48 protein-coding genes (1 of these 48 running past the window's edge) are annotated in these 57,671 nt (G+C 42.3%); 26 read left to right on the plus strand and 22 right to left on the minus strand.

Features of this window, described 5'->3' with window-relative positions; translation table 11 throughout:
* The first annotated feature begins 209 nt into the window (after window positions 1-209).
* The 7 genes from N483_RS11210 to N483_RS11240 all read left to right on the plus strand — a co-directional run bounded on the left by N483_RS11210 (window position 210) and on the right by N483_RS11240 (window position 8,932).
* Window positions 210-875 (plus strand): GntR family transcriptional regulator, encoded by a 666-nt coding sequence (locus tag N483_RS11210; RefSeq protein WP_023398378.1) that lies wholly within the window; start codon window positions 210-212, stop codon window positions 873-875.
* Between the two features lie 23 nt (window positions 876-898).
* Complete coding sequence (gene prpB, locus N483_RS11215) at window positions 899-1,777, plus strand: methylisocitrate lyase (protein WP_023398379.1); 879 nt, start codon at window positions 899-901, stop codon at window positions 1,775-1,777.
* Between the two features lie 80 nt (window positions 1,778-1,857).
* A complete protein-coding gene (gene prpC / locus N483_RS11220; RefSeq protein ID WP_023398380.1) occupies window positions 1,858-2,979 on the plus strand; it encodes a bifunctional 2-methylcitrate synthase/citrate synthase in 1,122 nt (373 codons plus the stop codon).
* A gap of 99 nt (window positions 2,980-3,078) precedes the next feature.
* A complete protein-coding gene (gene acnD, locus N483_RS11225) occupies window positions 3,079-5,667 on the plus strand; it encodes a Fe/S-dependent 2-methylisocitrate dehydratase AcnD (RefSeq protein WP_023398381.1) in 2,589 nt (862 codons plus the stop codon).
* Between the two features lie 55 nt (window positions 5,668-5,722).
* Entirely contained in the window at window positions 5,723-6,898 is a 1,176-nt protein-coding gene (gene prpF, locus N483_RS11230; RefSeq protein WP_023398382.1) for a 2-methylaconitate cis-trans isomerase PrpF, read from the plus strand.
* 96 nt (window positions 6,899-6,994) lie between these two features.
* The gene (locus N483_RS11235; protein ID WP_023398383.1) at window positions 6,995-7,600 is read left to right on the plus strand and encodes a LysE family translocator; all 606 of its coding nucleotides are present in this window, start codon (window positions 6,995-6,997) and stop codon (window positions 7,598-7,600) included.
* 21 nt (window positions 7,601-7,621) lie between these two features.
* A complete protein-coding gene (locus N483_RS11240) occupies window positions 7,622-8,932 on the plus strand; it encodes a methyltransferase domain-containing protein (protein WP_023398384.1) in 1,311 nt (436 codons plus the stop codon).
* Here N483_RS11240 and N483_RS11245 read toward each other — a convergent pair.
* Window positions 8,929-9,702: a putative porin gene (locus N483_RS11245; RefSeq protein WP_172642403.1), complete on the minus strand. Its 774-nt coding sequence runs from the start codon at window positions 9,700-9,702 to the stop codon at window positions 8,929-8,931. The two genes, N483_RS11240 and N483_RS11245, sit on opposite strands and share 4 nt — an antisense overlap.
* A 160-nt stretch (window positions 9,703-9,862) precedes the next feature.
* Here N483_RS11245 and N483_RS11250 point away from each other — a divergent pair, with 160 nt between their 5' ends.
* The 3 genes from N483_RS11250 (at window position 9,863) to N483_RS11260 (ending at window position 11,569) form a co-directional block, all read left to right on the plus strand.
* A complete protein-coding gene (locus N483_RS11250; protein ID WP_023398386.1) occupies window positions 9,863-10,243 on the plus strand; it encodes an STAS/SEC14 domain-containing protein in 381 nt (126 codons plus the stop codon).
* A 94-nt stretch (window positions 10,244-10,337) separates the two neighbouring features.
* Window positions 10,338-11,036: an SDR family oxidoreductase gene (locus tag N483_RS11255; protein ID WP_023398387.1), complete on the plus strand. Its 699-nt coding sequence runs from the start codon at window positions 10,338-10,340 to the stop codon at window positions 11,034-11,036.
* A 254-nt stretch (window positions 11,037-11,290) separates the two neighbouring features.
* Window positions 11,291-11,569: a hypothetical protein gene (locus N483_RS11260; protein WP_155250736.1), complete on the plus strand. Its 279-nt coding sequence runs from the start codon at window positions 11,291-11,293 to the stop codon at window positions 11,567-11,569.
* Between the two features lie 118 nt (window positions 11,570-11,687).
* Here the strand turns inward: N483_RS11260 and N483_RS11265 are convergent, their stop codons facing one another.
* The 3 genes from N483_RS11265 to N483_RS11275 form a co-directional block, all read right to left on the minus strand.
* Window positions 11,688-12,092, minus strand: a complete 405-nt coding sequence (locus tag N483_RS11265) for a hypothetical protein (protein ID WP_023398389.1) — start codon at window positions 12,090-12,092, stop codon at window positions 11,688-11,690.
* Window positions 12,093-12,229: 137 nt separating this feature from the next.
* Entirely contained in the window at window positions 12,230-13,567 is a 1,338-nt protein-coding gene (locus tag N483_RS11270) for an NAD(P)/FAD-dependent oxidoreductase (RefSeq protein WP_023398390.1), read from the minus strand.
* Window positions 13,564-14,127 carry a GNAT family N-acetyltransferase gene (locus N483_RS11275; RefSeq protein ID WP_023398391.1) on the minus strand — a complete coding sequence of 188 codons (564 nt, stop codon included), beginning with the start codon at window positions 14,125-14,127 and terminating at the stop codon, window positions 13,564-13,566. The genes N483_RS11270 and N483_RS11275 overlap by 4 nt, the downstream gene beginning before the upstream one ends.
* A gap of 246 nt (window positions 14,128-14,373) precedes the next feature.
* Here N483_RS11275 and N483_RS11280 point away from each other — a divergent pair, with 246 nt between their 5' ends.
* Window positions 14,374-15,834, plus strand: a complete 1,461-nt coding sequence (locus N483_RS11280; protein ID WP_023398392.1) for a chitinase — start codon at window positions 14,374-14,376, stop codon at window positions 15,832-15,834.
* A 54-nt stretch (window positions 15,835-15,888) separates the two neighbouring features.
* Here N483_RS11280 and N483_RS11285 read toward each other — a convergent pair whose 3' ends face one another.
* Window positions 15,889-17,253 carry a hypothetical protein gene (locus N483_RS11285; protein ID WP_023398393.1) on the minus strand — a complete coding sequence of 455 codons (1,365 nt, stop codon included), beginning with the start codon at window positions 17,251-17,253 and terminating at the stop codon, window positions 15,889-15,891.
* 169 nt (window positions 17,254-17,422) lie between these two features.
* The gene (locus tag N483_RS11290) at window positions 17,423-18,811 is read right to left on the minus strand and encodes an FG-GAP repeat domain-containing protein (RefSeq protein WP_023398394.1); all 1,389 of its coding nucleotides are present in this window, start codon (window positions 18,809-18,811) and stop codon (window positions 17,423-17,425) included.
* Window positions 18,812-19,042: 231 nt separating this feature from the next.
* On the opposite strand from N483_RS11290, the gene N483_RS11295 reads away from it, so the two are divergent.
* Window positions 19,043-20,335: an RsmB/NOP family class I SAM-dependent RNA methyltransferase gene (locus tag N483_RS11295; protein WP_023398395.1), complete on the plus strand. Its 1,293-nt coding sequence runs from the start codon at window positions 19,043-19,045 to the stop codon at window positions 20,333-20,335.
* 107 nt (window positions 20,336-20,442) lie between these two features.
* A complete protein-coding gene (locus N483_RS11300) occupies window positions 20,443-20,694 on the plus strand; it encodes a DUF2999 family protein (protein WP_023398396.1) in 252 nt (83 codons plus the stop codon).
* Window positions 20,695-20,758: 64 nt separating this feature from the next.
* Here the strand turns inward: N483_RS11300 and N483_RS11305 are convergent, their stop codons facing one another.
* From N483_RS11305 to udk, 3 genes are all read right to left on the minus strand, one after another.
* Window positions 20,759-23,785 carry a TonB-dependent receptor domain-containing protein gene (locus N483_RS11305; RefSeq protein WP_023398397.1) on the minus strand — a complete coding sequence of 1,009 codons (3,027 nt, stop codon included), beginning with the start codon at window positions 23,783-23,785 and terminating at the stop codon, window positions 20,759-20,761.
* A gap of 376 nt (window positions 23,786-24,161) precedes the next feature.
* Window positions 24,162-25,385 carry a NupC/NupG family nucleoside CNT transporter gene (locus N483_RS11310; protein ID WP_023398399.1) on the minus strand — a complete coding sequence of 408 codons (1,224 nt, stop codon included), beginning with the start codon at window positions 25,383-25,385 and terminating at the stop codon, window positions 24,162-24,164.
* A gap of 17 nt (window positions 25,386-25,402) precedes the next feature.
* Entirely contained in the window at window positions 25,403-26,032 is a 630-nt protein-coding gene (udk, locus tag N483_RS11315) for a uridine kinase (protein ID WP_023398400.1), read from the minus strand.
* A 310-nt stretch (window positions 26,033-26,342) separates the two neighbouring features.
* Between udk and N483_RS11320 the strand changes: the two genes are divergently transcribed.
* The 7 genes from N483_RS11320 to N483_RS11350 all read left to right on the plus strand — a co-directional run bounded on the left by N483_RS11320 (window position 26,343) and on the right by N483_RS11350 (window position 32,300).
* Window positions 26,343-27,557, plus strand: coding sequence for a phosphopentomutase (locus N483_RS11320; RefSeq protein WP_023398402.1), 1,215 nt, complete (start codon window positions 26,343-26,345; stop codon window positions 27,555-27,557).
* Window positions 27,558-27,574: 17 nt separating this feature from the next.
* On the plus strand, window positions 27,575-28,276 hold the full coding sequence (gene deoD, locus N483_RS11325; protein ID WP_023398403.1) for a purine-nucleoside phosphorylase: 702 nt from the start codon (window positions 27,575-27,577) through the stop codon (window positions 28,274-28,276).
* Window positions 28,277-28,493: 217 nt separating this feature from the next.
* On the plus strand, window positions 28,494-28,829 hold the full coding sequence (locus N483_RS11330; RefSeq protein WP_023398404.1) for a hypothetical protein: 336 nt from the start codon (window positions 28,494-28,496) through the stop codon (window positions 28,827-28,829).
* Between the two features lie 204 nt (window positions 28,830-29,033).
* Window positions 29,034-30,053 (plus strand): tetratricopeptide repeat protein, encoded by a 1,020-nt coding sequence (locus N483_RS11335; RefSeq protein WP_023398405.1) that lies wholly within the window; start codon window positions 29,034-29,036, stop codon window positions 30,051-30,053.
* 54 nt (window positions 30,054-30,107) lie between these two features.
* Window positions 30,108-30,848, plus strand: a complete 741-nt coding sequence (locus N483_RS11340; RefSeq protein WP_023398406.1) for a ferredoxin--NADP reductase — start codon at window positions 30,108-30,110, stop codon at window positions 30,846-30,848.
* Between the two features lie 75 nt (window positions 30,849-30,923).
* On the plus strand, window positions 30,924-31,382 hold the full coding sequence (locus N483_RS11345) for a nuclear transport factor 2 family protein (RefSeq protein WP_023398407.1): 459 nt from the start codon (window positions 30,924-30,926) through the stop codon (window positions 31,380-31,382).
* A gap of 180 nt (window positions 31,383-31,562) precedes the next feature.
* Complete coding sequence (locus tag N483_RS11350) at window positions 31,563-32,300, plus strand: substrate-binding periplasmic protein (RefSeq protein ID WP_023398408.1); 738 nt, start codon at window positions 31,563-31,565, stop codon at window positions 32,298-32,300.
* Between the two features lie 37 nt (window positions 32,301-32,337).
* Here the strand turns inward: N483_RS11350 and N483_RS11355 are convergent, their stop codons facing one another.
* A complete protein-coding gene (locus N483_RS11355; protein ID WP_023398409.1) occupies window positions 32,338-32,565 on the minus strand; it encodes a hypothetical protein in 228 nt (75 codons plus the stop codon).
* Between the two features lie 257 nt (window positions 32,566-32,822).
* Between N483_RS11355 and N483_RS11360 the strand changes: the two genes are divergently transcribed.
* Together N483_RS11360 and N483_RS11365 are read left to right on the plus strand one after the other, a co-directional pair.
* Window positions 32,823-35,387, plus strand: coding sequence for a reprolysin-like metallopeptidase (locus N483_RS11360; RefSeq protein WP_172642404.1), 2,565 nt, complete (start codon window positions 32,823-32,825; stop codon window positions 35,385-35,387).
* The gene (locus tag N483_RS11365; protein WP_023398411.1) at window positions 35,384-35,749 is read left to right on the plus strand and encodes a hypothetical protein; all 366 of its coding nucleotides are present in this window, start codon (window positions 35,384-35,386) and stop codon (window positions 35,747-35,749) included. The genes N483_RS11360 and N483_RS11365 overlap by 4 nt, the downstream gene beginning before the upstream one ends.
* Before the next feature lie 81 nt (window positions 35,750-35,830).
* Here N483_RS11365 and N483_RS11370 read toward each other — a convergent pair whose 3' ends face one another.
* The 4 genes from N483_RS11370 to N483_RS11385 all read right to left on the minus strand — a co-directional run bounded on the left by N483_RS11370 (window position 35,831) and on the right by N483_RS11385 (window position 38,419).
* Entirely contained in the window at window positions 35,831-36,256 is a 426-nt protein-coding gene (locus tag N483_RS11370; protein WP_023398412.1) for a hypothetical protein, read from the minus strand.
* A gap of 8 nt (window positions 36,257-36,264) precedes the next feature.
* Window positions 36,265-37,056 (minus strand): DNA-binding domain-containing protein, encoded by a 792-nt coding sequence (locus N483_RS11375; protein ID WP_023398413.1) that lies wholly within the window; start codon window positions 37,054-37,056, stop codon window positions 36,265-36,267.
* Window positions 37,043-37,888 (minus strand): DUF692 domain-containing protein, encoded by an 846-nt coding sequence (locus tag N483_RS11380; protein WP_023398414.1) that lies wholly within the window; start codon window positions 37,886-37,888, stop codon window positions 37,043-37,045. Before N483_RS11380 ends, N483_RS11375 begins: the two co-directional genes overlap by 14 nt.
* A gap of 63 nt (window positions 37,889-37,951) precedes the next feature.
* Window positions 37,952-38,419, minus strand: coding sequence for a hypothetical protein (locus N483_RS11385; RefSeq protein WP_023398415.1), 468 nt, complete (start codon window positions 38,417-38,419; stop codon window positions 37,952-37,954).
* 494 nt (window positions 38,420-38,913) lie between these two features.
* Between N483_RS11385 and N483_RS11390 the strand changes: the two genes are divergently transcribed.
* Entirely contained in the window at window positions 38,914-39,840 is a 927-nt protein-coding gene (locus tag N483_RS11390; protein WP_023398416.1) for a hypothetical protein, read from the plus strand.
* 35 nt (window positions 39,841-39,875) lie between these two features.
* On the opposite strand, the gene N483_RS11395 is transcribed toward N483_RS11390, so the two are convergent.
* A complete protein-coding gene (locus N483_RS11395) occupies window positions 39,876-40,361 on the minus strand; it encodes a GNAT family N-acetyltransferase (protein WP_023398417.1) in 486 nt (161 codons plus the stop codon).
* A 175-nt stretch (window positions 40,362-40,536) separates the two neighbouring features.
* Here N483_RS11395 and N483_RS11400 point away from each other — a divergent pair, with 175 nt between their 5' ends.
* The gene (locus tag N483_RS11400) at window positions 40,537-41,376 is read left to right on the plus strand and encodes an SPFH domain-containing protein (RefSeq protein ID WP_023398418.1); all 840 of its coding nucleotides are present in this window, start codon (window positions 40,537-40,539) and stop codon (window positions 41,374-41,376) included.
* A 73-nt stretch (window positions 41,377-41,449) separates the two neighbouring features.
* Here the strand turns inward: N483_RS11400 and N483_RS11405 are convergent, their stop codons facing one another.
* Window positions 41,450-43,186 (minus strand): hypothetical protein, encoded by a 1,737-nt coding sequence (locus N483_RS11405; RefSeq protein WP_023398419.1) that lies wholly within the window; start codon window positions 43,184-43,186, stop codon window positions 41,450-41,452.
* 308 nt (window positions 43,187-43,494) lie between these two features.
* On the opposite strand from N483_RS11405, the gene N483_RS11410 reads away from it, so the two are divergent.
* Both N483_RS11410 and N483_RS11415 read left to right on the plus strand, forming a co-directional pair.
* Window positions 43,495-44,811, plus strand: coding sequence for an NAD(P)-binding domain-containing protein (locus N483_RS11410; protein WP_023398420.1), 1,317 nt, complete (start codon window positions 43,495-43,497; stop codon window positions 44,809-44,811).
* A 12-nt stretch (window positions 44,812-44,823) separates the two neighbouring features.
* Complete coding sequence (locus N483_RS11415; RefSeq protein WP_023398421.1) at window positions 44,824-46,092, plus strand: MFS transporter; 1,269 nt, start codon at window positions 44,824-44,826, stop codon at window positions 46,090-46,092.
* Window positions 46,093-46,256: 164 nt separating this feature from the next.
* Here N483_RS11415 and N483_RS11420 read toward each other — a convergent pair whose 3' ends face one another.
* The 6 genes from N483_RS11420 to N483_RS11445 all read right to left on the minus strand — a co-directional run.
* The gene (locus N483_RS11420; protein ID WP_023398422.1) at window positions 46,257-47,012 is read right to left on the minus strand and encodes a hypothetical protein; all 756 of its coding nucleotides are present in this window, start codon (window positions 47,010-47,012) and stop codon (window positions 46,257-46,259) included.
* Window positions 47,013-47,391: 379 nt separating this feature from the next.
* Window positions 47,392-50,244, minus strand: a complete 2,853-nt coding sequence (locus tag N483_RS11425) for a right-handed parallel beta-helix repeat-containing protein (RefSeq protein WP_023398423.1) — start codon at window positions 50,242-50,244, stop codon at window positions 47,392-47,394.
* Window positions 50,245-50,422: 178 nt separating this feature from the next.
* Complete coding sequence (locus N483_RS11430; protein ID WP_023398424.1) at window positions 50,423-52,564, minus strand: YcaO-like family protein; 2,142 nt, start codon at window positions 52,562-52,564, stop codon at window positions 50,423-50,425.
* A 2-nt stretch (window positions 52,565-52,566) separates the two neighbouring features.
* A complete protein-coding gene (locus N483_RS11435) occupies window positions 52,567-53,718 on the minus strand; it encodes an amidohydrolase family protein (RefSeq protein ID WP_023398425.1) in 1,152 nt (383 codons plus the stop codon).
* Window positions 53,719-53,809: 91 nt separating this feature from the next.
* Window positions 53,810-54,607 carry a hypothetical protein gene (locus tag N483_RS11440; RefSeq protein WP_023398426.1) on the minus strand — a complete coding sequence of 266 codons (798 nt, stop codon included), beginning with the start codon at window positions 54,605-54,607 and terminating at the stop codon, window positions 53,810-53,812.
* Window positions 54,608-54,674: 67 nt separating this feature from the next.
* Window positions 54,675-57,671 carry the 3' portion of a TOMM system kinase/cyclase fusion protein gene (locus N483_RS11445; RefSeq protein WP_155250737.1) on the minus strand. It continues 999 nt past the right edge of the window, so 2,997 of the gene's 3,996 nt are visible here — the last part of the coding sequence; the start codon falls outside the window, past its right edge; the stop codon is at window positions 54,675-54,677.

Raw genomic sequence — 57,671 nt, forward strand, 5'->3', positions numbered from 1 at the left:
TCTACATCTACATCTACATCTGAACCCTTTTAAATGACCCCTTGTACCTTTTTATTCCATCAAAGTTTGCGCTTTTATTTTAGTGTCATAAATATGATGAATAATGTAGATATCTAGATTGTCGACAATTTATCAGTTTGCAGGTTGACGTTAACGTAAAGTGTATCTATATTGTTGGCATTCGGTAAATACAACTGTGTGGCTTTTAAATGGTTTTTTTTCAAGAGCAAGCTGTAACCTCTTCAGATAAAACATATTTTCAGTTGAGAGAGGAAATAGTAGAGGGTTTGATCCCTGCTGGAGCTAAGCTCAGTGAAGTTGAATTGTCGACAAAGTTTGAGGTCAGTCGAGCAGTTATTCGAGAAGCTATTAACCGCTTAGAAGCATGTAACATTGTTGAGCGCAAAGCCAATGTAGGTGCGCGTGTCGTAACGCTTACGGAAGACGGTCTACTTGAGTTATATCAGATCCGTGAAGCATTGGAAGGCATGGCTGCAAGGCTTGCTGCGCAAAATATGCCTGAGGCTGAGATTTATGAACTCAGTAGCTTATTGGAGGGACAGCAAGATGAAGTCAGACAAAACCACACTTATTACCAAGAAGCGGGTGATTTAGATTTTCACTATCGAATCATTGTGGGCAGTAAAAATCAGCAACTAATCACCATGTTAAGTAATGGTATTTACCACTTGGCTAGGATGTACCGAGTTCAGTTGGGAATGACTGGGCCTCGAGTTACAACGGCTTATGACGAGCACAAGCATATTGTAAGAGCGATTTCTAATCGAGATGGCGAATTGGCCGAAATATTGATGCGACGCCATATCCAATATTCTAAAAATAATATTGCCGTCAAGCTAACTAAAATGAAGTAAACATCACAGGAGAATACACCATCATGAGTGCAGGAAAAAAATTTCGTGACGCATTAAATGCAAATCAGCCTTTACAAATTGTGGGAACTATCAATGCTTACAGCGCAATAATGGCAAAGCAAATTGGTCACCAAGCAATATACTTATCTGGTGGTGGTGTAGCTAATGCTTCTTATGGCCTACCTGATCTTGGGATGACTTCACTCAACGATGTGATTGCAGATGTACAGCGTATTACGTCGGCATGTGATCTACCTCTAATGGTAGATATCGATACTGGTTGGGGTGGTGCGTTTAACATTGCTAAAACAATCAGAGACATGGAAAAGGCGGGTGCTGCAGCCGTACATATTGAAGACCAAGTAGCGCAAAAGCGCTGTGGTCACAGACCAAATAAAGAAATCGTGTCTACTGAAGAAATGGTCGATCGCATTAAAGCAGCGGTTGATGCTCGCACAGATAAAGACTTTTTTATTATGGCGCGTACCGATGCATTTGCACAAGAAGGGCTTGATGCGGCGATAGCACGTGCTAAAGCGTATGTTGAAGCTGGTGCAGACGGCATTTTTGCAGAAGCGATTCAAACTGAAGAGCATTATAGAGCTTTTTCAGAGGCATTAGATGTGCCTATTTTGGCGAACATGACTGAGTTTGGTAAGACCGAATTATGGAATAAAAAAGAGCTAGCTGATTGGGGCGTTGGAATGGTCCTCTATCCGCTAAGTGCATTTCGTGCGATGAACAAAGCTGCGGAGCTGGTGTATCGAACATTACTGAACGACGGTGATCAAAAAGCAGTGGTCGATACCATGCAGACTCGTATGGATTTATATGATTACCTTGGTTACCACGAATACGAACAAAAGCTCGATGCGCTGTTCGCCGAAGGCAAGAACAAGTAACTAACAGTATAAAGAGCGTGCACAAGCGCGCTCACAATAAAGATTTAAAATTCAGCAGGTAAAAATTTCAGGAGAAAGTTATGGCTAAAGTACTAAGTGGTGCAGGTCTGCGTGGTCAAGTTGCAGGGAAAACTGCGTTATCAACAGTTGGAAAATCAGGCTCAGGGTTAACTTATCGTGGTTATGACGTAAAAGACCTTGCCGAAAGTTGTCAATTCGAAGAGGTTGCGTACTTAATTCTAAAAGGCAAGCTACCTAACCAAAGTGAGTTAGATGAATATAAAGCACTGCTTAAATCAATGCGCGGCTTGCCAGTTGCGTTAAAAGATGTATTAGAGCGTATCCCTGCTGATGCACACCCAATGGATGTACTTCGTACGGGTTGTTCAATGCTTGGTAACTTAGAGGGTGAGGCAAGCTTTGATGAGCAGGGTAAAGTGACTGACCGTATGCTTGCTTGTTTCCCTAGTATTATTTGTTACTGGTATCGATTTAGCCATGACGGCGTGCGCGTTGATGTTGAAACTGATGATGATTCAATTGGCGCTCACTTCTTACACCTGTTACGCGGTGAAAAGCCATCTGAGCTTCATGAGCGCGTTATGCACGTATCTCTTATTCTTTATGCTGAGCACGAGTTCAATGCGTCGACGTTTACAGCGCGTGTTTGTGCCTCAACGTTATCTGATATGCATTCTTGTGTTACTGGTGCAATCGGTTCTTTACGTGGTCCTCTTCACGGCGGTGCCAACGAAGCTGCAATGGAAATGATTGAACGTTTTGAGTCACCAGAGCATGCTGAACAAGAAATGATGGGTATGTTGGAGCGTAAAGAAAAAATCATGGGCTTTGGTCACGCGATTTATTCAGAATCTGATCCACGTAACGAAATCATCAAAACATGGTCTGAAAAGCTTGCTGCGGATGTCGGTGATTCGGTGCTTTACCCAGTTTCAGTACGCTGTGAAGAAGTGATGTGGCGTGAGAAAAAGTTGTTCTGTAATGCGGATTTCTTCCACGCATCTGCATATAACTTCATGGGTATACCAACTAAATTATTTACGCCAATTTTTGTGATGTCTCGTTTAACAGGTTGGGCTGCGCATGTTATGGAACAGCGTGCTGACAACCGTATTATCCGTCCTTCAGCTGAGTATACCGGCGAAGAGCTTCGCCCAGTGCCTGCTATTGCAGAGCGTTAATACTCGCGACTTGCACATCGTGTTTTAGTCGCCAACATGGAACACTTTGGACGTGTTCCATGTTGAGTACACCGTCACTTCTTCAGTTGGAAAGCAGTTATGAATACCCAATACCGTAAACGATTACCTGATTCGACCCTATGCTATTACGATACGCGCGAGGCCATTGAGGCGATAAAGCCAGGTGCCTATGCCGAATTACCTTATACCTCAAAAGTACTGGCAGAAAACTTAGTTCGCAGAGCAGATCCTGAAAAACTTAATGATTATTTAACGCAAATTGTCGAGCGCCGTCGAGATCTTGATTTTCCATGGTTTCCAGCTCGTGTTGTCTGCCATGATATTCTTGGTCAAACAGCCCTTGTTGATTTGGCTGGTTTGCGCGATGCGATTGCGGCCAAAGGAGGCGATCCGGCGAAAGTGAATCCAGTTGTGCCGACACAGTTAATTGTTGACCACAGTTTAGCCGTAGAACATGCGGGCTTTGAAGAAAACGCGTTTGAAAAAAACCGCGCGATAGAAGATCGTCGCAACGATGACCGCTTTCACTTCATTAACTGGACCAAAACTGCGTTTAAAAATGTGGACGTGATCCCTCCTGGAAATGGCATTTTGCATCAAATCAATTTAGAGAAAATGTCTCCTGTTATTCAAGCTCGCGATGGTGTCGCATTCCCTGACACATTGGTGGGGACTGACAGTCACACACCGCATGTCGATGCGTTAGGCGTGATTGCAATCGGTGTCGGCGGCCTTGAAGCTGAAAGCGTCATGTTAGGACGTGCGTCCTATATGCGTTTACCTGATATTGTTGGTGTTGAGTTGGTTGGCAAGCGTCAACCGGGGATCACAGCAACAGATATTGTACTGGCGATCACTGAATTTTTACGAAACGAAAAAGTCGTTTCGACCTATTTAGAGTTTTTCGGTGAAGGTGCCAATGACCTTACCCTAGGTGACCGTGCAACTATTTCAAATATGACACCAGAATATGGCGCGACGGCGGCAATGTTCTACATCGATCAAAAGACCATAGACTACTTAAAACTGACAGGCCGTGATGATGATCAGGTAGAGTTAGTAGAGCAGTATGCAAAGCTGACCGGGCTATGGGCAGACTCAATGACAGAGGCTAAGTACGAGCGTGTACTTAAGTTTGACTTGTCGAGTGTGGGCCGCAACTTAGCTGGTCCTTCAAATCCGCATCGCCGTGTAGCTACACAAGATTTAGCTAAACAAGGCATAGTGGCAGATTACGAAAAAACAGAAGATAAAATGCCAGATGGTGCTGTTATCATCGCGGCTATCACCAGTTGTACTAATACCAGTAACCCAAGAAATGTTGTTGCAGCGGGCCTGCTGGCGAGAAATGCAAATAAGCTAGGCCTGAAGCGTAAACCTTGGGTAAAAACTTCGTTTGCTCCAGGCTCGAAGGCTGTGCGCTCTTATATGACAGAGGCAGATCTATTACCTGAATTAGAAGCGCTTGGTTTTGGTATCGTTGCGTTTGCATGTACGACCTGTAATGGTATGAGCGGTGCACTTGACCCGAAGATCCAACAAGAAGTGATTGATAGAGATTTATATGCCACAGCCGTTTTATCTGGCAACCGTAACTTTGATGGTCGTATCCACCCATATGCTAAACAGGCGTTCCTAGCTTCGCCTCCTTTGGTTGTCGCGTATGCGATAGCTGGTAGTGTGCGTTTTGATATTGAGCAAGATGTATTGGGTCATGACCAAGCAGGTAATCCGGTTACACTGAAAGACATTTGGCCTAGCGATGAAGAAATTGATGCGGTAATTGCTAAGAGCGTTAAACCTCAGCAATTTAGAGAAGTATATGACCCGATGTTTAATTTGAGTGTTGATTACGGAGAGGATAATGATCCACTGTATGACTGGCGTGAAATGAGCACCTATATTCGTCGTCCACCGTATTGGGAAGGTGCGCTTGCCGGGGAGCGAACAATGAAAGGGATGAGACCTTTGGCTATCTTAGGCGATAACATTACAACAGATCACCTTTCTCCTTCTAATGCGATAATGGCAAGTAGTGCGGCAGGCGAATACCTTGCCAAAATGGGGCTACCTGAGGAAGACTTTAACTCTTACGCAACCCACCGGGGTGATCACTTAACTGCTCAGCGCGCCACTTTTGCAAACCCGAAATTGCTTAACGAAATGGTTAAGGAAAACGGGGAAGTGAAACAAGGTTCTTTAGCTCGTGTCGAGCCTGAAGGGCAGGTTACGCGAATGTGGGAAGCGATTGAAACTTATATGGACAGAAAGCAGCCGCTGATCATTGTTGCAGGTGCAGATTATGGTCAAGGTTCTTCGCGCGATTGGGCTGCCAAAGGGGTTCGTCTTGCGGGTGTTGAAGTGATTGTCGCTGAAGGGTTCGAGCGTATTCATAGAACTAACTTGATTGGTATGGGTGTACTACCGCTTGAATTTAAATCGGGCACTACAAGACTGACGCTTGGCTTAGATGGCACTGAAACTTATGACGTGATTGGTGAGCGCACACCAGGTACGACACTAACTCTGGTGATAAACCGCCAAAATGGTGAGCGTGTTGAAGTCGAAGTGACATGCCGATTAGATACCGCTGAAGAAGTATCAATTTACGAAGCCGGTGGCGTGTTACAGCGTTTTGCAAAGGACTTTTTAGAGGCTAACGCTTAATTAAAATCATCAAATTAAACCCAAGCTTAGCTTGGGTTTATTGTTAGGAAGGACTATGAGTTTCAAACCACAAATCAAAATACCCGCAACTTATATGCGCGGTGGTACGTCAAAAGGCGTCTTTTTTAATTTAGAAGATTTACCAAAAGGGGCACAGGTTGCTGGTAAGTTGCGGGATGATATTTTACTGCGGGTTATTGGTAGTCCAGATCCTTATGGTAAGCAAACCGATGGGATGGGCGGTGCTACGTCTAGCACGAGTAAAACAGTGATTTTATCAAAAAGCACACAAGCTGATCACGATGTTGATTACCTTTTTGGCCAAGTCGCAATTGATAAACCGTTTATTGATTGGAGTGGTAATTGCGGCAATTTAACTGCTGCTGTTGGTGCTTTTGCTATCAGTAATGGATTAGTTGATCGAGCGCGAGTACCGGAAAATGGTGTGGCAATTGTACGTATTTGGCAGGCCAATATTGGTAAAACTATTGTCGCTCATATCCCTGTGACAAATGGCGAAGTGCAAGAGACGGGGGATTTCGAGCTTGATGGTGTGACTTTCCCCGCAGCTGAAGTTGTGGTCGAATTTCTGGACCCGGCAGATGCCGATGCAGATATGTTCCCAAGTGGTAACTTGATAGATGTGCTTGAGGTGCCGGATGAGGGGGCTTTTGATGTGACCATGATAAATGCAGGTATTCCAACGCTCTTTATCAAGGCAAATGATTTAGGCTTTGAAGGTGTTGAGTTGCAAGAAGCGATAAATGGTGACGATAAAATATTGCAGAGGCTCGAAAAAATCCGCGCTTATGGTGCGTTAAAAATGGGTTTAATCAAGGACCTTGAAGAAGCTAAGGTTCGACAGCATACTCCAAAAATTGCTTTTGTGAGTGGTGCTCAAGGGTACACTGCATCTAGTGGTAAGGTAGTTGATGCACAAGAGATAGACCTCAATGTGCGTGCCTTATCTATGGGGAAACTGCACCATGCTATGATGGGGACTGCGGCGGTTGCAATTGCGACTGCGGCCGCAATTCCTGGGACTATTGTTAATGAAGCTGCTGGTGGAGGTGAACGAAACCAAGTTACATTTGGACACCCTTCGGGCACGCTCAAGGTTGGCGCAGAAGCTGAGCAAAGCGGTCAGAGGTGGTTGGCGAAGAAAGCCATTATGAGCCGCAGTGCGAGAGTATTAATGGAGGGGGTTGTTCGTATCCCAGATCCAGAGTAATGATCAAGGGTTTAAGGCGACAAGTCTTAGACCCTGACTTTCCCCTCATCCTATCAAATTAAAAATTAATCAAATTTAAAAACGTTTGGAGATCTTATGCTTGAAGCAGTTATTTCTCTCGCAGTCACCGCTTTTTTACTTTTAGGTTCACCAGGTCCTGCCCCCTTAGCGCTTGCAGCAGTTGGCGCAAGTTCAGGAGTAAAAGCGGGAGCACCTTTTCTCTTAGGTATTTTGACTGGTCTCTCCGTCGCTATTGCGGCTGCTGCAACAGGGCTTGGGGCACTATTGCTCAGTTTCCCTCAGCTGACACAAGGCTTGCAGATAGCAGCGTTACTTTACCTATTTTATGTTGCGTATAAAATTGCGACCAACCGCAGTGGTCTATCTAGTGCAGGAGACAAACCAGTCGGGTTTTTAGACGGGTTTATTCTAAATTTATTTAACCCCAAAGCATACGCAGCTTGTATTGCGATATTCGCCAATACATCAATTCCTGCGGCGTCTCAGGTTCAAGCAAGTGCAATAGCCGCTTTAGTATTGTTTCTGGTCGCTGCGATTGCTGATTCTTTGTGGCTTTATTTTGGTGGGATCTTACATCGTGTAGTTAAAACACCGCAACAACTTAAGTATTTAAGACTATTTTTTGCGAGTTTATTAGTTTTACTTTTAGTGTATGTCATTCTATCCTCAAATTTAACTTAACTTTATAAAAAACGGCAAGTTATGGGTATATCTAAAGAGCAGTTTATCGGCTTCGTTAAGACCCTTCTCAGAGCAAAAAAAAGCACAGTTGCCAAGGCTGAAATCAAAGCCATGGTGGATTACTTAGGAAAGGTGACAGGAGTATTCAGTAGTACAGATATGAACGCTTCTGAAAAAGCACAAACTGCATCAGGAGTTGCTATTTCACCAGTTCAAGCCGCCAAATGCTTTGAAGAAACGGTACGTACCCAGATATTTTGTCAGGGAGTTGCTCAAGCAATACAAGATAAAATTACCAAGAATATATCCCCGGTTCGGGTTTTGTACGCAGGTACAGGGCCGTATGCAACACTTTTGCTGCCTTTGTTGGCAGCAAGCGATAACTTACCTTTGGAAATAACTTTAATTGATATTCACAAGGAGAATATCAATGCTGTAAACAAGCTAATTAACCATTTTGATTTAGAACACTACAATATCAGTGTAAATCAGGGAGATGCGACGTTATGGCAAAAACCACCGTCTCAGAGCGACTTTGATATTGTGATATCGGAAACGATGACAGCATTACTTAAGCGAGAACCGCAGGTCTATATATTCAAACACCTAGTACGGTATTTGAAACCTTGTGGGGTAATGATCCCGGAAGACGTGAGTCTTAAAGCTTGGTTGACTAAGGTCGAAGGTGAGCGGCAAGGCACTCAATTGCTAGGTGAGTTTTTTCGACTTGATAAGCAAACCTCGCTTGCTTTGAGCCAAGGGGATCACGGGAGCTTTAAGTCAAACCTGACGATCCCACACGGAGATTGGTCAGGCTACACAGTTAACCTGACGACGGATATTATAGTCTATCGTAATTTGACTCTCACTGAAGGGGATTGCAGTTTGAATATCGCCTTTAACTTTAGTCCCTACGATGTTGTCCTTGAGCAAAACCACCCCATTTGTTTTGAATATGTTGCTCCGCAATCCCCTGACTTTTCGATATTATTTCCAAAGGCACAATGGCAAGCTAGCAGTTACACTTTACCTGACAGCAGTGAACTGGGTAAGTTGGGGTTAGTGCATTTAAAACGGACGTTTCAAAGAGCGTATATGGTAAAACGAGGAGAGCGTTTTACTATTGCCCCCCATGAGTGGCATGCTGAATTAGGCTTGTATGAAATGCTGGGACTGAGCTGTGCTCAAGTGTCGTCAAAAATGTATGAACTAGAAAATTATGACGAATTCGAAACTTGGATAGGGGCGCAGGTGGGCAAGCTGTCAGAAACGCAAACTCAAACAATCAACACTGCATTTCTTGCGAAACTGGAAGCGTTAGAACAGAACTAAAACTGAGCTTGCATAGACATTTCAAGAGACTGTTCATCATCACTTTGTTCTTGATAGCGTGCTTTGACAAAAAAGCTATGATTGACAAAGTATTTGCCTTCAACGAGCAAATGAGACTCGTTGCTGCCCAAACCTAAGGCAAAGTGCTGGTTAAAATAGTAGTTTGCGATAAAGTTGTTGTGATTTTTGCTATTAGAGTTTTCATGTGTCAAATCCAGCGTGAAATACTTTTGATCCCCTAAATGTCGGAAGTAACGCACTTCAACTTGCCAGTTTTCAAATTCGTCATCACTGACAAGTGTTGTGCCTACGTATGAATTGGTGTCGATATCAATATTTAATTGACTTTGCAGCCAAGTTATATCGTCACCACTAGCTTGACGTTGATGGCGAACACTGAGTTTTAAACTATCGTAGAACAAATAACCTAGGCCTAGGGTGTTATTGTCGCTGGTATCACCTAAATCTTCAATGCTCGCAGTGGCAAACCAGTTGGCAATAAATAGCTCACCCTCCACGCCTGAAAATACATTGCGTTCATCATTATTGTATGTGAGCCGAATATTAGAGTCTGTATCTAGATAGCCGAAATCGTCCCAAACCCAAAAATAAGCTTGTGGCGCGAAATAATAGTGTGTACTCACCTGTAAAGTATGCGTGTCAGCATCTTCCAATTTTGTGTATGTTGCTTGATTAAACCATGTTTTCTCCGGCTGCGCATAACTATACGAGGTCACGATACTTAAGAAAATAATTGTTAGTAATTTCAAAGAGTTTACCATTTCTTATACTTTGTTTAATGTACAGTTTGATGAGAGCGTTTAACTTTAATGATAGTCCATTTAATAAAATGTGCGTGATAGTCCATTATGAACTATTGTAAAAAGGACATTGTTTACTTAATTTTTACTTTTCAAGTTGGGACGGGCAATGAGCGAATTCCACGGTATTTCAGTGGGCACGGAACGCCGGGACTTTGGACTATTACTCAGTTTTAAGGCGGTTGGTCGATTGACTCACAAAGACTATGTCGTCGTTTTACCTATTGTTGATCAAGTCGTATCGCAATATAGAAGTGGCGAAATTTACGTGCTGATAGATATAACTGAATTGACCGGGTGGGAAATGGGAGAGGCTGTGACTGACATTCGTCTTGCCTTTCAATACAGTGACCAGTTTAAGAAAACAGCTGTGATCGGCTGCACTAAATGGCAGCGCGTCACGTCTATTCTGGGTGGCTGGATTTTAGGAGGAAAAACCCGTTATTTTTCAGAAGTACACGCCGCGCAAAAGTGGTTGAATCACCGCTGAAAGGTATTTTGATTTTCGAGAGCGCCGCTCTTGATTTAGAATACTTTTTCCGACCAAAATAGCAAAAACATTACAGGTATAGAGGAAGTTTGCGATGGCAAGTGTATTGATCACAGGTGCAAATCGAGGGATCGGTTTGGCGTTGGTGAATGTTTATCTAACGTGTGGCTGGCATGTATTAGCGACGGTAAGAAACCCAGCTTTAGCTATAGAGTTACAGCAATTACGTTCCCAACAAAAAGACGAGCGGTTAGATATTTTCCCTTTAGATGTTACCGATTACGAACAGCTTCGTCATCTAGCCCTATCTTTAGCCGATCGCCCTATTGACGTAGTAATCAATAATGCAGGTTTGTACGGGCCTAAAGGCTATGGTTTTGGCAACTGTGATGTGGATGCGTGGCGCAGTGTCATGGAGGTCAACGCGATTGCCCCAGCAAAGCTTGCTGAAGCGTTTTACCCGAATTTACGCTTGGGTGAGCGTAAAATTTTTGCGGCACTTTCTTCACGGGTTGGCAGTCATACGGAAAATACCAAAGGTGGCGGTTATATTTATCGTAGCTCAAAGGCTGCTTTAAACTCTGTCGTTAAAAGTTTGTCAAATGATTTATTACCAGAGGGGATCAAAACTGTTGCACTACACCCCGGCTGGGTTAAAACAGAAATGGGTGGGCCAAATGCACTTATATCAGCACAAGAGTCAGCTCTGGGACTTAAACGTGTCATAGATAACTTATCCGATTCCGACAGTGGAGGCTTCTTAAGTTTCGATGGTAGCCATATCCCTTGGTAAACTTGTGAAGGGTAATATGGCGTACCTAATAAAAACCCAAATAGGGCCGTCAATGTTTAGAAATTTCTTTACCAATGTGAAAATTTAATTAGAAATTATTTTCGCCTTTAGTTATGTGTGTTTAGACGTTTTTTATAAAAATATTTATTTGTAACTCATTAATATTTAAAAGAAATTTTAGCTTTTGTTTTACACGAAGTTGATGTTTGTGTAGCATTGCATTTAAGAAAAGCTTATCTATGATGGGACACACTTTGAGCACATGTAATCAAGAAGGGAAGCTGCGATCAAATCAAGCTCAGCTAAAAGTGCAATATGGACTGAGTACTTTAAGAAATGAAACAGAGCTTTCTCAAGCGCAGTTGGGTAAAACGATGGCGGTCTTTGAAAACCAAGTCACTAACTGCAATTGGGACAGTGGAAAAACAGCAATCCCATTTATAAAACTTTTAGACATATTAATGATTTGCGGGTCATCAATAGACAATTATTGTCGATTTTTGCGTGGCTTTGATCAGGTTGAAAAAAAGTAACCTAATCAGCTTCGTTTTGTTTGATGATTTGGGTTTAATACTACTGGTAAGCATTGATACCAAAATAGCAAAGATAAAGCCCACAAGATGATGTGGGCTTTTTAATTAAACGTCGTAATTACTGACACTTAATTGTTGCATATAGCTGATAACACTGGTTTTTACTACCAGTGCTTTTGTAAGTCCATGACTTTCCATACCAATCGTAATTTGCGTATGATGACTCATCTTCACCACAAGTGATTGTGCTACCACTTACTTCTTGATTGTGGCCGCGCTCTTCACAAAACTGGTTACCGTTTGTTGGACCAACAAAGAACTGTTGTAGGCGACCATTTACCCATACGCGAGGACTGTAGTAAGTCACAACGCCTGAAGCGAATACGCCTTGGCTTGCTGCAATTGTTACTTCTGCTTTCTCAAATGCTACGTTACTATTTTCAGCGCTTTCAAGTTCAACTGTATTAGCTGCAGCTACACCCGAAAGACCAGCAAAAACACTCGCGATCACTAACTTTTTCATTTTATTTTCCTTATTTGATTTTAATTGCCTGTTCCATTAAACGGTTCAAATATTGAATTAAGATGTGATTTTTGTGTATTTTTTATTCAGTTTTAATTTTCTACACAGAGCGCATGTGATGCTAAGAGAGCCTGCTATTAAAACAGGCGGTCTTTAAATTGAGCGTAGTTATAATAACCTAGCTGTCCTATGCGACTGAGCCGGGCAAATGGCACGCTGGGAGCGGCTTTTCGGTAGATTGGTAATGTCGGCGTTGATTTAGTAACTGTCATTTGAGATAGGCGAAATGCCGCTTGTGCACTGAAAGCGACGCCAGCGCCGCAATAGCCAATTGCATAACCAACATTGTCATTGAAATGTATATGCGGGTGGTCATCCAGTGTTGCTGCGATATATCCATGCCAATAGTATTGAGCACGCAGTGCACTTAACGATGGGAACCCTGCGTGCATGGCACTAGTGAGGTGTACTTGATACTTTTTTTTGTTTTGATCTTTACCGTATACAGCGCCTCTACCGCCAAACAATAATCTATTATCTGGTAATAAACGGTAATAGTATTTGAGTGTACGAGTATCCATCATCACTTGATGAGTTTTGAGCCCCGTGGCGGCTAGTTCATCCGCAGTAAGTGGTCGTGTCACTAAAATACTACTTAATATGGGGATGTACTTTTTGTTGATGGTAGAGTGAAAATTTTGACTATTATATGCATTGCCTGTTATTAGCAGTTTATTGGCTCTAAGCTGTTGACCGTGAACAGATACAACATGTGTTTCGCGATCTTTGAACACCCGTTCAGCTAGACTATTTTCAAAGATGTCAGCGCCGGCAGATATGGCAATTTCTTTATAGGCTTGCAGTAGTTTTAATGGATTTAAACCAAACCCATGCTGATTTCGAACTGCGCCATAAACGTTGGGCATGTCGATGTATTTTGATTTTAACTCATGCTGACTGATAAAAGAGAGCTTTGTATCTGAAAAGGTCCGTTTTGCGAATTCAAGTCCAGCTTGTAATGAAGCCATCGCTTTTTCAGAATGCGCAATTTTCAAATAGCCGTGTTCTTGTTTGTCACAATCAATTTTGTGCTCATGTATTAATTCATCTAACCTTAAAACGCCACTTTGGTATTCTTGATATACTTGTCGTGCTATGTCCTCTCCCCAATTTTTACACATGTCTAGTGCACCTAGGCGTCCAGTAGTTGGCAGCGCAAATCCTGCATTCCTAGCACTGGCGCCAAAACCAACTTGGTTGGCCTCAAGTACACATACTTTCTGATCATATAGCTTTGAAAGAAAGTAAGCACTTAATAACCCAGTGAATCCGCCGCCAACTATGATGACGTCATAGCAGTCTGATTGCCTCGGTTGGCGAATTGTATTGTCCAATACACCTAGGCTTGCCCAATAGGTGTCGGGGCAAGGTTGCCCTTGGCAATGATTGTTGTATAGCGGGTCGTATGTATTCATGTGAACTCGATCACCATCTCTGCTGCCTGACAGTGGCACTCGTTACCGCAGATAGGACATTCGTAGCCATCGTTGATACAGTTTTCTAGCCAGCGATCATCGTGAAGTTTGATGAGCTTCCCTCCCGATTTAGTAAAATATTTTACAGCACCATTGCCTGGACTTTGTTGCCATAAATGAGCCACGCCGGCTTTTGCCCCCTGTTTTTTCAATACTTCAATTGATGCCGCTAATAATTTAGGGCCTATCCCTTGGCCTTGTGCTCTTGGATCTATCGCGATGCACTTGAAGTAAGCCATTTGTTCGATATCGACAGGCCAATCTGCGGGTGTGCACCATTTATCGATAGGCCATTGATCAGCACAATAAGTTAGTCGAAAGCCAATTACTTGATTTGACTCATTGATTGCAACAAAGGAGGCGTTGAGCGATTTCTTGAGCCCCATTTGATAAATTTGCTCTAGCCGTTCGCTATCAAGGTAGTTATCGCCATGTACCAAATTTCCCAATGAAATAACTTGAGAAAAATAATCATGACTAAGTTGTGTAAGTTTGATCATCTTACTTGTTCTTTTTTCTAATAATATTTCCCTATTTTGCAGAACATCGTGTGATAATCAAGTTTGCAATTGTTCAAAAAATAGGTAATTCACATTGACAGCGATGTCAATGTGTAATATTTGTTAATTTGATGAGTATTGATATTCATCAAGATAAAAGCAGCTGGTTACTGCTTTTTAGATACAACATATAAAGAGAAATTGAATTCTAATTCTATTTAATTCAACAACATGTAAAGGTAAATTATGAATAACTGCAAAATAAAGGTCAGCAAACTCGCTGCACTGTGTGTGACTGTATTGTGTGCTAGTCCATTCTCTCACGGAATGAACGTACAGCCGGATCCCAATAACCCCGGAGGTTACCTCGTTTCACGAGCTGATTTAAATGCGGCTGAACAGACTCTTACAGCAGATCCTATGTACGCAATTTGGTCAAAAGCGCTTGAAACTCGCAGTAATGTGGTTGTTGAAGCAATTGTGCCTGGGGCTGCGGCAAATCCGAGCAACGTAAAGCGTGTAGAGCGTGTTTTTGGCCAGACTGAGTGGGACTATTTAACTCAGATGGCTGCACCAGAATACACCTATACTCGCTTCTTACGAGCAATTGGTAAGTTTCCTGCGTTTTGTGGTGAATACACGGATGGGCGTGATGCAGATGCCATCTGTAAAAAGTCTATCGTGACAGCGTTTGCGCATTTTGCGCAAGAAACTGGCGGTCATATTTCTAAGGACAATACGTCAGACAACCCTAATGGACTAGAAGAGTGGCAGCAAGCACTTGTTCATGTTCGAGAAATGGGTTGGTCAGAAGGCCAAGGTGGTTATCGAACGGGCTGTGGCCAAAATGATTGGCAAAATCGCCGTTGGCCTTGTGGTGAAGGGCAAGGGTATTTTGGTAGAGGTGCTAAGCAGCTTTCCTACCATTTTAACTACGGCATGTTCTCTGAAGTCATGTTTGATGGTGATGCAACCGTGCTGCTAAACGATCCCGGCCGAGTGGCTGATTCCTGGCTTAACCTCGCATCCGCCATTTGGTTTTTCTTAACGCCACAAGCGCCTAAGCCAGCTATGTTGCATGTTATTGATAGAACTTGGGTGCCTTCTCAAGTTGAGTTAAATGCAGGTATTGGTTACGGCTTTGGTACGACTATCAACGTGATCAATGGTGGCATCGAGTGTGGTGAGCACAACCGCTACAAAGGTCAACCGGTAAATCGCATTCGTTACTGGGAAGGACTTTCGCACTACTATAATATTCCAATTGAAGCGGACGAAGAGAACACATGTTGGCAGCAAACTCCATTTGGTAGCTTGAATTTAGATGGCGCTAGTGGCGTTCTGTATACAAACTGGGAAGCTAACTGGGCACATTATTCTGACAGACCTGGCGGCCACTCATTTGAATGTAAGCTGGTTGGTTATCAAACTGCATATTCCGCTTTAGTACCGGGAGATTATGAAAAGTGCGTAACCAATTTCTATCAATCTCATACTGGTTGGCCAAGTGTTACAGCTGTTGATACCCTACCTCCGATTGACGTGAAACCGCCTGTAGGGGGTGTTAAAGCATGGGACAGCAATAAAGTTTATCTCAAAGGCGACAAAGCCAGCTACCAAGATAAAATCTATGAAGCAAAATGGTGGACAAAAGGCAATACGCCTAGCCCTACAAACACCAATGGTCCTTGGAAGTTGATTAATTAGTCTTAAAGGGAGCGGGGAAAGCAAATTGCTTTCCCCGCTCCCTCTGTGTGTAATTTAGTGACGGCGTGAAATACTGTAGCTAGCAAAAGTATCGAATAGCTTTGATTCGGCGCGTTTTTCAAAACTTTCCAAACTACTCAAGTAAGCGCTTCTTAAATCATTGAATTCCTGTTCACTATTTAATGCAGTTAACGTCAGTTTAATCGATAGATTTTCAGGTTCGACCGCTTGGTATATGTCGCCATACGTGAACAATGGAATGGTTTCTTGACCATCTGTGATAATCTGCCAACTCACTTCTCCCTGCAAGTCGTTTTCCCAAGTGTAAGTTAAGGTTGCCATATTAACGCGTGGATCAATAGCGCTAAAATCCAGTACTGCAGTATGGTTGTTATTTGGGTCTCCAAAAGAGTCTGAAAGCCCCTTATACGCAGAAGTGAGTGAACCATCTTCATTGATAGGCTGTACGTTTTCAACTTTTCCAGTGTTATCTACTGACGTTAAAACATATGAGTGTGTACTTACGTCCTCGCTAAAATCAAGGCTTGAGCCTGTCTGACTGATAGACAAATAGCTGGTGGTGTTGAGCCCGTTGTAAATGACCAGTTGATTTTGCTCTTGGTATGATGGATGGTTATAAGCCGCGTTGTTGACCACGGTTGCATGGACTTCATCATTGCCAATATACGATGATAAGCTAATGACGCCTCTTGCTTGTATGTCTAATCCAGATAAGTCTAGTAGTGTGCCATGTTCTGTGAATTGAGCTGCTGTTAACTCAACAGTCGCCTGCTCAGATGTGTCTATTAACGTACCTATGTGTGCTGACTTGGACTGTGTAAATATCAGTTTTTTCTTTTCAATAACGCAAGAGGAATGCGTATTCTCTGCATCCTTTAAAAGCATAGGGGTTGCACCGATATTAAATATCGTTGAGTCTGGAGCTTCGGCCTTAAGAGATGCCAATTGGTATTTAATACTGTTGCAAGCACAGTTGCTTTTATTCTCGAAGCTAAGTGAATCTACAGTAAATCCAGCTTGCACGTTTAACAGCGTTTGAATTTGCAAATACTTTTTTCCGTTATTATCAGTAGAGTGGTATAAAAGCGAAATATGCTGCGTATTTTCAGGCAATGTCGAGTTGAGCTTGCCATCGATAAGGGTTTTATCTGAAGAAATAAAATTACCATCTACTGTGTGATAAACGACATCCGCAATGATAGGCTCGTTACTACACGCATTTGTTTTAATTGCTTTAAGTGACACACTAGGCAATATAATTTGGGATGGTGTAGGCTGTTTCATAACGTCTGGCTGGTCGTTCTTTGTGTTGGCATCGCTTCCACTGCCTCCGCCACATCCAGAGAGGGTTAATATACCGAAAACAGCGAGAAATGCACCACTAAACTTAAGCTTCATAATATAGTTCCTTTAATAGACAAACAGTATCCCAAAAGAAGACTATATATTTTATTGAGTGTTTTTTAAACTTAATGATTTAAGTTATGAATAAAAGCATGAAGTAAAAATTCTATTTTTAACTTAATGTGGTAAAGCCTATACATAAAATGAATAGGCTTTATATAGTTTAGTTTAATATCATTTCAATTCGAGCTGGGCCTTGCTTATTTTCATATTTGAATACAAAGTCCTTCCTACCGTTTCGATCTACATCAATTAGCGCAATGTCATGTGGGTTATCTGGTAATGTTCGACTGATTTTTTTATATTCATTTCTTAGTAATTTTCCAGTTGAACCATAGTAAATATAAAGTGACTTATTACTCGATTTAAAAACAATATCATGTTTATTGTCTCCGTTGAGGTCTCCGGTATAAAACGGCAGGCCTCTCATTGAGCGAGTCATATCAATTTCTAATTCAACTTCCTTTTCAGTGCTAGGGCTTTTATCGAATAAAGTATGTGGCTTTTGCCTGAAAAAGCGCATTTCAACATCGACATCTGCTTTGCCGCCGCCAAGCGCGATTGCAGCAATAGTCGTTAGTCCGATGTCGACATCCATGGTTTGCAAGTCCAGTAGTCCATCTCCATCGAAGTCGTACTCCACTCGCATGCCACCAACGCCTAAAGTGTGTGGTAGTTTAATTGCCCCGGAATTAAAGCCTTTTGGTTGTCCTAGATATAAATCGTATTCAACTTTGGCTTCAAGTGCAGAAATCCCTTCTGTGATTGGTCTCGTTCTGGTTATTAAGTCAAGATGACCATCTTGATTGATATCGACCAGTTCCTGAGTCGTGCGTACTTTTTTTCCTTTCAGTTTACCAAAGTCTGTTGGGAGGTGAACAAGGTCGACCGCGTTAGCAAAGCCATTCTTTGCGCCATATAAAACGGCAACTTGTTTGCGCGTACGAAAGACCAGATCGTTTATACCGTCAGCGTTAAAGTCGTGCACAATTGGTAACGATGTGAAGTTTGTACTGATTTCTAGTTCTTCACTTTCACTATATGTATGACTGCGAAGGGGGAGGTTGTAGTCAAAAAAGTGTTGTTTAAACTGGCCATTTTCCTGCTGGATATAGAGTTCACTTCGCGTAAAACCGGGTAAATATATGTCGCTGAGCCCATCTTTATTTACATCTAAAACGAATTCAATCTTTTCAAAGTCATCAGTCTCTAATCGCGTAAGTAGACTGTTGGAGCTGACTAAGCGTTTGGTCTTTGTTTGGGTGGTAACATAGACGCCTTTACTATCTAAAATGAAGGCTTGTACTTCTTTTGAGTTCGCGGTGGTTCCATAATGAAAACCTTTAGACTCTGGGGTAATGTGCAGTAATTGAGACTTATTTTGGCTAAGGTCTATTCGCTCGAGCGCTTTTAGCTCCTCATTTACCGCGAATACAACTGGAGATTCAGTGAGTATAAGTGGGTTTTTGGTATCTAGTTTAAGTGCAAACTCAGTGGCGTAGCCTTGGCTGGCGGCCAGCAAACTCAGCGCAAAGATGGCTTTTTGCTTCATTTTTTATCTCCCAAATCCTGTTTCAGTTGTCACGGTTAAAAGACTTTTATGAGTACATTATCTATTCAGATATAGATCACTAACATGACATGCTTTTGTTTTTATAAAGTAAAGTATGTTGGTTACATTCAATACTATCTATGTTGAATGAGATGCTATTTGAGGGCTATATTTTCTGCAATGCAAAGGATGTAATTAATTGTGATCAGTTAAAGTCTAAAGTCGCTCTTAATGCAGTGGTGTAAGACAGGTAAACAAGCTACAATTCGCGCTTTGTATTACAAGATGAGAATCACCGTGACTGCATCCCGTCAACTGTTAGAGTGCTTGAATAGTGCATTTCTACAAGCTTCAACTTTGGAGCAATATGCCGACAAAGTGGTACAACAGCACTTAATGATGAATGCTGCTTGGACTATTGAACAACGCGCATATTTTGTTACAACTCTCTACAATATGATCCGCTTCAGTCGCAAATTGTGCTGGGCCATCGGGCGCAGCGATTTAATGGACTCCTTCTCTCAGTTAACTGCTGCTGATGTATGGAATATATGGGGGGCGTATACATTATTGAATGAGCAATCGCTACCGGATTTTCCTGAAGTATCTTCTCTAAACTTAGCTGAGGTCCAATCGGCATTGTCATCTGCACCGCAAGATGTAATGTTAAGTATGCCTACTTGGTTACATGAGCGAGCAAACGAAGAGCTGGGTGATATCTGGCCAACGGTAGCGACCGCATTAAATCAGAGCGCGGAGCATTTTATCCGAGTCAATTCTCTTAAAAGTGATGCCTTGTCACTGACAAAGAGTTTAGCCAAAGAGCAGATCAAAGCAGTGCCAGTAGACGGTTTGCAAAATGCGCTCAAAGTCGAACAAATGGGTTACCTTTTCCGTACTGATGCCTTTCAACAAGGGCACTTTGAAATGCAAGATGCTGGATCTCAACAATTGGCTACGTTGCTTGATGTACAACCTGGTATGAAAGTGGTTGATGCATGTGCGGGAGCAGGGGGCAAGAGTTTACATATTGCGGCACTATTAGAAAATAAAGGGCGTGTGTTGTCACTAGATATTCATCAACACAAGTTAGACACTTTAAAAAAGCGCGCAAAACGTGCAGGCTCCCATGTCATTGAAACACGTCTGATCCAAAACAGTAAAACGATAAAGCGACAAAAGGAAAAGTTCGATCGTGTATTATTGGACGTGCCATGCTCTGGTACTGGTATTTTTCGACGAAATCCAGATGCGAAATGGCATTTAACAGAAAAAAATATCGAAAACCTAGTCGCTTTGCAGCAAGATATTTTACAACGTTATAGTCAAATGTGTCGCGTGGGTGGCAAGCTTGTTTATGCAACGTGTTCCATTTTACCATCTGAAAATGCGAATCAGGTTGAAAGGTTTTTAGCCAATAACCCAAATTGGCGTCTAGAAAAAGAACTGAGCTTAATGCCCGGGGTTAGCTCTGCGTTTGACGGTTTTTACGGCGCATTGCTGGTTAAAAATGATAATTCATAGTGCATTGGGTTGAAGTTTTGATAGTTTGACCCAACAGACATAAATACAAGTTATTAAGCATGTGCTATGTGAGTACTGCCAACATTTTATTCGTTAAAGGTTTGAGAATGAATCCAATCATTTCATTGCTAAAAGAGCACAATATTTCTGATGAACAAATTAAAGAGGTATTTCAGGCATTAACTGAAAACCCTTTGATGGCTATGGCGACTGTGCAGCAGCTTGCTATTCCACCTGAAAAGTTACAGCAGCTCATGGGGTTGGTTATGCAAAACCCGGGTTTGATTAAAGAAGCGGTTGCTGAGCTAGGGCTTGATTATTCGAAAGTCGAAGCTGCAAAAGCGCAGTTGAACAAGTAGCCCTATTTGGGTCCATCTTGTTGTCGCAATAAAAACCGCTTAAAAAGGCTTTTATTGCGATACATTAAAATGAATATTGTGCTTTGAGGGAGGCATAGCGCCCACGCCCACCGCCGTATGCACTGTGAAAGTTACCATTTCCGCCAATAATAAAGGGCCCTTTGTTATCGAAGAGGTTATGAACGCCTCCGGTAAAGGTTAACACTCTCGTTGAGCTGAGCTGATGTCGATATGAGGCATTGAGCGCGTGAGTGGTGAATGAAGGGAGATCATTACCCCAGAGCAATTCAGGGGCTTCAACACAAGAATCTATACTTCTCATACAATTTTCGGTGTTAATGGCCATACTATTGAGCCAATTTTGATACACTCGTTTGCTACGTTTTATCGGCCCTTTGTAATATGTGCTCCAACGAACTCGCCAATCTTTTTTTTGCCAAACAACAGAAGCAGTAGCCGTATCTTCAAATATATTGTGATCTAAATAACCTTCGTGAGCTTCATACTTGTTCTCTTGCATGCTTGAAGACACTAGAGCGTGTTCTATAACATGATTCCAAGTGAGATTGAAATTAAATTGCCCAAGATTGTTGAGTGGGAAAATATATTGGGCGGTTACATCATAGCCCTTAGTGATCAGCTCATTGGCATTGGTCAAGCGTTGTTTTAGTTCAATAATTTGCCCGTCTTGGTCTCTCTTTATATCTTGACACAGGTGGTTTTCGGTACTATTTGAATCATTGCTTTGATAGCACTGCATCATGATATCGTGATGTGACAACGTGGTGATCACATCTTCGATTTTTATCTGATATAAACTGGCGCTGAGGGTCAAATTTGGGGTGGCTTGTGGAGTTACAACAACGTCTATAGTAGATGTGTATGCGGTTTCAGGCTTTAAAAACGGATTACCTATGTTAGGTGAGTAGCTATTGTTATTGTCATGGAACACGCCGTCTCGCGCGATGGCCGATTGTATTCCTGCGTTTTTTCGGCAGTTTTCGTGTCCAGCCTTTATTGAAGTGGCTGTCACGCCATCACAAATATCATAAAACGCGTTGTAATCACCTCTAATGGGCGACATTAACTCGGTGATGGTAGGGGCACGCATTGCTTTTGCCCAGTTTAATTTGAATGAATAGCTTGATGTGGGTTGATAGTTCAAACCAAGATTATAGCTTTGAATTAACCCCATTTTTGCCCAACTGTAATCTGCAGCACGTGCTGAGAGTGATAGATTTAAATGTTTGGCAAACGGGAGATCATTGAGAAGTGGGACGGATAGTTCGGTAAATACTTCATAGCTAGAAACATCGCCTGAAAAGTTCGGTATATAATTGAATGTAACGCCGCCATTTGGGACATTTGTCGACACTGATTGTGTGTCTTTGCGATAATCAAAACCGAAAACCGCATTTACTGGACCACTTGGCAATACCGCAAGGGGGCCAGAGACATTTGCTGAAAGCGAAACTAGAGAGATCTCAGTGTCTAGGGTTGGATTAGCTCTAATGTAATCGGCCGCTGCGCCACTTATTGTCCCTTCTCCAAACAAATTGATGGGAACACACCCTGACTTTCTTGCTTCTGGGTCCTGACAACGTATTGAGCCATCTTCGAGTAGTTCTACAGTTAAGGCCTGCCTAACATTGGCAACTCTTATCTCATTAAATCGAGTTTGCTTTTGCTTAAACATACCGTAGCCGATGGCTGCATCCCACTGCCAGTCATTGGTGAAAAAACCATTGAGACCAGCCCAAGCACGAGTGGTTTCCCTCGTGTTGTCATTGGTGACGAAACCGACCTCGTGAAATAAGCGATCCCACTTGATATCGACTTGGTTGGCTTGTGCACGGATCTGGGGAGGAACAAAAGGGTTATCAAAGGGGATTGCCCCAATACAATCAGAACCGAACTGCTGCTGGGATGGATTGAAGGTGATGACCATATCACATTCATCTTCGTTTTCCGGTGATTTTATATTGTGGGCATCATTTTGGCTGTGGTGTATTTGCAAGTAAGCGCGATTGTCTAAATTAAAATCAAGCTCGCTTTTTATAGCTATATTGAGCTGCTTATTTGGGATTTTTAATTTATTAAATTGATTATAGTGTATACCGTGCGCTTCTTCTTGCCAGTCTTGGCGCAAAGTTTGACCGTCATACCAAAAGCCAGAGTTTGGTTGAAAGCTGCTGGTTTCATTGAACACGCCGCCGGGTAACGCGTCACTTAGTGAAGTCCATTCTGATTGTTCGATGTCACGCATACACCGATAAGCAGTTCGATGATGGTTATCATATGTGGCTGTAAGCATGGTATTGCACATTCTTTTATGATCATAACGCCAATCATCTTGCTGTTGTGCGCGAGACCTATCCCAATAATCTAAGCCAAATTGTTCCAAATATGAGGTGCTCAGCAATAGCATACCTTGTCCATCCGCGAAGTGCGTGCCGATATCTCCATTAAAGGCGACTTCACGATCGCCGCCAGATGTACTTTCTCCGAAGCGCACTGAAAATGACATGTCGTCTTTCGCCTGTTTGGTCAGGATATTGACAACACCGGATATTGCGCCTGAACCATAGGCAGCGGAAGCACCTCCGGTGATGATCTCAACTCGTTCAATTATGCCTTTGGGCAAAGTTGATAGGCTGACTAAATCTCCGGAATAGCTGTTAGAAACGACCCTGCGGCCGTCAATCAATGTAAGTGTACGGTTGAGCCCTAAACCGCGTAGGTCGATGGTAGAGAGCCCGGTGTTGTGAGTACTATTTTGAGAATTAGAGTGACTGATCCCTTCATTTATTTGCGGTACTTCACTGACTAAAACTTCTGATAGTGAGGAAAATGCAGAATGATCAATCGCGTTATCTGAAATAGTCACGAGTGTATGTGTACTGTGGTTTCGCCCCTGCGTTAGGTGAGAGCCGGTGACAGCTATGCGCTCGATATCGGTATGGTTTGTATGACCCTGCCTTTTGATTGTCGAGGAGAGTTCAGGTACAGATATATCGCTTGCTTTACATATGCAACTTACGCCTATCGCCATAGAGAAAGCAGCTATGTTAGGTTTTTTACTAGATAACACTAAACTTCCTTAATCACACAAATTAGTCAGTAAAAAATCAAACATTGAGTCGATGTACATGGCAACACGCTCAACATCCATGACTCAAGAGATCGTATTGCAATCTATCAACTGTTTATTAATTTATAATTATATGTTTATTAAATGTGAATTAAAAGTGCGTTAAGATGAGAAAAATGAGCGTAATCATGTTTGGGGTGTTTTTATATAGAAGGTATTTTTCAGAAGTAATGCGATAAGAAAAAATGATATATAGAAACGATAAAAGGGCCATATAGGCCCTTTGGTGAAGTATCGTTCAAGTTAGTATGGTTACCCTAACCCCTTAAGGCAACCAACCAATTGTTTTGCAAAAGCGGCATATCTCGTTAAGTTTCTAAGCTAGCGAGAGGAAAAAACCTGCTATTGCTGCGCTCATTAGGTTAGCCATTGACCCTGCTAAAACCGCCCTGAGCCCTAAGCGTGCGATATCCTTTCGACGACTAGGGGCCATACCGCCTAGTCCACCTAGTAAAATTGCAATCGACGACAGGTTAGCAAATCCACATAACGCAAATGTGACAATTGCTTGAGTATGTTCAGATAACCCATCGCGATAATTCATAAAGTCTAAGTAAGCAACAAATTCGTTGACTACTAATTTCTGGCCAATAAAGCTACCAGCAGTTACAGCTTCTGCCCACGGTACACCAATCATCCAAGCAACCGGTGCAAAGACATAGCCTAAAATCTCTTGCAATGTCAGCTCTGGGTGATTAAACCAGCTGCCGATGCCGCCAAGTAAACCGTTCATCAGCGCGATTAAAGCTACAAAAGCTAATAGCATCGCACCGACATTCAGTGCTAAGTGCATACCACTTGAAGCACCAGCCGCAGCTGCGTCAATGACGTTAACAGGCTTGTCTTCGCCACTGTCTACTTCAGCTAGATTTTCTTTGGTTTTTTCTGTTTCAGGCACAATCATCTTGGCCATTAAAAAACCACCTGGCGCGGCCATAAAGCTTGCTGCAATTAGGTATTTTAAATCTACGCCAATCGCAACATAACCAGCCATAACTGAGCCAGCTACGGTTGCAAGACCACCTACCATGACGGCAAATAATTCTGACTGAGTCATTTTGGGAATGAATGGCTTCACAATCAGAGGTGCTTCAGTCTGACCCACGAAGATATTCGCGGTTGCAGACAAAGACTCTGGGCGTGATGTTTTAAGCAGTTTTTGTAATCCACCACCTAAAATTTTAATTATCCATTCCATAATCCCTACGTGGTATAAAACACCAACCAGCGCAGAGAAAAATACAATTACAGGTAGCACCTGAATTGCAAATACAAATCCAATTGTTTCTTGAGCGGCCAGAGGGCCGAATAAGAAGCTGATCCCGTCATTGGCATAACCAATAACCGATGACACAGCAGCGGACATTGCCGCCAGTGCGTTTTTACCTGCTTCTATAAATAGTACAAAGCCGCCGATAACGACTTGCATTAAAAATGCGATGCCTACAGTTCTTTTGTTTATTGCGCTGCGGTTCGTTGAAGCCGCGAAAGCAATACCTAGTAGCATCATCATGCCGACTAGGCTCATTATTGTTGTCATGCCAAAATGTTCCCGTTTTATTCTTGCAGCAAATATTTTATTTTACTTTTAATAATATCAATCGCAACGCGATTCATACCGCCACGGGTCACGACCAAGTCGGCATTGTGCTTCGATGGTTCGATAAATTGATAAAACATCGGCCTTACCGTTGCTTGATACTGCTCAACAACAGAAGAAATGCTTCTGCCTCTGTGCTCGATATCACGCTGCATACGACGTAATAAACAAATATCAAGCGGGGTATCAATAAATACCTTTATATCAAATTCTTCTATTAATGCTGGGTCGCTTAACAGTAAAATCCCTTCGACAATTAAAATTTTTGCCGGATTCACTGTACGCGTCTCACTACTGCGTGTGTGTTGAGCATAATCATAAGTCGGGACTTGTACTGATTTACCTAGACGTAACTGTCCAAGGTGCTCTTTCATCAACGCATGCTCAAACGCATCCGGATGGTCATAATTTGTTTGAGTTCTATGCTCAAATGGCAAATGCGATTGATCTTTATAGTAAGCATCTTCTTCTATAACAGCAATAGTGCCTGACTCAAGTTCATTCACTAGCTCGTTATATATAGTTTGACTAAAAAGAGACTTACCGGACGCAGAAGCGCCAGCTATGGCTATAATTGTTCGTGTCACTAAAGTTCACACCCAGCTATTGTTAACGTTGGAAGATCACAATAGCAAAAAAGACACGATTAATCTCTTTTGCCTCGCTTAAGGATCAAATTTAAATGTTTTGGTCTATTCAAAACAGGACTTATGTCCTCTGGTATAACCAGATTTTTTATTTATTTAAAATGGGTACTAATAAGATTTATTATGGTTTTGTGACAGCGGACTAATGTCCTGTACGATATATTTAGGTAGCAATAAAGTAACGACCTCTGGGAGCACAAGTGCTTTATAAAAACAAAATACGGCCCAGACAAAAGATGAGAGGTGATATATGGCAAGAGCAATTATATTAATGGCAGATAGCCTTGGAATTGGAGCAGCACCAGATGCAGATAAATTTGGTGATGTAGGGGCCAATACGCTAGCTCATCTTTTGCAAGCATATAAAGAGGAAAAAGGAGAAGCGTTAGCAATCCCTAATTTGAGCAAACTAGGATTGGTTGATGCCTGTGAAGCCGCAGGTGGTGAGACCTGTCAAGTGTCTGAGCGTCAGCATCCTACAGCTGCATGGGGTTATGCAAAAGAGCTTTCGAGTGGTAAAGATACACCGTCTGGTCATTGGGAGATGGCAGGCGTACCGGTTTTATTTGACTGGGGTTACTTTCCAAATACTCAGCCTTGTTTCCCGCAAGAATTCATAGAAGAACTGTGTAAAAGAGCAGACATCCCGGGCATTTTAGGGAATTGTTACGGCTCTGGCACAGTGATTTTAGAGCAACTGGGTGAGGAGCATGTCAAAACCGGCATGCCAATTTGTTACACCTCAGTTGACAGTGTATTTCAAATAGCCGCTCATGAGCAGTCATTTGGCCTAGAAAAGCTTTATCAAGTATGTGAAATCGCACGGGCACTGCTTGATGAAATGAACATAGGTAGAGTGATTGCGCGGCCGTTTATAGGCACTTCGAGTGCCGACTTTATTCGTACAGGTAATCGTCGCGATTACTCTGTGTTGCCACCGGCGCCAACTGTGTTAGACAAGTTAGCTGCCAATGGTGGTGAGGTGATCAGCATTGGTAAAATTGCAGATATTTATGCACACCAAGGTATCACTCAAAAACATAAAGCGCCTGGTTTAATGAATTTACTGAATAAAACCAGTGAAGTGATTGACTCAGCGCCAGACAACAGTTTGATCTTCACTAATTTAGTGGACTTTGATGAAAAGTTTGGTCATCGACGCAATGCCGTCGGTTATGCCGAGGCGTTAGCTGAATTCGACGCGTATTTGCCGACGATATTGGGCAAACTACAAGATGACGATGTGCTGATTATAACTGCGGACCATGGTTGCGACCCTACAGCACCTGGTACCGACCACACAAGAGAATATGTGCCTGTATTGGCATACCGTAATGGAATGAACAATACTCCATTAGGTGAAAGAAACAGCTTCGCAGACATAGGTCAAACGCTTGCCCAGTGGTTTAACCTTGAAGCATTAGAATATGGTGACGGCTTTGCCGACAAGTTGGTTACAGCTTAAGTTAAAGGAAACATGTTATGAGTACTCCGCATATTAATGCAAACCCAGGTGATTTTGCTGAAACGGTATTGATGCCTGGTGATCCACTACGTGCAAAGTATATTGCTGAGAACTTCTTAGAAGACGCTCGCCAAGTTACTGACGTTCGTAACATGTTTGGATTTACTGGTACATATAAAGGTAAACCAGTGAGCATTATGGGCTCAGGTATGGGTATTCCATCAATGTCTATTTATGCTCGAGAGTTAATTGTAAGCTTTGGTGTTAAAAACCTAATACGTATTGGTACGTGTGGCGGGATCAGCCAAGACACAAAAATCCGCGATGTGATTTTTGCACAAGGTGCAAGTACGGACTCAAACGTAAACAGAGCACGTGTACGTGGCTACGATATGGCTGCTATTGCTGACTTTGGATTACTTGAAAATGGCGTTAATGCAGCAAGAAAGCTAGGTATTGATGCAAAAGTAGGTAACGTATTTACAACAGATACATTTTATCAAGCTGACGCAAGTTTCTATCAAGAGTTAGACAAGTTAGGTGTCCTAGCTGTAGATATGGAAACTGCGGGTATGTACGGTGTTGCAGCGGAATACGGTGCAAAAGCAATGGCATTATTTACGGTAAGCGACCACGTAATCACAGGCGAAGCAACGCCACCTGAAGAGCGTCAAAGCACGTTCAATGAAATGGTTAAAATTGCATTAGAATCAATTTAATTTAAAGCAGTGTTATTGCAACGCTGCTTGAACAGTTCCTTGGTAACGTAATCGCAGAGTTTTGGAGACACGCCTAAAACAAAGCGAATCACACCCAAAAAGCCGCACCTAGTGCGGCTTTTTTTTATTTTTAAATTAAAGAGTTGGTCGCTGTTTTGTTCCATTTATGGTACAAATCTACTTCCTTTTATATTTGGGAATAAAATAGAGAAATAATATGATTAAACATGCTGCTGCAATGGTACTTGGCAGTGCCGCTTTTTTTTCACAGGCAAATACATGTATTAAAAGTGGATGTACTGATATTGTGGAAACTTTGTTTGTCAACGAGGGTGGTCAGATATACGTTGGAACGCCTGGAAACGAAAAGCTGGCAAATTGTAGCCCGGTAGAAGGGACTTATTTTACGATTTCAAATAGTAGTACGAACAGGCAAGAAATATACTCTTTGTTGCTGACTGCATACTCTATGCGAGAGCGTGTGCAACTTCGAGTAAAAGAAGGCACCACTGGTTGTACGATAGCTTATGCTCGAGTTGATGAGCGTTGGTAACTTGATTCTAAACGTTTGACTTCATAAGAGAGATCTACAAATTGAATATACTGTTCTGCGTGGCTGTGTCATATTCGCCATAGTTTAGTTCGTTATTTGCCCGCAGTTTTTAGGGTTTCTAGTCGATTTTCGTATTTAAATCAATGTTTCTAAAAATGCAATGTTGTACTATGGTTAACTCATTAAAGCGATTCGACAAACCGAATGAAGTACTTAAATTACCTGCTGGCGATGTTATTGATCACACACAGTGATGTATTCGCCACTGAAATATCGGCTTCAAAATTTGAAGTCGATCCCAAAGAAGTGAAACACCTTGCACTAAATTACCCAACTCAAGCAGTTGAATACTATAAAAAGAATTCAGCGAAATTGTTGCAATTAAACAGTGCTGAGGCTCTTTCTATTTATAGTAGTTTACTCGCTGCGGCGAGTAAGGTTCAGGATATAGAATTAATTGAAGAGCTAGCACAACACCTTTCAGACGAGCGACTCGTGCCTTACAGCCAGCCTTACACGTTCACTGTAGTAAATGTGATAGGTGTAGCCTATCGCCTAATTGGACAACTTGATGATGCGATTAAAACCTATAAGTGTGCACTAAAGCACAGTCAAAATAACGTAGAAAAAATGACTGCTAAGGTTAATTTGGCCATCGCTTATCGTATGGATAATCAACCTGCTATTAGTTTTCAAATTCTGCAAAGTGTTGATGAAGCGATACTCAATGGAAGAAGAAAAGCCGGTTTATTAGTGGTTAAAGGCAATACTGCAATTGTGTTGGGTGACTCCAAGTCTGCTGTTGAATACTTTATTGCGGCTCGACAATATTACCTGATGGACAATCATCACCGCAATGCGACACGAGTAACTGTTAATTTACTTGGCGCGGCGTTGATTGAAAGGAAGGTTGCATTGTATGAAAACTATCGTGAAAAATTACGCGCTACATCTGATACTTATTTACCTGAAAGTGATAAACACTATTTAAAGTGGCTGGATCTCATGTCTCAGAGCGTCAAGTCTAATGTGATCTCAGAGCAGGTGGCCAATTATACAAATCGTCATGTGGATTTATTGCTCAAAGGTGGTTACGAAAACCCAGTTCGTATGATCCTCAAGTCACTCAACGCTGAATTTCTCATCCCGCAGGAACCAACAAAACGACCTTTGAATAAAAAGTTGCGAGCTAATTTGGCAAAACGATGGTGTCAGGATCTTTGACAAGCTTGCATTCTATGCCATTGTTTTAGTATATGCATTTATTGTGGTGCAGGTATGTCAAACTGGGTAATTGGAAAAGTTATTGAAGTAAATTGGTGGACGCCTAGCTTATTTAGTATAAAAGTAGCGGCCGATATAGAAGGGTTTAAAGCAGGTCAATTTACAAAACTGGCACTGGATATCGATGGCAAACGGGTTGCGCGAGCATATTCATTTGTGAATTCGCCAGCTGACCCGCTACTGGAGTTTTTTTTAATAGAAGTCCAAAATGGGTCTCTATCTGAAAGGCTTGCTCAGCTAAGTGAAGGTGATGACCTGTGGGTTTATAACAAACCTTCAGGCTATTTTGTTTTAGATGAAGTACCGCCAGGAGAGACCCTTTGGATGTTGTCGACCGGTACTGCTGTGGGCCCATTTTTGTCAATTATCGGTGATGGAAAGTTGTGGAAACAGTTTGACCGAGTTGTATTGGTACACGGTGTTAGACTAAATACTGATCTGTGTTATCAAGATTTGATCCGTGCAACCGAAAAGCTTTTCCCGCAATTTACTTATGTCCCTTTGGTAAGCCGTGAAAAACCTGAAAATGGGCTGAGTGGCAGGGTAACTGATATTCTGAAAAATAATCAGTTGGTGGAGTACTGCAACATGACATCTATGCCACAAAATAGTCACTTTATGCTTTGTGGTAACCCAGATATGGTAAAAGACACAGTAACTCTATTGCAGGAAATGGGGTTTAAAAAACATCGCAGGGCTGAGCCTGGCCATATTACGGTAGAACAATACTGGTGATCTGAATGCGCGCTTAACTGTATTACATTTTATAAACTTGGTATACTTACTTGCCCGTACCAAATAGGGGGAAGTATGAGGTATATCGTTTTTTTTGTACTCAGCTTAAGTTCTTGGCTTGCATTCGCAAACCCTGCATTTGAAGACAAGGCTAGTGAGTACAACCTGCAAAAGTCTGAACAAGAAAAAGCGGCTGAAGCAGTCATTGATAAGTTAATTTTGGCATATAATAAACAAAATATTCGTCAGTTTTTGGCACTTTACGATGATGATGTTGAGTTTTATATGTACCCGCAAACACTGATGTTTAAGGGGAAAAAGCAATTAATCAAACGCTACGGCTTGATGTTTGAAAAAATGCAGTGTTTGAAATCAACGTCAATAAAAAGAATTACAAATGGCAATATTGTGATAGATCATGAAACTTCTGAGATTTGCACACAAAAGCCAGATGTTGTGGATAAGCGCTCGGAGTTCGTTACGAGCTACCAGATTGAAGAAGGCAAAATTAAAAAAGTGGTCTTTTTTAGGTAAAGTGCACCATTCTTAACTGGACTCCGCTTAAATGAAGGCGGAGCCTTTCGTTTGAGCAACTAATTGCTGATTTTATTTTTATGATCATCTCATAACGTCTATTCTTTAAAGCATCACTCTACCTTAATTATACTTAGCAAGCACACTGATATAGTTTATAGAGTAAGTTGGAGGAACCGCGTGGCAGACAAGCTAGCACTGATATTGGTGCTTTTATGTTGCTTTCACCAAGAGAAGGTTTTTGCAAATTTGCCAAAACTTCAAGTGGTGACTGAAGAGTGGGTTCCTTATAATTATGCAAATCAAGAGGGCGAAATAGTCGGCCGTGCTACTAAAAAAGTGCGCGAAGTGCTGGATCTTGCCGGCATAGAGTACGACATTAACCTATACCCTTGGGCGCGTTCTATGAAGCTGACTAGAACTCAAGCCAATACCATGATTTATTCAATTTATCGAAGCGGTGACCGAGAGACAATGTTTGAGTGGGCATGTCCTCTCATGCGGCCTGTACGGCAATACTTGTTTAAGCTAAAAAACAGAGAAGATATTAAAGTCGCTTCATTGGAAGACGCAAAGAAATATGTGATATCCATAGTCCGAGGCAGTGTAGTACATGAATATTTGGTAAAACATGGATTTGAAGCGGGCATTAATCTAGATATCACTGCTGATCCCAGTGCTTCTCAGCGCAAGTTGCTTGCCGGTAGGATTGATTTTCTGCTAACAACCGAATACACCATGTATGAAACCCTCAAAGCAATTGGTGTTAACTATGATGTTGTGACGCCTGTTATAGAAGTACGTAATAACTCAGATAGGCGTGCTTGCATGGCGTTTAACCTAAATACTGATAAAGAGCTTATTAACAAAGTAAGAAGGGCCTTAGCAGAGCACAATCGAAAATTTGTCGGCCCTTAAAACTTCGCGATTCAATGGAGATATTTTTTTCCACTCTCTACCAGGGTTTTAATGTGTTACGGCCTTTTTTTGGCTTATCTACTAGATACTTATCAAACAATCGCTTACCATTGTCATATTCAAGTGGCGCACGTTTTGTTCTAGGGTTTGAAATGATTGCAAGCAGAGCCAAAAGTGTTGTTTTCAAGAACTCCATTTCAATTAAGTAAATTAATGACATCGTTGTCATAGCTATACAAGTAATAAAACGAATTAAAAAAATCATTGCCTATCCCTTTGCAAAAATGATGCGCTAACTCTAGAGCCTTTGTTTAGCCCTTTCAAGAGGTCTGATGAGTATTTAGGCACAATTACACTCAATGACATGAATCACGCACAGTGCTTGTGGGTAATATCTTACAAATCAACAACTGGCGATGCATTTTAATGTCAATTCAGGGATAAAAAGTTATGCGTTTTATGAGCAAGCCGAGTTTCTGTGACTATGCTGTATTAAATAATGATAAAAATTTGGAAAGACTCATGCTGAAATCCTTTTTGATTTTTTTCGTAGTTTTACTGGTATCGTTTAGCGCAGAAAGTAAAACTGCTTTGTGGTCAACGCCACAGCATAAATCAATGAGCGCCCAGAGTGATGGATTAAAGCGGGCTTATTTAGATACAGCCAAGTTGTCTGATTTGCTAGCTGAAGAAGGGACCATTCAAATACAGCTTCCAAGTCCAAGTGGCGAATTGTTGCTATTTAACTTAACGCCCTATTCGGTGATGGCAAAGTCTCTGGCGCAAAAGTATCCTGAAATAAAAACCTATATTGGGGTGCAGGTCAATAATCCTGCTGTGAAGGGTACATTCGATTATTCGCCCAATGGTTTTTTTGGTGTATACGACTTGGCTGGGCAACGGGTATTTATTGAACCACAAATGAGGGAATTAACATCAGCAAAAGCGCTTTACCGGGTTTACTATAAATACGCCATTGCAAGTCATAGCCGTCACTCAGATCACCGCTTGCAAGCCCCAAGAAAGCACAATAAATCTTTTGAACATCGCACTCACCGAGTTGATACACCCAGTCTTAATACACCTATTACCAATGATTTAAAGTATCGCCTAGCGATAGCTACAACAGGGGAATATGCCCAGTTTCACGGCGGTACAAAAAGCAGTGTTATGGCCGCATTGGTGACTTTAGTCAATCGCGTCAATCAAGTTTATATGCGGGATTTATCTACTTCTTTTGAATTGGTGGCAGATAACGATGAGTTGATTTTCTTAGATGCGTCTTCTGATCCATTTGCTAACGAAAGCTCTGATATTGATCAAATAACTACGGTGATAGACGCGCGAGTGGGGGCATCTGGCTATGATATTGGACACCTAGTTGGTACCGGTGCCGGAGGGCTAGCTGGGTTTGGTGTTGCATGTAGTGAAGCGAAAGCGGAAGGGATCACAGGTAATCCGCAGCCTATCAATGATGCGTTTGCCATTGATTATGTTGCTCACGAAATAGGTCACCAATTGGGAGCGGATCACACTTTTAATGGGCAGTTAGGGGCTTGCGAATCAAGTAACCATGTTGCTGATTCTGCATTCGAACCAGGAAGTGGCTCTACAATAATGGGTTATACAGGAATTTGTGAAGCACAAAATTTGCAAGCTAATTCAGATCCATACTTTCATATTCGCTCTATAGAACAAATGTCGACTTACACTAGACAAGGTGGTGGTAGTGCATGTGGTGTGAGAAACGCTAAGGCGAACCAAATGCCAACTGTAAATGCAGGAGATAACTACACTATACCTGCCAGAACGCCCTTTAAATTGACTGGTAGCGCGACAGATGCGGATGGAGACACGTTAACTTATAGCTGGCAGCAATATGATTTAGGAAGCGCAACTAATAGCCCACAAGAAGATGCAACAGATAGAGGTACTGGGCCTTTATTCAGAGTATTTAACCCCACAGAGTCAAGGTCTAGGGTTTTTCCAAAAATGTCAGACGTGTTATCGGGGTCAGTAAGTTACGGTGAAGCATTACCAACGACCAGTAGAACATTGAACTTTAGACTGTTGGTGCGAGATGGTACTGGCAATATTGCTGATGATGCTATGACAGTGACTGTGATTGGCAACCAACAAGGATTTGCAGTACAAGATCCCAGTGATAGTACCGAGTGGACATTGGGCACGCAAACTGTCAGATGGCATACCGCAGACACGCAAAATGCACCTGTATCTTGTGGCTCTGTCGATATTCTATTGTCTTTGGACGGAGGAGAAACCTTCCCAACTTTAATTGCAGATGATGTGACTAATGATGGTGAGCACGATGTGGTTCTCTCTGGGCTAGCAACTTCGTCATTTGGCAAGGTCAAAATAATGTGTAGCAACAATGTTTTTTTTGCAGTCAACAGTGGCAATATTCAAATTCAAGGAAGTACCGAGCCTGTTGCTCCTAATATATCAGAGCAAGAAACATTAGAAGTTGCTGAAGATACAAGCATCACTTTATCAATAAGCAACTTTAAGTACCAAGGTGGCTTTAATGCCGAGTCGTTAACTGTCAGTAATGGCGATAATTATACGGTAAGTGGCCTTACAGTGACCCCAGCTGCGAATTTCAATGGCACATTGACGGTGCCAATTACGGCCACGCGAGGCACGCTAACAAGTGAAACCTTTAATGCGACAATCACGGTTACAGCAGTGAATGATGCGCCAACGGCACAAAATGACTCGTTTACAGTGAACGTCAATAGCCAAAGTAACCTATTGAATGTTCTTAATAATGACAGCGATATAGATGGCGATGGTCTATCAATTGGCACTGTAAACTATCAGGGAACTGGCAATGTGTCTGTTTCGAACAACCAGCTGTCCTACACACCTGCGACCGACTTTTCTGGAACCGAGCAATTAAGTTACGTTGTGCGAGATGCCAGTGGGGCGGAGTCCACAGCGCAAGTGACAATAACCGTCTCAGTTCCACCATCTACCGATAGTGGCTCCTCTGGGGGATTCTTTTATTTAATTTGGGTGATGATGGCTTTGTCTACATTGAGGGTTGTTTCAAGGAGAGAAAATTGAAAATTCCGTTACTTTTAATTTTTGTAGGTGGGCTTTTAAATGGGTGTGCAAATAGTTACGGAGACACTCACAATGAGCCACAAGATAAAATGGAAAATAAGCTAAATGTTTCTCAAGCTGTGTCGTCTGCGATTGAGAGCAATGACCTTAGGCTATATGCAACAACTGGGCGTCGGCCTGTGATCCCAGGGTTAGAAAAGATGGATTTCACGGCGCTAAAAGCGCAGTGTGGCATAAAGTATTTGTCTGGAACTGGCGATGTAATTAAATCTGAACAAGATAAGAGAGCGCATTTGCAGCGATATGAATTTGCTAAGGCCTATAACTTAGAGATATATGCTCGGTGTAAAAAGTCATCGTAATAATATTTTTGAGGTATGCATAAGCCTTTTGATAAGCGCCTGTATAGGTTATACGACGCAAATTCATGGCGAAATGTGGCGTTATTGTAAGGACGTGAGGAGCGATTTAATACTCGCTCTCACCTCATCGATATCGTTAACAATAAGTTCTACAGACTGATTACTGGTTGATATATTTTCCCAGTTTTGAGACCACGTTTTTTGTAGGTTAGTTGCACCGACTTGCACTTGTTTATTGGTCAAATAGCTGAAATCTTTTATCAATCCTACCTTAATCCAGCCTTTGCGAGGGCTGGCAGATTGCATATCTTGATCATAGTGCGCAACATATAACAATTGCTCCAACGCCGCGAGCTCTTTAAGTATCTCAAAACTAGCTAATCTAACATTATTATTGTATTCAGAAACTTCAAGTCGCCAAGTGTTATAGCTAAAGCCTACCAGCGCAAACAGCATACTAAATATCACGCTGATTTGGTAAAGCTGTAGCTTTTGCTGTATTTTCATCGTAATGCCTACTGAGAGCCTTGAGGACTAGCTATAAACCATCCTAATTCAATACCTTGCTGGAGCAATTGCATTACTTGCAGGGTGCCTTGTTGTTGATCGCCCATGACGTTAGCTGCGGCTTCACACACAAATCCAAACGGTAGCCCTTTTTCAATACTGGCCAAACACTGAAAGTGGCATTGTGACAAAGGGTAGAATCCAGTTCGCTTATCCGGTGCTCGTGCAACAATCCAATGACGCAGGCCGCCTTGGTTGGGCGATGGCGGCGAATCCCCATTTTTGAGTGCTTGCCAGCTTTCCACGGCCGAGTATTCACAGGTCAGTAATTGAACGCTATCATGAAGTTGAAAAACGATATTTGGCCAGGCGTTTTGTTCTATGGATTGTAAATGCGCAAGCTGCAAAGTCGGGCTATCAGCAGCATCAAATGCATGTAATAACAAACGTTCAAAAAGCGCTATTTCGGCTAAAATACCATGTTCTTTAAACTGTGGCGCTGATTCTAGAAATTGCGGTATACGATCACCAAATTCTCTAAGTGAAGCCGAACGAGAAGGATACTGACTTAAATAACCTTCGACCATGTTATCAAACAACTCATCACCTAAATACAGGCCTAGCATCTCATGATCTTGTTCTAGCACTTTTTTTAATCTTATTTGATAAGCGTTTTGATAAATTTCACCACGCTGGGCAGGAGACAAACCATTTTGTGTGGCGATGTGCTCAGTAAACTCTGTGTTTTGGCCTTGGAGCATGGCAACAAAGTCATGCTGTAATTTTTTAAGCGTACTCATGTTTGCTCCAAGATGCGGGAGCGAGTGCTCTAGCATGCTCAAGTTCTGCCATGATCTCTTTAAAAGCCGGAAAATTATCATCCCGCTCTATCATGGTATTGATAGGCTTTGTTATCTTTGAAAATTGCTCGAACAATTGCCAAACGTCATCACAAATGGGCTGATCATGGGTATCGATGATATGACTGCCAAAATCACTATGCCCAGCAAGGTGGATTTGTGCGATTGCTGATTCAGGTATCGCGTCTATAAATTCCTTCGGTGCAAAATCGTGGTTTCTCGCACTGACATAAATATTATTAATATCGAGTAAAAATTGGCATTGTGTGCGTTTGTGTAACTCCGCAAGAAATGTCCACTCACTCATTTCTGACACTTCATAAGTGAGGTAGCTAGAGACATTTTCTAGAATTAACGGTCTTTGGAGATAATCTTGAACAATAGAGAGCCTTTGACTTAAGTGATCAAGTGACTCTTCGGTATAGGGCATTGGCAATAAATCGTGGCTATTGAACTCCCCAAGGGAAGAAAAGCATAAATGGTCAGAGATCCAAAGCGGCTGCACACGCTCTATGGTTTTTTTGAGCTTTGCTAAATAGTCAAAGTTCACGTCTGACGTGCTACCAATTGACATCGATACTCCGTGCATCACAATGGGATAACGCTCTTTAATTTGAGATAGGTAATGCCAAGGTTTGCCACCGGAAACGAAGTAGTTTTCAGAGATAATTTCAAACCAGTCAACATTGGGTTCTGTGTCTAGGATCTCTTCAAAATAACAGGTGCGTAGGCCTAGACCAAAGCCGACAAAAGGTGGGGGTGTATTTTTCAATCTTATCCTCACAACTTAAGTTGAAATTAAAGCCTACGCGCAGGTAGGCTTTTTACGTGTCATTTAGCTACCGACTTTACCGCCAATATCTTTACACGCCTTTGCTGGCATATTTACAAAGCCTGTGCCTTTGCATGAAGCCTGAGCTGCACATGCATTATTTGCAGTCTTACAATCGTTGTGACCACCGCAAATGTTAACATCATGACAGTGTACTAAATCGGCTTTTGCAACACTGCCAACCCAATTGTCTTTTTGTTTACCACCTACATCAGCACATGCTTTTGCAGGCATACCCACAAAACCAGTTCCCTTACAAGACGCTTGTCCTGAACAGGCGTTGCTTGCTGTTTTACAATCGTTGTGTCCACCACAAATATTTACATCATAGCAATGTACCAAGTCTGTTTTAGCGCCACCTGAACTTGCCGATGCACCAGCACTAGCTGATTGGCCTGAGTCCCCAGTGGCATTACAACCTACAAGACCTGCTACCATCATTGCCATTGCGGCGCCTGTTAATGCTTTCATTGTCGATTCCTCGTGTTTTGGTTATGCCAAAAATATAGAGCGAGCTAGAGTGGGCTGTATTTTATTTAAGGAAAAGCACCACTCCAGTGCTCGATTTATTGACTTTTTTTGCAAATTCGCGCGATACAAAAAAAGCAAACTTATTGCGCTCCGGACGACTTGCTACAAAAGACCTTATGAGCTGCAGATTAATTTCAGTGTAGACGAAAAATTTATTTATAGAGTAACGCAGTATTGAGAATTATTATGGAAAACTGAGCTTTAATGGCATCCGTGGCGCTTCAACTGACGAAAGCAGACTCAATTAGGGGCTTATGGGTAAGGCACTAAATACAATGCTATACACCATTCTCTAAATTTTGGGATATTTTCTGCTCGCTTGATTAGATAACCGTAAAAACCGCTATCAGATTGCACTGTGGCTAAATATAATTTCCCCTAAGTGCACATTCTAATTTAGTGAGTGTGCGAAAATTTGCTTTTAAGGAGTATAAATGAAGCAAAAGCACCACTACGGTGATAGCTACGAACTCGATGTTTACCAAGAGTTTTATCAAGAAAACGTCCGCTCAGCTTACTTTCTCAAATCTGTTCTTCAAAATGGTGAGGTGAGGTTTGATTCGATGAGTGGAGATAGCTGGGAGTATCAAGTTGCTAATCAGTTGAAGACGTATTTTGACTTTGCGGTATTTGCGAAGCGACCGCACAGTGAAGCGAGGTGGTTTTTGGATAAGTTTTATCATTTCCATTTAACACACTTTAAGCGACATATATTTCCCAATGAGCAACACGAATTGCGCTTGGATGAGGTGTCAATTACCCGCCCTGGTGAGCGATTAAGTTATGGTATAGATCCAATTAATTGGTGCCGTGCGGTATATTGGGCACTTGCCTATAACGACATGCAGAGCATCGCATGGTTAGATCAATTTAATGAGCAATCGATGGATACGTCGGGTATTGCTCAGATACACATGGCGGAGTTTAATATTGTTAAAGCCATACTTAATCCACAAGAGCGGGACTTGGTTGCGGCCATAAAGGCATTTATGCAAGTTGATGTCACGGCACTGAGCGAGCTTGAAAGCCGAGTTGCAGCAGACGTGTTATTGTTTCGTCGCAGTGTGCACTTACCGCGAATTGATTGCTTATTGAGTGTGTTTTGCCATGAAGATGAGCAAACCTATCAGCAAAAAATGTTGGATGCGTTAGATAAGTTTGCACAGTGTGCGCACAAAATGGATAAAGCCGGAGAGCCTTTTCCAAAATTTGCGTTGGATTTCGTGGGGCTTGCTCGGGTAGCTTACTCTGGTAAGGGATACTTGATCCCAGATCACCCTTATTTACCGCAGTGGTTGATCACTGAAGATTTGACAGATATCACGCCGCCCCCAGAGCCCGACTCTATCCCAACGTTATAGATAATAAATTGCCCGTATTTTGTACGGGCAATTTATTATCTCGAGTTATTTTTTGTATTAACTTTCATCTCTAATAGTGATGGCTCAAATCCAAGCTTTTGGTATGCATTGATTGCAGCTTGATTGTCGTTATATACATCGAGGTAGAAATCATACACGTCTTTTGACTCAGCCCAGCTCATCAAATGTTGCATGATTTTTTTATTGAGCTCTTGGCCGCGAAACGCAGGACTGACAAACATAAAGCCTAAATAACCATGGTTTACGTGTGTTAAAGATTGCTTTGAGGGCCTGATCTGCACGTAGCCTGTTGCGATTATGTCGTTTTTGTACTCGGCAACTTGTACCGAGGCGTTTTCACTTTGCAGTAAATCGTCTAAATCGTAATAATGAGCATCTGGTTTTATTTGTGAATTGTACGGTCGCTCTGCATCAACGACGGCTTGCTCTAATGCCAACAGTGCGGCTTTGTCTTCTAATTTAGCTTGTCTAAACAGTATTTTATCTGACTCTATGGTCATTGTATTTCCCAGCCCGTTGCTCTAAAAATCGTCGGTTTGGATAAACCTATGTCCAATCTAGTGTAACCGAATTGAATGGTTGCTTGTACCCAATATGTTATTACGCGTTTTTATCAATTTATCTTCTAGAATCTAGCCAGTAAAATAGAGCATTTATAGCTAAATAAAGTTCATTATGTTTGCGAAAAAGTCATTGCCTATTGGCACAATATTTAGTTTTGTTGCCGTGATTGTGTTTTCTATTTTTGGATTAGGGTCGTGTAGCAACCCGAGTACGCCAGCGGGCTTTGAAGGGTATGTGTATGAAAAGCCAAGAATGTTTGGCTCCGGCGGTTATCAGGGAACACTTCAAGGACCGAGTAATTTTGGCATGTCGGTGCTGCGTAACGAAGTCATTAATATTGATATGCGGCCCAATACCTACACAGAAAACTTCAAAATACTCGCCAATGATGATTTAAATATTATCTTTGACTTTCATGCGGTGGTATCTATTCGCGCTGGAACAGTGAAGGCCGTTGTTGAAAATTATGGTGGTGAGCACTGGTATGCACGCTTTGTGCGAGAGACATTTAGAACCTATGTACGAAATGCCGTGCAAAAGTTTGATAGTGGTGAATTAAAAGCGCGTCGCGATGATATTGCCAAAGAAGTCACTGTTAAATTGCAAACATACCTAAATGCCACACCGTTTGAAGTAAAAAATATTGTGGTTGGCAATATAAATTACCCAGATATTGTCGCTAAAGCTGTGGAGAAAAAATTGGCCGCACAGCAATTGCTATCTGAAAAAGAAACTCAAAAGCAGATAGCAAAAAAAGATGCGGAGATCCGTATAGAAGAAGCAAAAGGGATTGCCGAGGCGCAAAAAATCATAAACTCGACACTGACCGAGAATTATCTCCAGCATGAAGCCATCAACGCACAGCTTAAAATGGCTGAATCACCAAACCACACTACGGTATATATTCCAGTGGGAACCAATGGTATGCCGTTAGTGAAAGGGCTTAAATAGTTTGCGTTGAGCGCTTTTTGTTAGTTAGGTAAATGTAGGGCCAAAATAGCAGTGCTATTTTGGCCCTGTGGTTTTACTGATTTTCCACTTTGATTGTAATGTCAGTAACAATACCTTTATCTGTGGTGTCAAAAGAGAAGTGCAGTTTGCCACTTTCGCTTAATAACTCTGCCATATCGTCAGTGATAGGTTCACCAGAGAGCTCAGCAGCTTTGAGTAGCATAGGCATGACCTTGTCTGTATTGACTGCGAAGTTCATCAATCCATTAGCTGTCACAGTTTGCGTGCTCAACGCTTCCGCAGTTTGCTGCGCAGTTTTACCTATGTATAAAGTCAGGTGCTGGCCTTTTAACGCTAAGAATAGCGGCGCTGTAGATTGGTAATCTGGCGGTAAATACTGGTTGATTTCAATGGCACTCCCATCAGCTGGCAGTGTCAACCCAGACAAGTCAGGGGCGAAGCTCTTTGCCATATTAAATAATGCTAACATGTCGTCTGCCGATACCGTGAGTAACATATCAACAGCGCTTAAATCCGTATTGTCTACTCTAACTAAGTCCGCGATATTTGCATCAAATACCGTGAGGCTTACACCTTTTAGTGTGCCAAGCATACTTGTTGCCATCGCTAATGGTGCCGGGTTTGCATCTTTACTCTGCGTCTGTAATTGTGCGAGCGGCTCGCAGTTAAATTGTGCACTGGCAAAAGCTGCCCAAAGAGTATTGACCGAAGGCGAGAGCTGACTCGCATTGACTCCAATACCCAGTGCAAGCATGGCGTCGCTGTCACTTTGCGTATGCTGTGGTAAAAAACCACGTATATTTTTCAATGCATTTAAAACTTTGGTGTCGGTAGATGCAATCACGCTTGATACTTTTATGTCAGCATGGCTACTTGAAAATTCATACTCTTGAGTACCCGTAATGATGGCTGGCCACTTGTTCGCAATGTCAGAGAAGTCCTGCTGACAGCTAGGGTTTCTCACACTGTCTAATGCATTTTCGCTGTCTGTGAGTGCCAGTATCTTATCCAGCATTTGTGTTGACTTACTTTGAGGGTCTTTGGCGGTAAGCATATCTGCTAAAAGCCTTGTATCAAGATACGCAAATGCATGCCCGTCCAGCTGATGTTCTTGGGTGTAACGCTGTACCTTGTCAGTACTGCTTAGAGGTTTTGCGGGGGCTTTAAGACCAAGTGCAATTTGAAGATCGTTTTGATCATTGATTGGGGTATCAAAGGTCACCGTCACCCATTTACCGTCAATAGCGACCAACAAATCTACGATTTTTTGACCGCCTTGTTCTATTGGGAATTTGGTAACTGGAATACCACCTATATTGGCGTCTTCATATTGAATATTTGCTTCTTTCGCTGCGTTGATAACGGTGTTTTTAAATACTTGCGGATCACCTAATTCAGCGCGAAATACGGGGAGCAAACCAATCGAATAAGCGAGTGCTTGAAAGTCGCTATTGACCCCCCAAGTGCTGGTGAATTGCTTGGATGACTTTAAGCTCTCTGCATACTTATCCAGTATATTTAGTAAGAATTGAGTGTTTGAATCAATCTCTTGACCCTGCATCACAGCAACAAAATTATTGATATCATCTACATTTTTTAATGTATCTGGCAAAACGTCCAAATACTGTAGATAAGGGAAACTTTTTAGCTGTGACCACAAGAAAAGCGTATCGGCAGGCACTTTGTCTAAGTGTGCTAAGTTATTATTGTTGGCGCCTTGTTGTGCAATAAAGTAGCCACCTGATGCAATGGCGGTACCTGTGACGAGCGCGAGAAGAGATTTTTTCATTGTTGCTCCATATGTAGTAGGTCTTCCAATTAAAAATAATGATATCAATATATGGAGAATGAACAAATCTATTATTTGGTTCGTTTTGTCGTGAGCTAACTCTGAGGCTGATGGCGCAGTGTTTAAGCATTGGTCGAACAATGGGGCTTGCAGATATTACATTTAGGTTTGAATTCATTGGGTGGCAACTGCCTAACTACAATATCAAAATCATGCGCAGCAGGGTGCTAAATATAGTTTTGTAGGGCTTCGTCTTTCAAAATAAACAACCGTCTTATTGGTAAATTAGCCTTAAAGATGAGTTTAAAATGAATCAAAATGAGATTAACTCGGTAGTCGTCATTGGCGCGGGGCCTGTGGGCCTAAGTGCAGCCGCTCACCTTCTTGCTCGTAATATTCAACCCATTGTGATTGAAAAAGGCAGTGCTGTGGGCAGCGCAATATCGCAGTGGGGACATATTCGTGTATTCAGTCCTTGGAAATATGTCATTGATCAACAGCTACGAGTGATTTTAGAAAATACCGGTTGGCAAGCGCCGGATCCTGATGGTTTGCCAACTGGTCACGATATTGTTGAGCAATATCTACAGCCAGCGGCGTCTACACCGGAACTTGCGAAAGTTATCAAGCTTCAAACTGAAGTGATTGCGGTTTCAAAACACGCCCATGCTAAATCTTTCTCTAAAGAGCGCAATCAGGCGTTGTTCTCTGTTCATATTAAACACAGTGATGGAACAACAGAGGTTATACTTACTCAAGCTGTGATTGATGCCTCTGGGACATGGAGTAACCCCAATCCAATTGGATTGGATGGCTTACCTGTGCCTGGTGAAATTATGAATAAAGATGCTATTAGGTATGGCCTGCCCGATGTGGTTGGACGAGACAAAAATGACTATGCCAGCAAACGTGTATTGGTGTTAGGTGGTGGGCATTCCGCGATTAATATCGCCTTAGAATTACTTAAACTGCAAAAACTACACCCAGAAACAAAAGTTGTTTGGGGCTTACGTACCAACCAATTGGACAAGCTACTTGGCGGGGGAATAAATGATGAATTACCTGCTCGCCAAGCGTTAGGCAATGCAGCCAAAAATGCAGTGAACAATGACCAGCTTGAATTACTTGCGCCATTTGCAATTGAAAAAATAACTCGCACATCAAGTGGGCTTGCCATATCTGCAACTGTTGCAGGACAAGTTCAATTTATTGAAGTTGACCGTATCATAGTCGCAGCTGGTTTCAGGCCAGACTTAAACATACTGCGAGAATTACGCCTTGATTTAGACAGTATTGTGGAAGCACCAGCAGCATTGGCACCATTGATCGATCCTAATCTGCACTCCTGTGGCACAGTCCCCCCGCATGGGTATAGAGAGCTTGCACACCCAGATGAGCACTTTTTTATCGTCGGTATGAAAGCGTATGGTCGTGCGCCTACATTCCTTATGTTGACAGGTTATGAACAAGTGAGATCAATTGCGGCAAAGTTGGCGGGTGATAATGAAGCCGCGGCGCGAGTCGAGTTGGTATTACCAAACACGGGCGTGTGCTGTAGTGAAAGAAACGACTCAGACTGTTGTCGCTCAAACACCATTGCTGATGAAAAATCATGTTGCGGCTGAGCGGGACCAAATATGAATGCTTTAAAAGCGAAAATATATGGTTTGTCTCACTCAGAGCCTTGGGTTCGCAAACGATCAACAGATAGCTTCCCACTTGCACTTTTGGGCTTTGCCCAGATCTGCTCTTGGGGGACGCTTTATTATAGTTTTCCACAGTTAGCCGAAGCTATGCTCAGCGAGTTTAACTGGGCGAAGTCGGACGTTTATGGGGCGCTGTCCGTCAGTTTGCTATTTTCTTCATTTGCAGCAATTCCGGTAGGCAAGCTCATTGACAAAGGGCTAGGTCGAAATGTAATGGTGACAGGCTCAATCGTCGCGGGGACTTTATTGATAGCAGGTTCTCTGATCAATTCACTGGCGTTTCTATACGCCGTATTTGCCGCAATTGGTATCGTGCAAGCGACGACTTTATATGAAGCGGCCTTCGCTGTTATCAGTGCCAACCATCCGCATGAGCAAGCCAAAGGTAAAATTGTCACATTAACTTTGTGGGGAGGATTCGCCAGTACTGTTTTTATACCACTTATAGAGTTGTTAATAACTCATTTAAACTGGCGTGCAACCTTTATAGTTTTAGGAGCTGTAAACATGTTCGTGTGTTCAATTTGCTATGGCTTATTACCCAAAGGAAAATTATCCAAAGGAAACATGAAAATCAGGGAAGAACAGGCAGTATCACGCGTTGATGATCGCAATATCAATGTTGCATGGGCTTTAAAACAACCCATTTTTTGGGCATTGCTGCTTTGCTTTTCACTTTTTGCAGCGGGGGCGAGCACATTTAAATTTCACCTCTACCCCATATTAGTTGAGAGTGCACTTTCTCCACAGCAAGTGGTGCTTATATTAGCCGCTTTGGGACCAGCTCAGGTATTAGGCAGGGTCGCCTTGAAGTTTGCAGGGGCGAAAGTATCAGCTTTGCAACTTGGTGTACTGACGACTTTGGCGCTACCAATAACGTTTATCGGCATGGTGTATTTACCTAGCCAAGTGTGGCTGTTAATACCCCTTATAACCCTATTTGGTGCTGCTACCGGTATGATGACTATTGTTAAAGGTATTGCAATTCCTGAACTGTTAACGAAGGAAGCATATGGCGCTATTAATGGCGCGATGAATATGCCTATTCAGTTTATTAAAGCGGGGGCGCCAGCGATTGCTGCTTGGGTATGGATGATGACGCAAAGCTATGACATGGTACTGCTGGTGCTAGGTGGTGTTGGCATGGTGGCTGTTGCAAGTTTTGCGCTAGTAAAGCAGCTAGCTCATTTTAGTCGCTAAGACTTATTTGCAAATGAGGTGCGTCAAGTTGTTTGAGAGCTGGACCTGAAAATGGATATGTCGGCGAAGAGGGCAGTTGATTGCCGTATAGATACGTAAATATTTGCCGTATAGCCAAAAAACGCTGCAAATGCAGCGTTTATTATTAGTGGTTTATAGGCTGGTTAACGATTGTCATGGGCTTGCCATTGGAGCATTAGCGAAATGGTGTGGCCGCCAATTTGGCCCGCTTCGGAAACATCATCATGCAGGATCATTGCCGCTTCGCGATACATCGCCGAAGCGCTGGTTAGCTGCAGCTTATATGCGTCTCGGCACTCCCATACCAAAGTCTCAGCTGGAAGGTCGTCGCAATCGCGATAAACAGCATTTAATTGGTCAGCAATATGGATTTTAAAGTGGTCAGATAAATCACCCACATAAGCTGTTATAAGTGGCTCTGAGATGAATTCAATGGCTTTACTAGAGGCTTGTTCTGTCCAACAACGCTGCCACGTAGCTGGAAATTGCTGCTCTGTGATTTCCAAGTGTGTAATGTGATCTGTGGCGTTATGGGGTAGGTTGCCAAAGCTTAAGGCAATATCAAAGGCCGAGCAGTTTTGTGGGGCTGTTACCAATGCTTGTTTGGCGCTTCGATATACGTTGTCATACGCCTTCCAAGCTGGCGCATAACTATATGCAAAATTGAGCCAAAGATGTTGTACAACATCTAAAAAGGTATTGTGAAATCTCGGATCATGCGCCGTTCCATGTTTGGCAAGCCAGTTTAGATTACTTAGTGCTGCGTGATTTTCATTGTTTTGAATGAGCTCAAAGGTTTGCTCAAGCATTTTATCTACATCTATTGCATGGGTCTGTGCAAAGCTAGTTGCACTGTAGGTTGATGCGGCAATTAGCGCTGTTGCGATGATTCTTTTCATATTTCTTTGCTCCTTAAAGATAAGTTTTAATATTTTGAAATCTGCCTTTCATGGCATAGAGATAGGCTTGCTAGTATAAAGTTACTACAGTGCAAGCATTTTTTAGTAAGCAAGGCGTATGCCATTTAGTGATAAATAATGAAGTTAGTGTATTTTATCTAGTTGTTTTGTTTATTCAGTGAAATGACATAAAAGCGTTGTTCACCAGCGCTTGAATTAGCGCACAGTGATTTGTGTTCTGAAAACAAAAGTTCGGTACATATTTTTGTTGAGGAGTATGAAAAGTGGACCATTAAGGTCCACTGGATATGGTTTTAAATACCAATTCATTCAAACAACAATGCGCAAGGTGTGCACAGGTGTTGCTTGAACGCTGGCTTTACTGAGTATTTGCTAATACCTTAGTGTAAACATAGTTCACGTAATTGTGGCCAGTACTGCGCAGTCCTTCAGATAGGTAGATAGCCCAAGCACGGTTGAACAGTGTAACGACACGCTCTCGATTGTCCGTACCTGTGTAAGGTGTGATCAGTCTAGGCGAGGTAAAGCCATCATAAAGAGTGCCAATAGTACTGTTCAATGAACCGTTTTGTTCGCCACCATAATAGATTTTGTTATTGAGCTGAGTAAAATGACTGAGCATTTCTTGCTTACCGTCATGGTTTAAATCAGCAGCCACTAACATGTCACTCGTTGATGACCCTGTGTAGAAATAGCTGCCAGTGCCAAATGCTGGTAGCTGACCTGAAACGGCCGGTTTACTTTCGTAAATCGTGTTGCTGTAAAAGCGCTGATACATGCGCTGTTTTTGATCTGTATTTCTTAGGCGACCAGCCTCCATCAGCGCTAGCCTCTGCGTGCCAGCGTAAACCGTTTGGTTTTTCCAACTCGATGTATTTGCATCCCAATATACGCCAATAATTTTTTTATCGTTGAAAGAGGCGTAGAGCTCCTGATTTGCCCCAAAGGTTTCACCAGCATTAGACAAATCAGCAGCTTGTAGCATCTTTACTGGGTTATTGATTGAACCTGCGTAAATCGCATTGCTCGCAATGGGGTGACCCGCACCATTAAAAGTAGAGCCTAATATTGCCCCATTTCCTGTCCAGCTGGTCACAAGCTGGTCTGGGCCTGCACGGTCAAATGACACAGCTTTGCTCGCAATTAAACTCGCTGAATTAGCGTTGTGGAACGTCCAACGTGTGTTTGCTATATCACTCAACTGTCTGTTTTGAACATCATTACGGCTATTAAATAGTTTGGCACCATATAAGGTATTGTTGTTTTCCTGGAAATAGATTTCATCCAGTCCGTCACCATCCAAATCAGCGACTTCCTTGATGTTTAATACTTGCCCATTGGCATTGAGCTTTTCGTGAATACCAGACTCACCAATTAAAAAGATATCGTTTTGTGTGCTATCTAGTTGTACAAGCAAGTGTGGAACACGGTTGCCACTTGAGTTTTCCATCGTCACAGCTTTGGCCCATATTGGCTCTAAATTACTGCGATACCCGCTTGCAACAGGATTACCTACACAATCTCTACAATCGCTTTTGCCACCAGCAAATAGCTTGGCACCGCCAGAAACAGAAATCAGAGGCGCGTAGCGAGAGTCTTTACGCGCGTGGAAATACACCTTTTGCCCAGCACCTTTGACCATATTCATGCCAATGCTTCGGTCTCGAGTAGACATCCTTTGACTGAAAAAAATCGACAGTTCTTCATGGCCTTTGGTGTTGTAGGCAACATTGTTATAGGCAACATGGTTGCTCCAATAATCTTGTCTTTGACTATCCTTTCGCGTTTGCCCGCCAGATGTCGAGAAAGAAAAATCAGGGTAGACATTTGCTGGGTCTTTTTGAGGGTTATAGTAATCCCCTGCGCTTTTGTCATCAGCTGGGTTGTAAGGAACTATGGTATTGTTAGCGATGGTGTTAAAAGTGCCAGACAATAATATGGATGTTCTGGGTATGAGCCGGAAAGTATTGTTTTGGATCCGTGTTTTGTAAGCCCCAGCACGGGTTTGTTCATCGAGCGGATCTGTTGGCATTCTGCACTGTGAAGCCGGATCTTTACACGTCGAGCCACCGAGCTTAATCGCTGCACTTAAAATCATTTCTATATGGTTGCGTTCAATAATGGAGGGTTTCATAGCACTTAAAATATAAATAGCATGATCAGCAATTTCTTTGATCACGTTGTCGGTGATAACCCACTCTGAACCATTACCATTTACGCCTTCGACAAAATTCTGAATCGTATTGTTGTAGACATGGGTAGGGCCGTAAGAGAATTGTTGAGCAATGCCTGAGTGAAAACCCATACCCGCAGAGGCAATGTTTAGGTATGAAGATAAGGCTCTCGAAGCATCAACAAGATCAGCCAACATATTGTCTTTATTGGCCATCGGCACGACGCCTTTGATAATGGAGTTTTGTACCGTTGCTCCGCCTACGATGGCAATTCCGGCTCGTGCAGGTTTGGTGACAATCACATTGTCGATGGTGACATCATTGCTGCCACCCGTAAGCCCAACCATGATCATACCTGACCATAGGCGGCGATCTCGACCATTGTAGTAAAGCTGGTTGTTGTTCTCATGCAATGTGAATTTGGGGGTTTTTATATTTTCCCAGTGATGGTCGCCTTCAAACTCTAAGTTTTTAATCGTGATGCCCTGTTTGTTACTTTGAACCATCAGCAGCACCCGCCCGTGGTGCAACCCGTCAGCGCCAGCCCCTGAGTAATACAAGCGAGGTTTTGATTGAGCTGAGCTGCCTTCGATGGTGATATTATTTTGCGCAACAAACAACTTTGGCAAAAACGCATTGTGAATATTATCTATGGGTGCATCTGGGTGTGCAGTGTGTTCATCACTGAAATCATAGTGACAAGATGCGACGACAAGCTTGGTATGTACCGGGCTTGGTGTAATGTTATTAGCCACATGTACAGCCCAGCGCAATTGTTGTGCACGCTGTTTATCTGTCATGCCGGTATTGCTTTTTAAATTCAGTGGCATGTTTGCGGTAATGGTGTTCACACTTGCACTATACCGACCTAGACTTTGTGTATTCCAAAAGGTATTGCTGTATAAAACCAGCTCGCCGTTGCTATTTAAGTAGCTTTGTGGCGCTGAATTACAGTTGTTTGCGTAGGCCTGTTTCGTGCTTATTAAAAGCACGGCCCAGGACGACAGGAGTAAGAGTTGAATTGCTCTTTGTATCATAGCGTAATGGTCCTTCGATTTTTGTTTAGTTTGTTATTGCTACAACTTATTAATAACAAAAGGAGTACCTACAATCACCATAATTCTCTTACTGATTCTCAATATGAAATTGATAAAGCGCAATGTCTAGAGCAAGTGCCTCGGAATATTACGAGGTATAAAGACCTCGTAATTGGCGTTAGATGTATAGTCCTTGCTGGTTGATCGTTAATTCGGAGTTTGCTTCATTTAACCACCCTAACTGTACAGGTAGCGTATAAAGTCTTTGGTTACCCAGTTGCGGCCACATATGACACAGGCCGGGCACGAGTACTTTAACTGTATGTATAGGTAAATCGTCTCTGCTGTGATCCACAATTAGGGTATCTAACCCAGCTTGTGCCAACTGCTCCACAATATTAATTATATTGTCACTAATATCATCACAGTAGGCCAAGGTGGTTTTACTAATTGCGCCATCTTGTGAAGGGTACATAAACGGCTCATTGGGGATTTTATCAAAGTCGAATAGAGACTTGTTGGCATCACGGTTTGGATAAAGTTGACATAATTCAGTCAACGCACGCTGTGCAGCCAAGGCGGGGTTGAGATGGCAGCCTAAACCTATTGTGAACTTCTTTGTCCTCTTTTCTTGAGCAACTGCGACCATAACCGAAACTTGATTATTATTTGTGACGTCGATAATCCAAAAGTCCATATTACTGGGTAACGTTTGTTCAACTTTTGCAATGAGGCTATCGGGCAGGCTTTCTAGTGGAAAACTTGGGCGGCTAATTTTGTTATACCACCATATTGCAACCGCGTCTCGTTCAATCAATTCAAGCAAGCCTTGAAGAATGGCCTCTTCTAGATTGTTACCAGCAGCACAGCCATTTGATTGCCATAAACAATATTCATCGTCATCAAATGGCATATTGGAAATACAGCATGCCATTGGGACATAGATACTGTTTTGTTGAGACAGAGACCATGCTTTTAGCCAATGAATTGGCTGATCTTGATAAGGTTTTTTAGCATACTTTTCCTCCCAAGAGGAGTGTAGAGAGTGTTGGAAAGTATGGTATTGCAATTCACTATAAGGCGTCAGGTCGTGTGGGCTATAGCTAGGTCCGTCCAACGCTGACTGAGTCGACAAAAATAATGGTTCATTGCCTTGATACAGCGGTGCGTATCGTTCGACTGCTTCACACAGTGCGCTGACCTTAGATTGAGTATCAGATACCCCTTTACCTGCACAAGCCATCGAGAAGTCAGCTAAAGACAGGTTAGAGAGTTGGCGCACAGAAGGGGTTTTTGAAAATCGCGCACAATATGTTTTTAGCGGTTTACCTGATTGCGGTTCCATGCAAGCAAAATAATTAACGACCCCAGTGATAGGGCTTATCAACGGCTGGAGTTTAGTTAATGTTTGCTCTGGTGAATAGCTTCGAGAGCCTCCATCGTTGTCAAACTGTATCGCCCGACTGTTCAAAGTGATAGGTTTCCCTAATCGCTGTTCAAGCGTATCCTTGCCCACCGTGGTGATCTGCTTGAATGGGTGGTAGCTAACTTGCTGAGTTTTATGAACAAACACACATAGCTGATGACTGTCAGTTTGTAGCTGCTTAATCAGCAGCTGTTGCAATTTCTGCTGTAGTTCGGGCGCAAGTTCTAACGGGTTTTCAAAAGGGACTTGTTGCACTGTATTGAGCTGTGAGAGTACTTTTCGTTCTGGTTGATTGTTGGCTATGCGTGTTTTTATCAGTGGCCAGTTCAATGAAGTGCTGCACTTTTGAGTAATAACCGGGCTGAGCCATAGCCTTTCTCCGGTTATTTTTAGCATAATCCAGTGGGTAGATTGCTCTATAATGCTATCTATTGCTGGATGGATAAAGTCATCGACAAATATAATCGTGGGTTTATTCACGAGGTTAAATGCACTGAGTAAATCTTCGTGGGAGCACAGTTGTAGCCAAGCTTGTAAATAGCTAGGTTGTGCCGCTGATAAATTGACCACAGGCAAATTTGAATGGTGTTGCAGCGTTACGGGGTGCGCCAGTCGATTTGTGGAATATGAATTAGACACAAAATCCGTAGTCGTTTGATCATAAATTAAACCCGCATTCAATAAATGGGCTGAGTACCGATTTAAATGTGCTCTCAAGTGGCTATGCTTGGTGCGCAGCGCGTTTTGCTCCTGACTGCCATCTGTGCCTATTAACTCAAGTCCTGGATAGTGTGCAAATTTTAAGAAATAGGACAAAACTTCGCCGACCAGTAAAATACCTTGCTCACTTATGGTTACTTTTTGAAATTTTGGGTGCCAATTAAAAGTTTTCATATCTAGTATCCAAAAAACTGCTTTGGATTGTGCTGTAATATATCTACTAGTTCAGCCGATTTAATGTCGGCGTTTTGGGTTTCGAGATTTGTATAGTCGAAATGCAAGTGATCGGGGTGAGGGAAGTCAGTACCAAAGAGCAGCCTGTCATGACCTATGGTTTCAATAACCTGCGCTAAACATGGTTCGTCCATCTCGATCGTGACCCAGCATTGACGCTTGAAATACTCAGAAGGTTGCATTTTAATTCGGTTTTTAATTAAACCCGGAAATTCGGTATAACAGATATTGTCTAGCCGCCATAGCCAGCTTAATAGCCAGCTTGCGCCCGCTTCAAAAAAGCCTAATTTAAGTTTGGGATGTCTCTCTAATACACCCGCATCTAACAAAGATAAAAATGCCAGTTGCATTTCGTGAAAATGGGAACATGCATGTAATGCAAAACGGCTTGTATAACGTTCTGTACCTGCGGTTGGAGCTTGTAAATTGGAGCCACCATGAAACGCAATGCTTATCCCTTTTTCTTCACACGCTTGCCAAAACTCGTTGTACACTGAACTGCCAAGGTGATGTCCGGCAATTATTTCTGGGCGCATAGTGATACTGGTCCAACCCATTTTTTCAATGGCTTCTAGTTGGCTGATCATGGAACTCGGGTCGTGGCGACTAATCAGGCCCACCCCTTTGAGCCGCGCTGGATTGTGGCTGCAATATTCATAAAGCCATGTATTGTAGCCTCTAGCATAGGCAATGGAGGCTTGGTGGCTTATAGACTGATGATTGACAATATAACTCGCTACATTAGGAAATAAACTGGCGCTGTGAATATGCGTCTCGTCCATATCTTGTAGCATGGTATGTGGCGCTGCTGCACTTTTACGCTTGTCGATGCTTTTGTGAAAAACCTTCGCACTTTCGATTTGAATGTCTTCATTCCAGCAATTGAGTAAGGGGTATTCACCAAGTTTTAATGTCGGTGGCAAAACGACCCTTGCGCTTTGCCCAAGACGCAAGGAGCGCTGTTCGGCTTTATGCTGAGTGTCATAGGTCAAGCTGTACTCAAACCCTTTTATTTCAGCTGGATCGACATAGTCTTGCCATATATCAGGTGTTTCTATCACGTGCCTATCTGCATCGTGGATAAGTATTGTCATTGATTTCCCTATTTTTGTACTGGAATATCAGGTTGATAAGTAAAGCATTGTCTTTACTTATCAACCTTTATTTGGTTACTTGGGCTAAAAATTAGCAGGCCGTTGCATTGGTAAATTTGCAATACTCACTGATTGCAATGGCCTGCGCCTTTTCATTTTCTGGTTTTATAGGTCGGTGATATGTAAAGGTGTTTCTTGGAATGTTATCAAAATAGCCCAAATGAACGTCATTTCCACGCGGTAAGCAAAATTTGAAGTTGGGGTCTATTTCAAAAGTAATATTTACATTCCAAGGTAATGTTTTTTGTAAAAATTTTTCAATCAGCTCTTGGCCACTGTTGGGGTTGCCAGATTCCAATATATTTCTGAAGTTAAGGAGTACCTTCTGCTCATCGCTCAATTCCTTTGGGTCGGGGTTTTTGTCTAAATCATGTGCCGCCCATGCCATTGTGATGATAGAGTTAGTGTATTCACCAATTGCCAGCCAATCCATATCATCATTGTCTGTATATGGGTGGCCATCTGCAACTAGGCCCATAAACGTTGGGAAAAGAGAGCTATACACTGAAATAGCTAGCGCCCGTACCGCTTTTGGAGGGGTATCTGGAATTTTGATATTAATGCTGTTAAGGCCACCAGCCCACTGACTAGAGTAATAAGGGTTCCATATGTTATTGTTTTTAGGAGTAAAATTTCCTTTATCATCCAAGCCGTCATCAACTATTAGCTCGCAGTGAGGTAGGATTTCATTAAAGTTTTTGGATTCCCCATTGTCATTGAACTTTAGAACTTTATCTTTGCCGGAATTGTAATATCCCTCAGGATTGTACCAACTTGCGGCGACATAGACTGAGTAAGCCGATACTATTTTTTGATAGATATTTTGCATTGCGTTATCCTTAATCTAATATATTTGAAACGATTAAACTTTATATCAACTCGATGATATAAATTGGTTATTCAATTGGTTTTTTTCCAGTATGTTTTATATCGCCTTCTGGTATCTGAACAGATAGATCTGCTGCTTTTTCAAGGTACAGCGAATAGCAACGTTCGTAAGGCGCTATTTTGCCTTGCTGCACAAAACACACAGACTTTAGCCACAGCAATTTAGGTAAAAAGAGGTGCTCGTTAAACCGCTCAGTTTGTGCAATAGATGCATCAATTAATTGCAGTGCTCGGTCGTACTGGCCTATTTCAACGTGAACTTCAGCTAACATAGCGCTCCAAAAACCATGCATTTGTTTGGCACCGTTAGCTTCAAGTGCACTTATCGATTTACTGATCTTTTCTGGAATGTTTAGTAGCCAGCCTTCCAAAGAATCTATAACGCCTACCCAATTGGCCAAATTATCTTGTTCGCAAATGGCTCTTGACTGGTCCAAGATGGCTTTGATTGTTCCCTTTTGATTGGCGAAGTAATATCCACACGCAGCATACACTTTTACTAACACAAGGCAGTGGCTGCTCTTTAACTGTTCAGATAGCTCTTCCGCTTCTTCAATGGATTTTACAAACTTGTCCATGTCGCCCATATAAGCATGCATTAAAGAACCAATACTCAATGCCCAAATATTGGAGTCTTGGCCATATTTAATGGTATGGTCACTGTGTTTTACAGGGTCATATAAGCGCCTTACTTCAGCGACACAATCTAGCCCCTGATGCAGCCTGCCTGCACGCCACAGTGCGTGGCATTTTACCGATAGTAATGCTGCACGTTGGCCATTATCTTGTGCTAACGGCAAAGACGACTCTATGATCTCAAGTACTTTGTTTACATCCCCTGCGACATTGACATGATTTGCAAGCAGAATTGCGGTATCAATCGACTGCTTATGCTGACCTAATCCCTCTAATAATTGTTGAGAATATTTGATAAGCGCTTCAACTTTGGCGGATGCCCAGCCAACTACCATCATAGAGGCCGTGATTAGTAGCTGATTTATTTCTAATAGTTCTTGGCCTTCGGCATCTATTTTGTTCAGTGCATCCATGGTTGCATCTGCATAGTGGATGCATTGCTCATAAGCACTTTTTGTTATTGCCATAGTTGCCGCTTTCTTTCCAAAGTACGCAGCGTCACGATACGACTGTCCTGCTAAGTAGTGGTAGTGGAGAATGTCGTTTGCGCTGTCTAGATTGGTCTTAGGGTTGCTCCTTATTGCAGAAGCGATTGTTAGGTGCGCTTTGTGTTGCAATTCTTTTGTCATACTTTCATAGGCAGCATCGCGGACCAGCGCGTGTTTAAATATATAGCTGTCACCCGCGACTTGACGTTGCCTATAAACTAATTCGGCATCGATTAGTTCTTCTAAATCAAATTGAATCTGCGCTTCCTCCTTTTTAGATGACGTAATCAGTAAATCATAGTCAAATTCTCTACCGATAGTCGCACCTAACTGAGCGGTCTCTTTAGCGTGTTGTAACTGATCTAGTTTTTGCTGCAGTGAATCTCTTAGGGTTAAGGGCACTAAAGCTTTTTTGTGATCGTTAATAAAATTGTAGGCACCATGTACTTTATGGATTAAATGTTGCGACTTCAGGGCGGTTACTAACTCTTCGATAAACAGTGGGATACCATCGGTTCGCTCCAATAACACGTCCATTAGTTGGTTGCTAATAGGGTGTTGTTCAAATAAGCATTGAATAACCTCTTGTGCACTTTCGCGATTTAATTTCATCAAAGGTAATTGACTAAAGCTCACTTTAGACAGCTGCTCAGGCAATACTTCGCGCGATGTATTGACCCAGCTATGTGCGCCAGAGTTAAATATATTGGACGCGGTAAAGTATGCGATAAAATCTTTACTTATCTGATCGGCCCAGTGCAGGTCTTCAAAGATAAATAAGTGAGCAGGGCGAGTTTCGGGGATTTCATTCAGCGATAAAGGTTGGCAAAGTAAATGTGCTAATAAGTTGAATAGATGTTGCTTTTGCACTTCGGGCGATAAGTCTGTAATCGGGTTTAGTTCGGGCAGGGGCAAACTTAACCAGGCCGATAAAATTAATACCCCGATTTCTTGCTGCTCCACATCTAATTCTGTTTGCGCCACAGCGTCTTTGAGTTTGTGCAAACTTGAATCTGGCGACAAAACATCGAGCGTATATTTATACTTTATGATGTTTAAAATAGGGTGCAGAGCATTGTTTCTGTGTTCGGGTAAGCACTGGGCCACAAGTTGGGGCCTATGTTTTGCTTTATCTCTGAGTTCAAAGATTAAACGAGATTTCCCAATGCCAGCTTCGCCATAAATATGAACCAGTGGGAAAGGTTTATTTGTCAGCTCAGTGTATTGAGTTGCTGATGTGACTAATCGTTCTACTAACTCCTTTAGCTCTCGCTCACGGCCAAAAAAAGCGTTGTTCTTTTTAGTGCCGCGTAAAAAACCAAAGGCTTCAACTTGGCGCTCGCCAGCCAAAATGAAATTATTGGCATTTTTATTGGTGTCATCAATCACAGGTTTAAAAGACAAATAATTATCGAGTAATAACTGTACGTTTTTAGAGCATAAAATTTGTCCAAATTTCGCTTTTCGACTGAGTTTGAGTGAATTGAGAGCGGTTTTACCTGTCGGCAAATCATCAGCGATGCTCAGCATCATGCCCGTTTCTATGCCAACTTGTATCTGACTATGAATGCCTTGGCTTTCCCGCAAAATGACATTTTTCTTTTGTATATTGCTGATCAATTCCAATGCGGTACGCCCACACAAGCGGCTATCATTGTCAGTGGTATTTGGATAGCCAAAATAAAACTGTAGCGTATCTCCTAATATCCCAACGTGGTATGCACCATAACGAATGGCGATATCAATACACTGCTGCATTTGGTCGGCATGAAAAGTATCAATAACATCTTGATCTTCTGAGTTATTACAGTCTATTTGCTCACAATTTAGGATAAGGCTCAACACAGTGATCTGTTTTCGTTCTGTCAACCGGGTGTAAGA

Origin of the sequence: Pseudoalteromonas luteoviolacea NCIMB 1944 (assembly GCF_001625565.1) — a bacterium.
Taxonomy (GTDB): Bacteria; Pseudomonadota; Gammaproteobacteria; order Enterobacterales; family Alteromonadaceae; genus Pseudoalteromonas; species Pseudoalteromonas luteoviolacea_F.

Bases quoted from the DNA above. Each gene is read 5' to 3' on its own strand.
- N483_RS11210 (WP_023398378.1), top strand. From the start codon at position 210: ATGGTTTTTTTTCAAGAGCAAGCTGTAACCTCTTCAGATAAAACATAT.
- prpB (WP_023398379.1), top strand. From the start codon at position 899: ATGAGTGCAGGAAAAAAATTTCGTGACGCATTAAATGCAAATCAGCCT.
- prpC (WP_023398380.1), top strand. From the start codon at position 1,858: ATGGCTAAAGTACTAAGTGGTGCAGGTCTGCGTGGTCAAGTTGCAGGG.
- acnD (WP_023398381.1), top strand. From the start codon at position 3,079: ATGAATACCCAATACCGTAAACGATTACCTGATTCGACCCTATGCTAT.
- prpF (WP_023398382.1), top strand. From the start codon at position 5,723: ATGAGTTTCAAACCACAAATCAAAATACCCGCAACTTATATGCGCGGT.
- N483_RS11235 (WP_023398383.1), top strand. From the start codon at position 6,995: ATGCTTGAAGCAGTTATTTCTCTCGCAGTCACCGCTTTTTTACTTTTA.
- N483_RS11240 (WP_023398384.1), top strand. From the start codon at position 7,622: ATGGGTATATCTAAAGAGCAGTTTATCGGCTTCGTTAAGACCCTTCTC.
- N483_RS11250 (WP_023398386.1), top strand. From the start codon at position 9,863: ATGAGCGAATTCCACGGTATTTCAGTGGGCACGGAACGCCGGGACTTT.
- N483_RS11255 (WP_023398387.1), top strand. From the start codon at position 10,338: ATGGCAAGTGTATTGATCACAGGTGCAAATCGAGGGATCGGTTTGGCG.
- N483_RS11265 (WP_023398389.1), bottom strand. From the start codon at position 12,092: ATGAAAAAGTTAGTGATCGCGAGTGTTTTTGCTGGTCTTTCGGGTGTA.
- N483_RS11270 (WP_023398390.1), bottom strand. From the start codon at position 13,567: ATGAATACATACGACCCGCTATACAACAATCATTGCCAAGGGCAACCT.
- N483_RS11275 (WP_023398391.1), bottom strand. From the start codon at position 14,127: ATGATCAAACTTACACAACTTAGTCATGATTATTTTTCTCAAGTTATT.
- N483_RS11280 (WP_023398392.1), top strand. From the start codon at position 14,374: ATGAATAACTGCAAAATAAAGGTCAGCAAACTCGCTGCACTGTGTGTG.
- N483_RS11285 (WP_023398393.1), bottom strand. From the start codon at position 17,253: ATGAAGCTTAAGTTTAGTGGTGCATTTCTCGCTGTTTTCGGTATATTA.
- N483_RS11290 (WP_023398394.1), bottom strand. From the start codon at position 18,811: ATGAAGCAAAAAGCCATCTTTGCGCTGAGTTTGCTGGCCGCCAGCCAA.
- N483_RS11295 (WP_023398395.1), top strand. From the start codon at position 19,043: ATGCAGTGGTGTAAGACAGGTAAACAAGCTACAATTCGCGCTTTGTAT.
- N483_RS11300 (WP_023398396.1), top strand. From the start codon at position 20,443: ATGAATCCAATCATTTCATTGCTAAAAGAGCACAATATTTCTGATGAA.
- N483_RS11310 (WP_023398399.1), bottom strand. From the start codon at position 25,385: ATGACAACAATAATGAGCCTAGTCGGCATGATGATGCTACTAGGTATT.
- N483_RS11320 (WP_023398402.1), top strand. From the start codon at position 26,343: ATGGCAAGAGCAATTATATTAATGGCAGATAGCCTTGGAATTGGAGCA.
- deoD (WP_023398403.1), top strand. From the start codon at position 27,575: ATGAGTACTCCGCATATTAATGCAAACCCAGGTGATTTTGCTGAAACG.
- N483_RS11330 (WP_023398404.1), top strand. From the start codon at position 28,494: ATGATTAAACATGCTGCTGCAATGGTACTTGGCAGTGCCGCTTTTTTT.
- N483_RS11335 (WP_023398405.1), top strand. From the start codon at position 29,034: ATGAAGTACTTAAATTACCTGCTGGCGATGTTATTGATCACACACAGT.
- N483_RS11340 (WP_023398406.1), top strand. From the start codon at position 30,108: ATGTCAAACTGGGTAATTGGAAAAGTTATTGAAGTAAATTGGTGGACG.
- N483_RS11345 (WP_023398407.1), top strand. From the start codon at position 30,924: ATGAGGTATATCGTTTTTTTTGTACTCAGCTTAAGTTCTTGGCTTGCA.
- N483_RS11355 (WP_023398409.1), bottom strand. From the start codon at position 32,565: ATGATTTTTTTAATTCGTTTTATTACTTGTATAGCTATGACAACGATG.
- N483_RS11360 (WP_172642404.1), top strand. From the start codon at position 32,823: ATGCTGAAATCCTTTTTGATTTTTTTCGTAGTTTTACTGGTATCGTTT.
- N483_RS11370 (WP_023398412.1), bottom strand. From the start codon at position 36,256: ATGAAAATACAGCAAAAGCTACAGCTTTACCAAATCAGCGTGATATTT.
- N483_RS11375 (WP_023398413.1), bottom strand. From the start codon at position 37,056: ATGAGTACGCTTAAAAAATTACAGCATGACTTTGTTGCCATGCTCCAA.
- N483_RS11385 (WP_023398415.1), bottom strand. From the start codon at position 38,419: ATGAAAGCATTAACAGGCGCCGCAATGGCAATGATGGTAGCAGGTCTT.
- N483_RS11390 (WP_023398416.1), top strand. From the start codon at position 38,914: ATGAAGCAAAAGCACCACTACGGTGATAGCTACGAACTCGATGTTTAC.
- N483_RS11395 (WP_023398417.1), bottom strand. From the start codon at position 40,361: ATGACCATAGAGTCAGATAAAATACTGTTTAGACAAGCTAAATTAGAA.
- N483_RS11400 (WP_023398418.1), top strand. From the start codon at position 40,537: ATGTTTGCGAAAAAGTCATTGCCTATTGGCACAATATTTAGTTTTGTT.
- N483_RS11405 (WP_023398419.1), bottom strand. From the start codon at position 43,186: ATGAAAAAATCTCTTCTCGCGCTCGTCACAGGTACCGCCATTGCATCA.
- N483_RS11410 (WP_023398420.1), top strand. From the start codon at position 43,495: ATGAATCAAAATGAGATTAACTCGGTAGTCGTCATTGGCGCGGGGCCT.
- N483_RS11415 (WP_023398421.1), top strand. From the start codon at position 44,824: ATGAATGCTTTAAAAGCGAAAATATATGGTTTGTCTCACTCAGAGCCT.
- N483_RS11420 (WP_023398422.1), bottom strand. From the start codon at position 47,012: ATGAAAAGAATCATCGCAACAGCGCTAATTGCCGCATCAACCTACAGT.
- N483_RS11425 (WP_023398423.1), bottom strand. From the start codon at position 50,244: ATGATACAAAGAGCAATTCAACTCTTACTCCTGTCGTCCTGGGCCGTG.
- N483_RS11430 (WP_023398424.1), bottom strand. From the start codon at position 52,564: ATGAAAACTTTTAATTGGCACCCAAAATTTCAAAAAGTAACCATAAGT.
- N483_RS11435 (WP_023398425.1), bottom strand. From the start codon at position 53,718: ATGACAATACTTATCCACGATGCAGATAGGCACGTGATAGAAACACCT.
- N483_RS11440 (WP_023398426.1), bottom strand. From the start codon at position 54,607: ATGCAAAATATCTATCAAAAAATAGTATCGGCTTACTCAGTCTATGTC.